This window comes from Paenibacillus gorillae (assembly GCF_000513275.1).
GTDB classification, from domain to species: Bacteria; Bacillota; Bacilli; order Paenibacillales; family Paenibacillaceae; genus Pristimantibacillus; species Pristimantibacillus gorillae.
The window spans coordinates 1-53,579 of record NZ_CBVJ010000011.1 but is presented as its reverse complement, the minus strand read 5'-3'; the positions used below and the strand labels follow the sequence as shown (position 1 = coordinate 53,579).

The 53,579-nt window shown below is 50.9% G+C and carries 49 protein-coding genes; 6 read left to right on the top strand and 43 right to left on the bottom strand.

Translation table 11 applies throughout. From position 1 onward, the window contains the following. From TY10_RS00635 to TY10_RS00620, 4 genes are all read right to left on the bottom strand, one after another. Positions 1–1,102, bottom strand: a 1,102-nt coding sequence (locus tag TY10_RS00635) for an AAA family ATPase (protein ID WP_042159503.1), incomplete at its 3' end; no start/stop codon positions are given. A 7-nt stretch (positions 1,103–1,109) separates the two neighbouring features. Then, positions 1,110–1,394, bottom strand: coding sequence for an ATP-binding protein (locus TY10_RS00630; protein WP_042159501.1), 285 nt, complete (start codon positions 1,392–1,394; stop codon positions 1,110–1,112). Beyond that, positions 1,391–2,680, bottom strand: a complete 1,290-nt coding sequence (locus tag TY10_RS00625; protein WP_052350270.1) for a metallophosphoesterase family protein — start codon at positions 2,678–2,680, stop codon at positions 1,391–1,393. The genes TY10_RS00630 and TY10_RS00625 overlap by 4 nt, the downstream gene beginning before the upstream one ends. A gap of 3 nt (positions 2,681–2,683) precedes the next feature. Beyond that, positions 2,684–3,814, bottom strand: coding sequence for a glycosyltransferase family 4 protein (locus TY10_RS00620; protein WP_042159500.1), 1,131 nt, complete (start codon positions 3,812–3,814; stop codon positions 2,684–2,686). Positions 3,815–3,940: 126 nt separating this feature from the next. Between TY10_RS00620 and TY10_RS00615 the strand changes: the two genes are divergently transcribed. Then, positions 3,941–4,765 carry a nucleotidyl cyclase domain-containing protein gene (locus tag TY10_RS00615; protein WP_042159497.1) on the top strand — a complete coding sequence of 275 codons (825 nt, stop codon included), beginning with the start codon at positions 3,941–3,943 and terminating at the stop codon, positions 4,763–4,765. After that, positions 4,704–5,117, top strand: coding sequence for a GGDEF domain-containing protein (locus tag TY10_RS31195; RefSeq protein ID WP_337588319.1), 414 nt, complete (start codon positions 4,704–4,706; stop codon positions 5,115–5,117). Before TY10_RS00615 ends, TY10_RS31195 begins: the two co-directional genes overlap by 62 nt. Positions 5,118–5,192: 75 nt before the next feature. On the opposite strand, the gene TY10_RS00605 is transcribed toward TY10_RS31195, so the two are convergent. The 15 genes from TY10_RS00605 to nrdI all read right to left on the bottom strand — a co-directional run bounded on the left by TY10_RS00605 (position 5,193) and on the right by nrdI (position 23,735). Then, on the bottom strand, positions 5,193–6,839 hold the full coding sequence (locus TY10_RS00605) for a cellulase family glycosylhydrolase (RefSeq protein ID WP_042159491.1): 1,647 nt from the start codon (positions 6,837–6,839) through the stop codon (positions 5,193–5,195). A gap of 21 nt (positions 6,840–6,860) precedes the next feature. Next, the gene (locus TY10_RS00600; protein ID WP_042159488.1) at positions 6,861–7,043 is read right to left on the bottom strand and encodes a hypothetical protein; all 183 of its coding nucleotides are present in this window, start codon (positions 7,041–7,043) and stop codon (positions 6,861–6,863) included. A gap of 223 nt (positions 7,044–7,266) precedes the next feature. Beyond that, complete coding sequence (locus TY10_RS00595) at positions 7,267–8,862, bottom strand: extracellular solute-binding protein (RefSeq protein WP_238327387.1); 1,596 nt, start codon at positions 8,860–8,862, stop codon at positions 7,267–7,269. A 15-nt stretch (positions 8,863–8,877) separates the two neighbouring features. Next, positions 8,878–11,235, bottom strand: a complete 2,358-nt coding sequence (locus tag TY10_RS00590; protein ID WP_042159482.1) for a helix-turn-helix domain-containing protein — start codon at positions 11,233–11,235, stop codon at positions 8,878–8,880. Positions 11,236–11,449: 214 nt separating this feature from the next. Next, on the bottom strand, positions 11,450–12,574 hold the full coding sequence (locus TY10_RS00585; protein ID WP_042159479.1) for a glycoside hydrolase family 88 protein: 1,125 nt from the start codon (positions 12,572–12,574) through the stop codon (positions 11,450–11,452). Positions 12,575–12,629: 55 nt separating this feature from the next. Further along, the gene (locus TY10_RS00580) at positions 12,630–13,511 is read right to left on the bottom strand and encodes a carbohydrate ABC transporter permease (protein WP_042159475.1); all 882 of its coding nucleotides are present in this window, start codon (positions 13,509–13,511) and stop codon (positions 12,630–12,632) included. A gap of 10 nt (positions 13,512–13,521) precedes the next feature. Then, on the bottom strand, positions 13,522–14,478 hold the full coding sequence (locus TY10_RS00575) for an ABC transporter permease (RefSeq protein ID WP_081735050.1): 957 nt from the start codon (positions 14,476–14,478) through the stop codon (positions 13,522–13,524). Between the two features lie 60 nt (positions 14,479–14,538). Then, complete coding sequence (locus TY10_RS00570; RefSeq protein ID WP_042159472.1) at positions 14,539–16,170, bottom strand: extracellular solute-binding protein; 1,632 nt, start codon at positions 16,168–16,170, stop codon at positions 14,539–14,541. Between the two features lie 1,015 nt (positions 16,171–17,185). Next, positions 17,186–17,845 carry an HAD family hydrolase gene (locus TY10_RS00565; RefSeq protein ID WP_042159469.1) on the bottom strand — a complete coding sequence of 220 codons (660 nt, stop codon included), beginning with the start codon at positions 17,843–17,845 and terminating at the stop codon, positions 17,186–17,188. A gap of 24 nt (positions 17,846–17,869) precedes the next feature. Then, positions 17,870–18,592 (bottom strand): YjjG family noncanonical pyrimidine nucleotidase, encoded by a 723-nt coding sequence (locus TY10_RS00560; RefSeq protein ID WP_042159466.1) that lies wholly within the window; start codon positions 18,590–18,592, stop codon positions 17,870–17,872. A gap of 22 nt (positions 18,593–18,614) precedes the next feature. After that, positions 18,615–18,881, bottom strand: a complete 267-nt coding sequence (locus tag TY10_RS00555; RefSeq protein WP_042159463.1) for a DUF2164 domain-containing protein — start codon at positions 18,879–18,881, stop codon at positions 18,615–18,617. After that, the gene (locus TY10_RS00550) at positions 18,881–19,696 is read right to left on the bottom strand and encodes a PhzF family phenazine biosynthesis protein (protein WP_042159460.1); all 816 of its coding nucleotides are present in this window, start codon (positions 19,694–19,696) and stop codon (positions 18,881–18,883) included. Before TY10_RS00550 ends, TY10_RS00555 begins: the two co-directional genes overlap by 1 nt. A gap of 544 nt (positions 19,697–20,240) precedes the next feature. Further along, positions 20,241–21,197: a class 1b ribonucleoside-diphosphate reductase subunit beta gene (nrdF, locus tag TY10_RS00540; RefSeq protein ID WP_042159517.1), complete on the bottom strand. Its 957-nt coding sequence runs from the start codon at positions 21,195–21,197 to the stop codon at positions 20,241–20,243. A 107-nt stretch (positions 21,198–21,304) separates the two neighbouring features. Beyond that, on the bottom strand, positions 21,305–23,389 hold the full coding sequence (nrdE, locus tag TY10_RS00535) for a class 1b ribonucleoside-diphosphate reductase subunit alpha (RefSeq protein WP_042159455.1): 2,085 nt from the start codon (positions 23,387–23,389) through the stop codon (positions 21,305–21,307). Next, positions 23,322–23,735 (bottom strand): class Ib ribonucleoside-diphosphate reductase assembly flavoprotein NrdI, encoded by a 414-nt coding sequence (gene nrdI, locus TY10_RS00530; protein WP_042159452.1) that lies wholly within the window; start codon positions 23,733–23,735, stop codon positions 23,322–23,324. Before nrdI ends, nrdE begins: the two co-directional genes overlap by 68 nt. Positions 23,736–24,004: 269 nt before the next feature. On the opposite strand from nrdI, the gene TY10_RS00525 reads away from it, so the two are divergent. Beyond that, positions 24,005–24,226 (top strand): hypothetical protein, encoded by a 222-nt coding sequence (locus TY10_RS00525; protein ID WP_042159449.1) that lies wholly within the window; start codon positions 24,005–24,007, stop codon positions 24,224–24,226. Positions 24,227–24,416: 190 nt separating this feature from the next. Continuing rightward, the gene (locus TY10_RS00520) at positions 24,417–25,025 is read left to right on the top strand and encodes a thymidine kinase (RefSeq protein ID WP_042159515.1); all 609 of its coding nucleotides are present in this window, start codon (positions 24,417–24,419) and stop codon (positions 25,023–25,025) included. Positions 25,026–25,150: 125 nt separating this feature from the next. On the opposite strand, the gene TY10_RS00515 is transcribed toward TY10_RS00520, so the two are convergent. The 21 genes from TY10_RS00515 to TY10_RS00410 form a co-directional block, all read right to left on the bottom strand. After that, entirely contained in the window at positions 25,151–25,906 is a 756-nt protein-coding gene (locus TY10_RS00515) for a class I SAM-dependent DNA methyltransferase (RefSeq protein WP_042159447.1), read from the bottom strand. A 4-nt stretch (positions 25,907–25,910) separates the two neighbouring features. After that, a complete protein-coding gene (locus TY10_RS00510) occupies positions 25,911–26,891 on the bottom strand; it encodes a CvfB family protein (protein WP_042159445.1) in 981 nt (326 codons plus the stop codon). Continuing rightward, a complete protein-coding gene (gene rsfS, locus TY10_RS00505; protein WP_042159443.1) occupies positions 26,888–27,235 on the bottom strand; it encodes a ribosome silencing factor in 348 nt (115 codons plus the stop codon). Before rsfS ends, TY10_RS00510 begins: the two co-directional genes overlap by 4 nt. A gap of 3 nt (positions 27,236–27,238) precedes the next feature. Next, the gene (gene yqeK, locus TY10_RS00500; protein WP_042159441.1) at positions 27,239–27,811 is read right to left on the bottom strand and encodes a bis(5'-nucleosyl)-tetraphosphatase (symmetrical) YqeK; all 573 of its coding nucleotides are present in this window, start codon (positions 27,809–27,811) and stop codon (positions 27,239–27,241) included. Continuing rightward, positions 27,801–28,391, bottom strand: a complete 591-nt coding sequence (nadD, locus tag TY10_RS00495) for a nicotinate-nucleotide adenylyltransferase (RefSeq protein ID WP_042159438.1) — start codon at positions 28,389–28,391, stop codon at positions 27,801–27,803. Before nadD ends, yqeK begins: the two co-directional genes overlap by 11 nt. A 53-nt stretch (positions 28,392–28,444) precedes the next feature. Further along, positions 28,445–28,753 carry a ribosome assembly RNA-binding protein YhbY gene (gene yhbY, locus TY10_RS00490; protein WP_042159436.1) on the bottom strand — a complete coding sequence of 103 codons (309 nt, stop codon included), beginning with the start codon at positions 28,751–28,753 and terminating at the stop codon, positions 28,445–28,447. Positions 28,754–28,797: 44 nt separating this feature from the next. Further along, on the bottom strand, positions 28,798–29,679 hold the full coding sequence (gene aroE / locus TY10_RS00485) for a shikimate dehydrogenase (RefSeq protein ID WP_042159433.1): 882 nt from the start codon (positions 29,677–29,679) through the stop codon (positions 28,798–28,800). A 19-nt stretch (positions 29,680–29,698) separates the two neighbouring features. Beyond that, complete coding sequence (yqeH, locus tag TY10_RS00480; RefSeq protein ID WP_042159430.1) at positions 29,699–30,823, bottom strand: ribosome biogenesis GTPase YqeH; 1,125 nt, start codon at positions 30,821–30,823, stop codon at positions 29,699–29,701. Continuing rightward, a complete protein-coding gene (locus TY10_RS00475) occupies positions 30,823–31,347 on the bottom strand; it encodes a YqeG family HAD IIIA-type phosphatase (RefSeq protein ID WP_042159428.1) in 525 nt (174 codons plus the stop codon). Before TY10_RS00475 ends, yqeH begins: the two co-directional genes overlap by 1 nt. A gap of 186 nt (positions 31,348–31,533) precedes the next feature. Then, a complete protein-coding gene (locus TY10_RS00470; protein ID WP_042159426.1) occupies positions 31,534–33,786 on the bottom strand; it encodes a transglutaminaseTgpA domain-containing protein in 2,253 nt (750 codons plus the stop codon). After that, a complete protein-coding gene (locus TY10_RS00465; protein WP_042159423.1) occupies positions 33,783–35,033 on the bottom strand; it encodes a DUF58 domain-containing protein in 1,251 nt (416 codons plus the stop codon). Before TY10_RS00465 ends, TY10_RS00470 begins: the two co-directional genes overlap by 4 nt. A gap of 4 nt (positions 35,034–35,037) precedes the next feature. Continuing rightward, positions 35,038–35,994, bottom strand: coding sequence for an AAA family ATPase (locus TY10_RS00460; RefSeq protein ID WP_042159420.1), 957 nt, complete (start codon positions 35,992–35,994; stop codon positions 35,038–35,040). A 175-nt stretch (positions 35,995–36,169) separates the two neighbouring features. After that, the gene (gene spoVAE / locus TY10_RS00455) at positions 36,170–36,520 is read right to left on the bottom strand and encodes a stage V sporulation protein AE (RefSeq protein ID WP_042159417.1); all 351 of its coding nucleotides are present in this window, start codon (positions 36,518–36,520) and stop codon (positions 36,170–36,172) included. Between the two features lie 7 nt (positions 36,521–36,527). Next, positions 36,528–37,538: a stage V sporulation protein AD gene (gene spoVAD, locus TY10_RS00450; RefSeq protein ID WP_042159414.1), complete on the bottom strand. Its 1,011-nt coding sequence runs from the start codon at positions 37,536–37,538 to the stop codon at positions 36,528–36,530. A gap of 2 nt (positions 37,539–37,540) precedes the next feature. After that, positions 37,541–37,996 (bottom strand): stage V sporulation protein AC, encoded by a 456-nt coding sequence (gene spoVAC, locus TY10_RS00445; protein ID WP_042159413.1) that lies wholly within the window; start codon positions 37,994–37,996, stop codon positions 37,541–37,543. A gap of 1,457 nt (positions 37,997–39,453) precedes the next feature. Then, positions 39,454–40,308, bottom strand: a complete 855-nt coding sequence (locus TY10_RS00435) for an NAD-dependent epimerase/dehydratase family protein (protein ID WP_042159406.1) — start codon at positions 40,306–40,308, stop codon at positions 39,454–39,456. A 15-nt stretch (positions 40,309–40,323) separates the two neighbouring features. Beyond that, a complete protein-coding gene (locus TY10_RS00430) occupies positions 40,324–41,529 on the bottom strand; it encodes an enolase C-terminal domain-like protein (protein ID WP_042159403.1) in 1,206 nt (401 codons plus the stop codon). A 53-nt stretch (positions 41,530–41,582) separates the two neighbouring features. Then, on the bottom strand, positions 41,583–44,330 hold the full coding sequence (locus tag TY10_RS00425; protein WP_042159402.1) for an alpha-mannosidase: 2,748 nt from the start codon (positions 44,328–44,330) through the stop codon (positions 41,583–41,585). A 39-nt stretch (positions 44,331–44,369) separates the two neighbouring features. After that, positions 44,370–45,188 carry a carbohydrate ABC transporter permease gene (locus TY10_RS00420; protein ID WP_052350269.1) on the bottom strand — a complete coding sequence of 273 codons (819 nt, stop codon included), beginning with the start codon at positions 45,186–45,188 and terminating at the stop codon, positions 44,370–44,372. 12 nt (positions 45,189–45,200) lie between these two features. Continuing rightward, the gene (locus TY10_RS00415; RefSeq protein WP_042159399.1) at positions 45,201–46,094 is read right to left on the bottom strand and encodes a carbohydrate ABC transporter permease; all 894 of its coding nucleotides are present in this window, start codon (positions 46,092–46,094) and stop codon (positions 45,201–45,203) included. A gap of 108 nt (positions 46,095–46,202) precedes the next feature. Beyond that, positions 46,203–47,582 (bottom strand): ABC transporter substrate-binding protein, encoded by a 1,380-nt coding sequence (locus tag TY10_RS00410; protein WP_042159397.1) that lies wholly within the window; start codon positions 47,580–47,582, stop codon positions 46,203–46,205. Positions 47,583–47,860: 278 nt separating this feature from the next. Between TY10_RS00410 and TY10_RS00405 the strand changes: the two genes are divergently transcribed. Next, positions 47,861–49,015 (top strand): GntR family transcriptional regulator, encoded by a 1,155-nt coding sequence (locus TY10_RS00405; RefSeq protein WP_042159394.1) that lies wholly within the window; start codon positions 47,861–47,863, stop codon positions 49,013–49,015. Between the two features lie 171 nt (positions 49,016–49,186). Here TY10_RS00405 and TY10_RS00400 read toward each other — a convergent pair whose 3' ends face one another. Both TY10_RS00400 and TY10_RS00395 read right to left on the bottom strand, forming a co-directional pair. Continuing rightward, positions 49,187–49,477 (bottom strand): DUF3817 domain-containing protein, encoded by a 291-nt coding sequence (locus tag TY10_RS00400; protein ID WP_042159391.1) that lies wholly within the window; start codon positions 49,475–49,477, stop codon positions 49,187–49,189. Then, positions 49,441–50,652: a sn-glycerol-1-phosphate dehydrogenase gene (locus TY10_RS00395; RefSeq protein WP_063510412.1), complete on the bottom strand. Its 1,212-nt coding sequence runs from the start codon at positions 50,650–50,652 to the stop codon at positions 49,441–49,443. The genes TY10_RS00400 and TY10_RS00395 overlap by 37 nt, the downstream gene beginning before the upstream one ends. A 210-nt stretch (positions 50,653–50,862) precedes the next feature. Here TY10_RS00395 and TY10_RS00390 point away from each other — a divergent pair, with 210 nt between their 5' ends. Beyond that, positions 50,863–52,719: an adenine deaminase gene (locus TY10_RS00390; RefSeq protein ID WP_155985639.1), complete on the top strand. Its 1,857-nt coding sequence runs from the start codon at positions 50,863–50,865 to the stop codon at positions 52,717–52,719. A gap of 51 nt (positions 52,720–52,770) precedes the next feature. Here TY10_RS00390 and TY10_RS00385 read toward each other — a convergent pair whose 3' ends face one another. After that, positions 52,771–53,250, bottom strand: a complete 480-nt coding sequence (locus TY10_RS00385) for a hypothetical protein (RefSeq protein ID WP_042159387.1) — start codon at positions 53,248–53,250, stop codon at positions 52,771–52,773. Positions 53,251–53,579 lie beyond the last annotated feature (329 nt).

The following is a 53,579-nucleotide window of genomic DNA, read 5'->3' as shown; positions in this document are numbered from 1 at the left end:
AGTCATTCCATGCGGCAAGCAGCGCTTCGCTTGTCTGCGGAGCGAATAGGTAGCCGCTCACTCCGCCAGCCTGCCCTTCTGGCTCTGCCCCGGCGAGCATCACCTCCGCCTCAGCAAGCGAATGAGCCGCGTCCCGCTCCGTCTCTAACGCATGTCCAAGATCGGCTTGCAGACGCTCCTGATGGCGCGCGCGTTCCATATCCCGCTGCTTTACGCCGCGTACATGCTCACGATCCGCGACGGTCAGCTTCAATGCGCGAAGCTCCTCCTCAGTCCAGTCCGGCGCGATGCGGGCGATCAGCCGCCCGATTGCCTCCTCGTCGCCGCGCAGCTCAGACGCAAGCTCAATGCGCTCTTCCTTCAGCAGCGTCATTTTCTCGCTCTCAAGCATTAGCGCATCGGCTTCATCCATACGGGCGAGCAGCGACTCGTCAACTTGCAAATCATCCCGCTGATGCTCAATAAGCTCAAGCTCCCGTCCGTATCGTTCAAGCTCAGCCTGGCGTCCGGAACGCTCCCGTTCCAGCTCCAGCCAGCGATGCTCCGCTTCGCCCGTTATCCGCTCCGCTGCGGCCACACCTTCCCGCTCCACCGTCAGCTCCAGCCGCTCCAGCCATTGCGGGCGGACAGCATTTGCTTTCGCCAGCAGCCGTACATGCTCCAACTGACCGGGCAGCCTTTCATCCAGGCCTGCTAATTGTTCATCCAGCTGCTCCAGCTGACGCTTCAACGCATTATAGCCGGAGATAGCGTCAGCTTGCTTGCGAAGCTCGGCTTCCGTTCTCTCCAGCGATTTCAACTGCCGGTTCATCTGCTGATTGGATCCACGCGGCTTAAACAACGACTCCATCTCCTGCTGCAGCCGTTTCTCGGCTTGTCCAACCGCTTTGCCGCTTTCCCAGCCGGCATCATAAAGATAGCGGCCGAGCTCGTCTCCGGCGAGCGCCCCGACCTGCTGCAGCTCCGTCAGCGTAATCGCATACAACTGACGGTACGTCGATTCGCTCGTTCCGTTCAAGAATCGGCGTTCCCACTCCTCCTGCGTCATCCATCGTTCCTCGCCGGAGCCCGCTGCCCCGTCCGCTGTCTGCAGCGCCGTCACCTTCGGCTTACCCCCGATTAACAGAGGCATACCGTTCTACGATATAGACGTCTCCGCTCTCATCAGCGAACATTAGCCGGCCGCCATGATTTCCGCCGTTAACCGGCTCCTGACGGTCGGCAGACGGTCCGTTGCGTCTAGCAAACCCGTACAGCATCGTCCGGATAAAGCCCATCAGCGTACTCTTGCCGGCTTCATTCAGACCGTATATAATCGCTGACTTGCCGTCCAGCCGGCATTGCAGTCCTTGCAGCTGGCCAAATCCGTCAATTTGCGCCTCCAGCAGCTTCATCCGTCCTTCCTCCCTTCACCGTCCATCAGTCCCAGCGTCAGCTCCCTCGCCTGCTCCAGCCAGCGAGCCGGCAGCTCCTCCAGACTTCCGCGAAGCAATCGGCTAAGCTTTGCATGAGCGGCTAACGGCTCTATCGCCTCCCGGGCGAACGTCCGCCATTCCCCCTTGTCGGCAAGCAAAGCAGCCGTTACGCGACTTAATTCTCCGGCAAAGCTATCTTCGTCCGCTAATCCTTCTAATTGAAGCTCCGACGAGGTGTTCGCCTCCAGCGCATAGATCCAGCTCCAGACCTCATGAACAGACTCCGTTCTCGTCTCCTGCAGCTGCTCCAGCAGCGTTCGACGCACGAGCGCATCTGTCAGCTTCGCATGAAGCGGCCCCCGGCCGGTAAGCTTCAGCCGAAGCATAACGGAGCGTCCTTCTCCCGATAAAGCAAGCCGGTCCGCCAGCTCATCAAGCTTGCCCAACAGCTCTTGTTCGGACACTATGCCCGCAATCGGCAGCTCCGCCTCCAGCCAGCGCAACTCGTCAAGCGGCGTAAAAGTGAGCGTTACCGCACGCGACGCGGATACATCCACGATATAGCAGCCTCTCTCACCGGCCTCACGCGGATTTCTTCCCTGAATGTTGCCGGGATAAACGACATGCGGATATTGATGCAGTACCTGTCTCGTATGGATATGGCCAAGCGCCCAATAATCGAAGCCCTTGCCGCCGACTAGCTCGTCCAAGCTGCAAGGCGCATACGGATCATGTGACGCATCGCCATTCACGTTGCCGTGCAGCATCGCAATATGGAACGGTGCTCCGGGCTCTGTTTCATATGCGGCAGCCAAGTTGTCCGTAACATGGCGGGTACCGTAAGACATCCCGTATACAAAAGCAGCCAGCTCACCGCTTCTGCAGTAAGCCGGCCTGTACTCCATACGGTCAGCGCCAAAAACGGTGACGGAAGCCGGAAGCTGAAGCTCCGCTCTAGAACCGTTTATCGGGTCGTGATTGCCATGTATGACGAATACGGCAATACCGTGCTCCTGCAGCCGTTCCCATTCCTTGACTAGAAGCAATTGAGCCTTCAGCGACCGGTCTGCGCTGTCATAGAGATCGCCGGACAGCACGATGAAATCAACCTGTTCGCGGACAGCCGTCTCCGTCAGCGCACGCAGCGCTCCGAAGGTCGAGGCCATCAATTGCGCCCTCAAAGCCTCCGGTGCCTTGCTCATGCCGCGAAAAGGGCTATCCAGATGCAGATCGGCAGCGTGAATAAATCGAAAAGGCGCGGACAACCGCTACACCTCCGTTTTATAGGACAAATATACTTTTTTCAATTGGGAAATAACGCGTTGCAAGGAATAGACTTTCTTCGCTTTATCCCAGCCTGATCTCGCGATATTGTAGCGGTATATCGGATCGGACACGAGCTTCTCCAGCGCTTCGGCCAATGCAATCGGGTCCTCGGGCGGTACCAGAAGGCCATTCACGCCATCATCGATCTGTTCAGCAATACCGCCTACATTCGTACCGACAAGCGCGAGCCAGCATAGGGCTGCTTCCGCAAACACAGAGCCAAACGCCTCTGCACGTGATGGAAGCACGAATATATCGAAGAAGGGCATAAATTCCTCGGGATGAAGCATGTAGCCGTAAAAAATAATATCGTCGTACAAATCAAGCTCCACCGCAAGCTGCTCCAGCTCCTCGCGGATCGGACCGTCGCCAATAATATGAAGAACGAACGGATGGCCGTTCCGCTTCAGCTCCGCACATGCGCGCAGCAGCACATCCAGCCCTTTGGCCGGAACGAGGCGGCAGACCGTAATTAATTGCGGCACCGCGTTCTCGTGAGCAATCGGTTTAAACCTTTTTTCATCAAATCCGTTCGGAATGACTTTAATTACGCTCGGATCTTTAATGTAGGGAGAAATATAAGTACGGAATGATTCCGATACCGTCAACAGCCGGTCCAGCTTCACTTCCAGCTCGCCATATAGCTTCGTTAGAAACAGATGCTCCGGTCCGTTCTCAGCAATTTTACCGTTCAGGATCAGCTCCCGCTCATAGCTGGAGTGAATCGTCATCATAACCGGCGTGTCCGGGTACAACTGCTTCATAACAAGCGCTGCAATGGGGTGATGCGCATGAATAATATCGTAAGACCCTTTGTTTCTGAGGCGGGTCCACCAAATATAATCCCGAAACGTTTGCAAATATTTATCGACGATCGGATTGCCTGCAAATTCCGTTATATCAAACGTTTCGAAGACAATGTCCTCCTGTCCTTTCCCTCTAACCCGCTTGGGCAGCGAGAACAGTTCCATTTGCCAGCCTAGCTTCGTAAAACGGTCTTGAATATAAGGGACCATGGAGGACACCCCGCCTGGTTGTTCCGGCGGGAAAAATAATGCCTGAAGTATATTCAATTGTCCTTCCTCCTCGTAACCTATTTGCATTTCGACACTTTTCGCCTGCCGTAAAACATGATAGTATAGAACATATGTTTCTGCAAGCAGGCTAACATCCTATTAAAAATGCGGTGATACATAACTATGTCAATTATTCATTGGTTAGCAGGCCCTGACGGCCAGCTGATTTCTTCCGCCTGCGTCATCGTGATTTTAATGCTGATGCTGTTTATGTCCTTGCGGCTGTATGCCAGCTATCGGAACAAGCGCGTCTACCGCTTGCTGACCTCGGCTTTGCCTTTATTTATGGTTCAGCAGCTGCTGCTTGCCTGGATTTCCTATCCTGAACAAGCTGCTCCGCCATGGCTTCAAGTAACGGCATCCATAATGCAGATCGTTTCTTTTATTATTATAAACTTTGTATTCATGAAATTATATACTCATCGAAGCGCCCGGTTAAAAAGTACCCCGTTCATTATCATGATCGGCTTGACCTTTGTTATTGCAGGAGCGCATTACGCTTTATTCCCATCATCAGTGGAGGCTGCTGCCGCAGGCGAGCAGGTCCGTTTTCTGGCGCTGGACTTCTATTCCCTGATCGTCACCTTCCTCATCCTGCTTGACACGAAGGGTACGGAGATGAATACGAGGTATTCTGCAAGCCTCATTACTTATTTCATTATTGAACTGTCCCGCATCGCTGACGGCTACGTCTTCCATGGTTCGGTCGACTGGTTGCTGCTGCTAAGCCATCTGCTGCCGATTGTCTATTTCATGCAGCTATTTCTGCTGTTGTTTCAGTGGGTTATCGAAAGGCTGATGTTAACGTATCAGTCTTCCATAACGGATGGCTTGACCGGCCTGTACAACCGCAGGCATTTCAATTTGAAGGCGGAACAGCTGCTCAATAGATTCAAGGGTACCGCCGTTACTTTTTTGCGACATCGACAACTTCAAGAAACTCAATGACACGCAGGGCCATCATAAAGCTGACGGCGTGCTCAAGCAAGTATCCGAGATTATAAAAGAAGAGTCAGCCGGCATCGGCACAGCAGGCCGCTACGGCGGTGAAGAGCTGCTCGCTTGCATCGGCACCGATAAGGTAAAGCCTGATCGGGTTGCAGAATCAATCCGTAAGCGGGTGGAGCAGGAGACGATCGTAACGATTAGTGTCGGGGTCAGCACCTCAAAGGATGCCGATTCCGTACAGGATCTGGTGAAGCTGGCGGATGAAGCGATGTATCACTCCAAGACGACCGGTAAAAACAAAGTCACCCTGTTTCAATCGATGCCCGCTGCGAAGAAAAAATCGCTTAGCTGACAGACAAAAGAGCTGTTCTCCTGCGAGCCCATAGGGCCACGCTGAGAACAGCTCTTTTACTGCTAGCTCATTCCATTAAGGCGCAGACGTAATAACAAACTCTTCCCACTGGGACACTGTATCACGATTTGCGTATAGAACGGAGCCCAGATTTTGGTCAGCGCTTACATATTTGTTGTTCGCTACCGCTTGCAGCGCTACTTTGCCGTTGCCCCGGTCTATTCTGCGGAATTTCTCCCAAGCCTGGATCGAGGTTGCCCGCGCAACAAGCTGATTGTTCTCATCGATAACGGCTGTTACATATCGGTTATTGGCTGCAGACAGAAGCGAAATCGTGCCATCGGCATTGTTAATAACCGTGAACTTTTCCCAGCCTCCTACCGTCGCGCGGTTCGCAACGAGCGAACCGGCACCTGCATTCTCCGCGCTCACATAGCTGTTGTTGGCTAGCGCCTGAATGCTGGAGGTGCTCGTTACCGGCGCGGGAGCTTGCGTGGAATATTTCTTAATAACGTTGATCAGTCCGGTATTCGGCTGGAAATAGGAAGTTTGGAACCTATTCCACTTGGCGACGATCGTCGCAGCGCTATCGTTATAGATGTCAGGAATCGGGTTGTTATTGTTGTTGTAGTAGCCCCAATTGCCGCCGCCTCTTACTTTATAGGACCAGTTGGACCACGAAGCGTTCAGCGCGTTCAAGCCGCCAAGCCATTTCTCCCATAGATCAAGCTGCCCGTACGAGAATTCACCCGCATAGACAGGAACATTCCAGGCTGTCTGATATTGGGCCATCTTCGACAGCCAGTTATCCATCATCGCATTGGTGACGCTCCAGTTGTCGTATTGGTCAAAGTTGTAATTATGAGTCTCGTAGACGACGTTCGTCCAGCCGTAGGTGGACGGCGGCAGCGCCTGCTCCCAGTCGAAGAATGCGGCGATCATAATAATATGATTAGGATCCTTGGCCCGTACAGCTTTGTAAAGACGGTCATAATAATCAAATTTCTTCTTAATTTGTGCAGCATTCTCCGCTGCGCCATTCGATACGAGCGGCTCGTTCAGCAAATCGTAAGCGGCAATCGTCGGATTTCCGTTGTAATAGGTGGCGATGCGCTCCCAAATTTGCACGGTGCGGTCCTGATAGGTTGTATTCGTCCACAGCTGGTTGGAGTTCGAGATGCCGCAGGAATGCCACGGACACGCTCCCCCTTGCACACCGTGGAAATCGATAATGACATAAATATTGCGCTGTGCGCTTTCGGCGACGAGCCAGTTCAGCTCTCGGAAGGAGACCGAATCCGGCTTCATCGTGCCGTCCGGGTTCATGAAATCCTCCCAGTAGATTGGCACCCGTACCGAGTTCAGCCCCATGCTCTTAATGTTATCCAGGTCACTCGCCTGAATCCAAATATCCTGGTAGCTGTTCTGCAGATTATGGTTGCCGTCTGTACCGAAACGGTTCCACAGCGTTTGCGTCAGCGTATACTGATCCGGTGTATTCATCGGCGACATCCATTCTTCCTGCAGCAGCCAGCCGCCGAGGTTCGGGCCGCGCAAATTAACGATTGCCCCGGTGCCGGAATTGTTGCGAATGACTTTGCCGCTCGTTTTCAAGAAATCGGAAGGCCCAAACGCCGCTTCAACGGTAGCCGGTTTCGGGGTTATTACGATTAAACTGAGCAGCACAACAAAAGACATCGTAAGCAGGAGCATTCTTTTCATTATCATCCAACCTCCCATTTTTTATATTGCATTGGAGTTTCGTCTGACTGACTTCAGGCTTTGCCGTTCCGTACGCAAATAAAGCGATTGAAGCGAAAGGCGTAATCTGGAGTAAGCAACTTCACTTCCGTGTGCCGGGAGCAGACTCCCGCTATTCGTTCGCAGCACCTCCGTTTCAATGTAATCGGTTTCATAATTTAACATCCTTGACCTCTTGCTATGAGAAGCTCCATATATTGAATAAGAGCTTATCACCGGAATGAAAATGTCTGTAAACGAAGCCTTATGTAGAAATCTATCAGCTAAACTGTAATCGAATCGAAAATGAAATCGAATTCATTTATTATTATACCAAAAATGGAAAAAAACGCAATCCGGCATTTTGCCGCCGGATTACCTTCTTTTCTTCACGCCTGCCGCCTTCTGTTTAGCGCTCATTGTACCGGTCCAACGCCGCTTTTTGAATCGCGACCGCATGCTCAATGCCCAGTTCCTTCAGCTGCGCTGTATAGCCGTCGAAGGCATCAAGCGGCTCGATGCCCAAAATAATTTTCAGCGACATCTCGTCTACCAGCGTTGTAACATCCTGCATGATGGCCGAGAATTCTGCACTCTCTTTCTCGCTCCTCTGCACAGGCGGAAAATTATGCTTATCCGCATCGGTATTCGCCCACAGCGCAATAGCCTGCTTCTGCTCCGGCAGCGAGTAATATTGCTCGATATACCGTTTATCCTGAACGAATGGGCCGAAATAGCTGGCTCTCGTATACATGGCTAACGCTTGAGAAGGGGCCAGCTTGTCGGGATTCGCCAGGATGAGGTCGGTATAGGCCGGATAACCATCGACCATCTTATAGCTCGTTCCTTCCATGCCGAAGTTGAACAGCATATGGCCTTCTTCCCCATAGCCGTAATCCAGCAGCCGTACCGCTTCCTCCACGTGCTCACTCTTTGCCGAAATCGCCACGCCGCCGTTGCTCGTATACGTATGGACGCGCTGACCAAACTTCGGCTTCTCACCCTTATGCAGCACCGGATACGGAGCCGGCACGAATCTCGCATTCGGGTCCTTGGCCTGCATAATCGGCTGCCAGGTGCCAATGCCCGCACCAGCGTTCCAGATGCTGGCTCCCGATCTGCCCGACAACATACTGGCGTCCAGCGTCTTCGTATCCACTGTCGCCATATTGATATCGATCAGCCTCTCCGCATACCAAGTGCGGAACAAGGCAAGAAACTGCTTATAGCCCGGCTCGACAGGACCGTATTTCACCTCGCCCCCGTCGACATAGAATCCTTTCTTAATGCCATAAGCGCCGATGAAGCTGCCGCTTTCAATGCCAAACAGCACATTCGGAACGCCAAGAAACGTTAACGGTGCGATGATACCCTTTTTCTCTTTAAACGCTTTCAAAACTTCATGCCATTCGTCTATCGTCACCGGAACCTCCAAACCAAGCTCGTCGAGCCAGTCCTTACGGATAATAGGCCCCTGATAGGTGCGAAGTGTATCGTCGTTTTGAATGAACGGAAACACATAATAGCTGCCGTCATCCGTCTTAATTTGCTTATCGATTTCGGGATGCGCTTTCAAATACGCTTTCAGATTAGGCGCATAACGGTCAATGACATCATTGAGCCGCAGTAAATAACCGTCAGAAATCGCTTTAGCCGGGCCGCCGGGAAAATTGGTCCATTCATATTCAATCATATCCGGCAGCTCGCCGGAAGCGAGCAGCACGTTGATGACCTCTTGCGCCTGATTCGCCGGCGGCTGAATAAATTCGAGCTGCACACCTGTCCGCCTTTGCCACTCCTTGAAGAACGGCACGTCCTGGAAGGTTGGCTTCACGCTCGCCGCATTGCCGTTAAGCTCGGCCCAGTAAGTGAGCTTATACCCGTTCTCTTCTGTTGGCTCTGCCGGACGGGAAGATCCGCTCTGGCCGCAAGCGCTGGCAAGGAGAACGATTGCCAGTAGAGCCGGCAGAAGCATAGCTAGTTTTCGCCTAATCCTCTTCATCATCAATGCCCCCAGCATTCAGATCATTTCTTTGTATTTACCTGGCGTGATGCCCTCGAATTTTTTGAATACACGAATGAAGGTAGCGGCTTCATTATAGCCAACCTGCTTGGCAATGTCAGAAATCGAGCTCTGCTTGCAGCGGATCAGCTCTTTCGCCTTTTCAATCCGGAACTTATGGATATAATCAAGCAGCCCCTCACCGATCTGACTCTTGAACAGCTTCGATAAATAGCTGCCTTTCAGATCGAACCGCTCGCCGATTAGGTTAACGTTCAGATTCGGATCGCAGTACTCCTCCTCAATATAACGGACAACATCCTGCGCAAGACCGCGAAGCGACTCCGCCCGCTCTTGCGTCATATGGCTCTCGTTGCGTGCCGCCGCAAAGATGCAAACCTCTCTAAGCAGCTGTTGAAGCTCATTTTGCATCTCCTGAATCGTATCGCAAGCCAATATTTTTTCCATCCAGAGCGGATTGTCGCCAAGCAGGCTGCTTTCACCATCTCCTAGCTCATTAATCGCTTTCGCCATCGTTCCGACGAGATTGAAGATCAGCGTCTTCGCCAGCGTCAGCGACATAATCGGCTGAGCGAAATTGCGCTGCATAATGTCATTCATGTAATAGGAGGCTTGGGCGAAATCACCGGCCTTGATGAAATTGATCATTTGCTGCTCCACCTGCAGCGGATAGTAATAACCGGATTGTACCGCCTCGCCGCCATCAATCCGAATATCATCGTAATGGATGATGCCCTTTTTGCCCAGTACCATTTTATACTCCATCGCATCAACAGCCTCCTGATAGGCCTCCGCAATGCCCGGCAGCGAAGCGTGAGTACCGCTGACAGAGACGGTCAAGTCCATTTGGAAACGCATCAGGAAACGCTGCGCCTCTGAAGCAATCTGCTGTAAATCATCCTTGCGGCCCTCTGCATCCGCTTCCGATAAATTGACGATGCAGGCCATCATCTCGTCGATTTCGGCTACGTAGCCATAATGGCCCTGCTGCCCGGACAGCTCCTCCACGACATTCGTAATGATGAAATGGAGCAGCTTCTGCTTTGCGCCCCCGTCAAGCCCCGGCAGCTCCGAGGAAATGCTCTCACCGTTCTCCACCGCAAACAAAATGACAGCGAACTGATCGGATTGCAGCTCGATCCCGAATGATTTGAACGCTTCCTCATATGGCACCAGTGTATCGACTCTGCCCTTCAAAAGACGGTTAAACATATTGGAGCGCAGCACATGCTGATGAATTTTCAGCTCCGTCGCGATTTGCTCCTTCTCGCTTCGGGCTCTCGTAATTGCACGTTCAATAAAGCTAAGCTCATTCCACTCCACCCGCTCCTCCTGCACGCTTCGGTCCATGAGCGATTGCACGATCTGCTTAATGGGCGAGTAATTACGCCGCATGAAAAACCACGTCAGCACCACAGCGCCGAGAAGACTTATAACGATGCTGATATAAGTGAATTTGCGGACATACTCCGCTTTCTGCCAATAGATATTGCTAGGTATGACGAGCATATATTTCAAATCAGATACAGCCGATGACATATAAAACAATTCCAGATCGCCGTCGGTTTCAGAGGCCGAAGCCTGACTTATCCCGTTCAAATGATTTTGCAGCAGACGGGCGATATCCTCCGTAACCGGCTTATTGGACAATAGCACCTCGTTGTCCGCATTCAGGACAAGCACTTGACCGCCACTAAACCCCGATATACTCTCAATAGCCGCGCTGAAACGAACGGTATCCGCCATTACGACTACAGTGCCTGTCTCCTGTCCGCTTAAGTCTTTGGGCAGATGCGTAATATACGCGATAGACTGCTTCGTCCCCGGGGCATCCCCTCTTGGCAGCAGCGTAAACCGGTTGCTCGCCGACTTGCGGATCGTATCCAGCCATTCCTCGTAAGTCATGGCCCCCGTCTGGTGAATCGTCTGAAAAGCGGTCGGCAAATCTCTGACGTTGCCCGGACGCAGAATAGAAGCTCCTTGCTCCCAAGCAACGTAAAACTCGTCAATCGACGCATAGGACGTTTTGTACGTCCGGAAATCCTTCACCAATTGATATGCTCCGAATTGGGCCTCGCTAGCCTTGCCTGTAGAATTGATCAAAGCTTGCAGCTTAGAGTTCCATGTCAGCTCCATGTTGAGCCGTTTCATAAGATCGATCTGATTGTCGATCGTGTACCGCACCTGCTTCAGCAATGAATCGTTGGCACGATGAATTTCGCTTTTGAGCGCGATGCTGGATTGCGAATAAATGATCAGGCTGATCATAATCGGCACGAACAACACCGCCGAATAGGAAATGAGCCATGTAAACACGATGCTTTTCCGTTTGTTCCATAATGAAGTCAGATTCAAATCGATCTCCTCGTTTACATAAAATCATCCCGGTTGGACTGGCTTGCAGAATCCTATTATAGCGCTATCATTTCATAAAATGGAATGGTCAAAAGTTTCAATCGGATTGACAATAATATCGTTATATACCGTAGAAACCGCATAAGAGCGGCAAAAACAGCCCGAACGGCATATCCCGCTCAGGCTGTTATCAAATGAATTAATATTGCTGCAATTAGAAAATGCGATGCTTCCAGCCGTTCAGCTTGGCAATCGCCTCGACGAAAAAGTAATCGCCGTAAATGAGCGAGACGTCGATGTTTTGCCCCGCCGGCTTATGTCCCGTGCCGTGAAGCAGCATCGCCTCATGGCTGTCATCTTCCCATGTCGCATAATGATCATGCAGCGATTGAAGGATACGCTCTGCCGCCTGCCTGTAGACTCTGCCTTCCTTCTCCGGCAGCAGCTCAGCCAGCTCCAGCATACCAGAAGCAGCGATGGCTCCTGCCGACGTGTCGCGCGGCTCATTGTCCAGCTGCACATCGGCGCGGAAATCCCAATGCGGCACGTTGTCCTCCGGCAAATTCGCTACAAAATAATGAGCGACACGCTGCGCTGCCCGCAGATAAGCGCGATCCGCTGTATAGCGGAACGTATTCGCCATGCCGTACAGCGCCCAAGCCGCTCCCCGGCTCCAGCCGGAATCCGGCGCGGCGCCTTGGCCGCCCCGCGTCTCATCGTACAAGCCTGTATGAGGATCGAAGCAGACGATATGGTTGACCGAGCCGTCCTCGCGGATAAAATGGCGCAAGACAGTATCGGCATGCGCCTTGGCGATTTGCTCAAAGCGCGGATCTCCGCTTTGACGGGTCGCCCAGAAGAGCAGCGACAGATTCATCGCGGTATCAATAATCGACCACCCGTGCATATCGCTGTTCCAGGCCCGGATAAAGCGGCCGTTCAGGTTAAAGCGGCCGGCAAGAAAATTCGCCGCGAACAAAGCGCGGCGTTCCGCATCCGCATCCCCCGTCAGCTGATACTTGAATACCGCAGTCGGCAGGAAATGAAAGCCGACGTCATGGTCGAATGAATTTTTTTCGATCATCTGCCGCTCCAGACGCTCATCCCAGCTCCAGGCCGAGGTCTTGTACTTTTCCTCTCCCGTCATCTCATGGGCGATCCACAGAATGCCCGGCCAAAAGCCGCTCGTCCACCAATCGACGCGCTGATCGTCGTATTTGCCGTCCGCTCCCGCCACATGCGGCGACTTATCGCCGATGGTCTCATGCATGACGCTTAATTTTGCTTCTATACGCTTCCATATCGCTCCTGCATCCAAAGATTGATTAACTGCTTGCATCCGTAAAAGCCCCTCTCTGTTGATTGCTTCGATTAGCCGTTTAACCTTTTAACCTCTAGCCTTTCAGGGAACCTACCATTACACCTTTAACGAAAAACCGCTGTACAAACGGATAGACGCAAAGAATCGGAACGGTCGCAACCATTATCGTTGCGTATTTAATCGTTTCGCCAATCTGGTGCCGGTCTCCTGCACTGGCGCCTGCCGACATACTGTCCGTCGAGTTGGCAATCAGTATTTCACGCAGGACGAGCTGCAGCGGGAACAGCTCCCGGCTGCGGATAAAGACCGAAGCGTAGAACCAGCCGTTCCATTTGTCTACGGCATAATAGAGAATCATAACGGCGATAACCGGCATGGAAAGCGGAATAATGATACGGAACAAAATCGTGAAATGGTTAGCACCGTCGATTTTAGCCGATTCCTCCAAGCTGTCTGGAACGCCCATAAAGGCCGTACGCATAATGATCAGGTTAAACGTGCTGATCGAGAACGGCAGAATCGTCGACCAGAGGGAGTCCAGCAGACCGACTCCTTTCACGACGAGATAGAGCGGAATCAGACCGCCGCTGAAAAACATCGTAAATACGATAAAAATCATGAACGCATTGTTCCACAGTACATTTTTACGGGACAGAACGTATGCGCCAAGCGACGTCATGAACAAATTGACCGCGAGGCCAAACACGACGATAAACAGCGTATTGCGATAGCCGATCGCGATACCTGGATTTTCAAGCACGCTTTTATAAGCACCAAGATCGAACCCCAGCGGCTTCCACAGCACGCCTTTATGCCCCACCAATTGGCCTGCATCGCTGAACGAAGCGAACAAGACATACAGCAATGGATACAACGTCACAACTACGAGGAAAATGAGGACGGCATAGATCGCGGTATCAAACACTTTGTCTCCAATAGTTGACTCTCTTCTCATTTGCTTCACCTCACCATAGACTGCTTTTGTTAACTTTTCGGCTTACATAGTTGGCCGTGATCAGCAACACCAGGTTGATGACCGAGTTGAACAGGCCGACAGCCGAGCTGTAGCTCCAGCCAAATTCCAGAAGGCCTTTGCGGTATACGAACGACGAAATAACGTCGGCGGTTTCGTAAGTAACGGGATTGTACAGCAGAATGATTTTTTCAAAACCGACGTTCAGCAAATTGCCCATACGCAGGATCAGCATGATCGCAATCGTCGGCATAATGCCGGGCAGTGTAATGTGGAATATCTGCTTCAGCCTGCTTGCGCCGTCCATCCGGGCGGCCTCATACTGCTCCAGGTCAATACTCATTAATGCGGCAATGTAGATGATCGATTCCCAGCCGATACGTTGCCAAATTTCCGATAAAATATAGATCGGCCGGAAGAGTTCCGGCTTTTGCAGCATGGCTTGACCGTCATAGCCGAAAAGCATGAACAACCGGTTAATAACGCCATCCGCATTGGTGAAATCCGTAATGATGCCGCAAATGACGACAAGTGAAATAAAATACGGCATATAAGTGATCGTTTGCGCTACGCGCTTAAACGACTTGCTGCGAACCTCGTTAATCAGCAAAGCTAGAATAATCGGAGCCGGAAACTCGAATACCAGTGAATAGAAGCTGATAATGAGCGTGTTTTTCAATATCCGGACAAAATAGTAGCTGTTGAAAAAATCGTAGAAATGCTTAAGTCCCACCCAATCGCTGCCGAGTATCCCCTTCATCGGCGTATATTCCTTAAATGCAATCAGCGCTCCGTACATGGGCGCATAATGGAAGACGATGTAATAGGCAACGACCGGAATCATCATCAAATACAAGTATTTATTCATCATAAGGTCGCGAATGAAACGGCTTTTGCTTTTCCCCGTTTTTCCGGTCTTTCCGCTTTTCAGCGCCTGCGCGTTTGCCATGAAGCTGCTCACCTCCACCCAAATTGGAGGAGAGAAGGCGAAGCCCTCTCCCCGCTTTGTTTATCTGTTGTTATAGCGTTCCAGCGCTGCCTTTTGAATCTCGATGGCACGATCCAGCTTCAGCTGCTTCATCTTCGCAATGTAGCTATCGTAAGCATCGAGCGGCTCCGTGCCGAGAATGATTTTGAGCGACATTTCATCCACTAGCGTATTGATGTCATTCATAATCGTTGCGTATTCCGAGCTTTCCTCCGGCGTTGGCGTAATTGGCGGCAAATTGTATTTCGCTGCATCCGTTTTACCCCAAGTTACAACAGCGTCACGCTGCGTTTGCAGGGCGAAAAATTGCTCGGCATAACGTTTGTCCTGAATGAACGGACCGTTGTAGCTGCCGCGGGCATACATCGAGATCGCTTGCGCCGGAGCCAATTTGTCCGGGTTTTTCATCAACAGATCGGTATAAGTCGGGTAGCCATCCACCATGTTGTAGCTTTCGCCTTCCGTACCGAAGTTGAAGAACAGGCGGCCTTCTTCGCTGTAACCATAGTCCAGCATTTTGACAGCAAGGATTGGATCTTTGGCCGATGCGCTGATCGCGACCGTGCCTTCAGAAGCATAAGCCTGATGCTTTTGACCAAACTTCGGCGTTTCGCCTTTGTTCAGTACCGGATAAGGTGCGCCTACCAGAACGGCTTTCGGATCGTTAGCCTCTACAAGCGGCTGCCATTTGCCGATTCCGCCGCCAGCATTGCCGACAGATGCGCCTGTCGCGCCGGATGCGATATTGCCGTCGACTGCTTTCGTATCAGCCGTTGCAATGTTTTTGTCGATCAGTCCTTTCGCATACCAGTCGCGGAACAAGCCCAAATATTGCTTGAAGCCCGCTTCAGCCGGTCCAAACTTCACTGCGCCGTCCTCCTGATAGAAGCCGCGGGTTACGCCAAATGCGCCAAGGAATGCGCCGTTGCCGGAATCGTTGAAATAACGCGGCTTGCTGTTCACGGTGAATGGAGCGGAAGCGCCTTTTTTCTCTTTGAAAGCCGTAAGCGTTGTCGTCCAATCTTCAATCGTTTCCGGAACAGGAAGACCTAGCTCATCGAGCCAGTCTTTGCGGATAATTGGTCCTTGGAACACGCGCAAGTACTCATCGCCCCGAACGAACGGGAAGGCATAGTAGCTGCCATTGTCGGTTTTGACCATTTTGTCGATCTCCGGGTTATCCTGCAAAAACTTTTTCAAGTTTGGCGCATATTGATCGATCAGATCATTCAATTTGAGAATGTAGCCATCGTTGATTGCTTTTTCAGGACCGCCTGGAAAGTCGCCCAGGAAGTTGAATTCAATCATATCCGGCAGGTCGCCGGAAGCGAGCAATACGTTGAGCGCTTCTTTGGTTTGTCCTGTAGGCGGCGCCGTAAACTCAAGCGCAACGCCCGTTTTCTTCTGCCATTGCTGGAAGAAAGGAATATCTTTGTGGCTAGCTTTTACGCCGATCAGGTTTCCGTTAATTTCGCCCCAGTATGTGAGCTTCTTCTCTGTTTCAATCGGGTACTTCGTTGGCTCGCCGGACGTTTCACTATTATTGGTGTTCTTGCCTGCACTGCTGCTTTCTTTGCCGCCGTTGGAGGAACAAGCGACTGCCAGCATTGCCAGCAGCATAATGACCAGTGTTGAAGCTAATAGACGTTTCATAGCTCTGCCCCTTTTCATTTTCAGATTCCAAATGTACGAGATGCATCTCCTCCACAGAATAGCAACCGCAGCGATACTCCCGATATGAGCAAAACGTAAAAAACGATTCCGATTTGTCTTCTCAGCGATGATCATTTCGCCAATTCAATGGGCAAAAACGAAAAAAAGCCCCTTAAAAGGGCTTTTTCGGGCTGCATGCTCCAGTTCCCAGCCCTGGGCTCGCTGCGCGTTTTGGTTCGTGCTGCTATTCTTGATTCCATTTCCGCATCGCTTTCCCGATGAAAAATGGATAGAATCTGCAAAAAATCAGCCCAAACTCAAAACGCTCCGCTTACCCAAATGCGAAATGACCTCGTTCCTCTCTAATTTGCTGTTAGAGAAGGTAAGTGGCATTCACGATCAGCAAGAACAAAAGCTGTATGCACGATCATTAGAAATTTTCACTCGCGTATTAACGATCCAGTTTCGCTCAGGTTTTTATGAGTCCTTTTATGAGTTGAGGTTTACTGCTGTAGGCGGTTGCAACTGAATCAAAATGCAATAGTACATTTTGTTTCTCGTTTTTCGAGCGATTTATCGCATCAAAATGTAAAAGTGCAGGTGGATTGGCCTAAAAAGCGTCTTTTGGGCGAATTTGAACGATTTCAAATGCACTTTTACATTTTGATCGCTGTTTGGGGCGTTTTGAGGCTCATCAAAATGCACTTTTGCATTTTGTTCCTCAATTAGAGAGGGCTAAGGGAGAGTAAAAGGTGAATTAGCTAGTCAATAGATGAGGTTTGCTGAAAAAAGGGGATGAAGCGGTAAAGCACGGTAAAACTCATACTCCAATGAGAAAAGAACTAGAGAGAACTACCTAAGAGGAAATTCAAATAAAAACAACCACAGGAGAGGTTCTAGCGAAGCCGCAAGTAAAATTGCAAGTTGAGAAGGCCGGTTTTAGACCTTTTCAACTTGCAATTTGCAATGTGCAACATGCAATGCGTAATGTGCAACATGCAATGTGCAATTAATATTAAACCGTCAATTCCCGCAAAAGTGCCGCCAGCTCCTCAACCGTCGCTGCTCTGTAGGCCGGCTCCGAAAGCCGCAGCTCCTCATCCTTGCCGTACCCGTAACCTACTGCAATTGTAGGGATACTGTTTTTGCGCGCGCCGATCACATCATGCTTCCGGTCGCCGATCATAATCGTGTCGGAAGGATCAATGCCCTGCGTCTCCAGCACATGCTGAATTACTTCCCCTTTATCGGTCCGCGTATTGTCCAAGTTGCTGCCGCCGACAAAATCGAAATAACGGCTAATCTCGAAATAATCAGCAATTTTCTCCGCAAAAAAAGTCGGTTTGGACGTCGCCATACACACAATAACGCCTCTCTCCTTCAGCCCGCCCAGCAGCTCATGCATGCCGGGATACAACTCATTCTCATACATACCCCGATCAGCGAAATATTCCCGGTAATACGCGATCCCCTGCTGCGATTGCTCCTCTGACAGTCCATACAGCTCTTGAAAGGTCTCCGTCAGCGGCGGGCCGATAAAAGGCTCCAGCAAATCTAGGTTGTCTACATGTATATCAAATTTCGATAAAGCGTACTGAACTCCGCTCGTAATGCCCAGCTTCGGGTCGGTCAAAGTTCCGTCCAGATCGAACAAAACGGTTTTTATTTTCCCCATGATTCAATAACTCTCCTTCATTAATCAAACTTCGGTGTGCGGCTCAACAATTCCATACAGCTCATCAAGCGATCGAATCTCGTACTTCGGCTTCACATCGGTGCCGTTGGGCTTGCCAGCCGGGTTGTACCAGCATGTATCGATGCCGATATTGAGACCGCCTTGCATATCGGAAGTTAACGAATCGCCTACGATAAGCATTTTACTGCGATCATGATGTCCAAGCTTTTCGAAGGCATAGTCAAAAATACCGGTATGCGGCTTCTGATAGCCGGCTTCCTCTGAAATGATGACCTGCTCAAAGCAATCCGCCAGCCCTGAACGAGCGATTCGAGACAGCTGAACATCCTTGTAGCCGTTCGTAATGATCGCCAGCCGAAAATGCTTCGCCAGGTTGCGAATGACCGCCTCTGCGCCATCAAATAGAAAATGGCCTTCTCCCAAAAAGCCCAGATAACGATCGCTAATCTCATCTGCGTTAATCGTCACGGCGGCATCGCCTTCAAACAATCGTCTAAACCGCTCAACCTTCAGCTCACTGGTCGTTACGTGTCCTTGCTCCAGCTCCTTCCATAGACCGCCGTTTATCTGCTTATATCTGAAGGTGTAGCTATCCGTTTCCTCAGCCCTAGCCTGAGACTCTTCAATGCCAATATGCCGGAAAACGCTGGAAAGTGCATGCTCCTCGGCCCTCGGGTAATCAAATAACGTATCGTCTGCATCGAATAAAATAATTTCATATCCCAAGACTTGCTGCCTCCTTCTGCCGTTATCTTCCTCGTGTGCGCTTGACGGAGACGCTTTGCTCCAATGCATACAGCTCGTCTTCTACGCTTTGCAAGCGTTCCGCGACGGTCTTGCGCGCATCGCTTATCGCCTGATTGTACACGTAGGGTCCAAGCTCAGCCAGCATATAATCAAGCAATTGCTCCGCCGCAATCGAGCCAATCGACTCGTCACGCTCCAGCTCGAAAAAGCTTTGCACACGCCCAACAAGCGCTTCCCTCTGTTCTCTTTCCAGCTTCAGCTTCATCATTATTGTCCAGTCCCTTCCGCTAATTGTCCTTGAAGTACCATAACAGCCTGTCCAGATAGCAGCACTCTGTCCCCGCTTAATTCCGTCCCTACATAGCCGCCTCTAGCGGAGGCCTGGTAGCCGGTCAACTGCTCCTTACGAAGCCGTCTGCTCCAGTACGGGGCTAGAGCACAATGCGCCGAGCCTGTAACCGGATCTTCATTTACCCCGAGTTTCGGAAAAAAAGCCCGTGAGACAAAATCGCAATGGCTTCCGCTATTCGCTTTTGCCGTAATAATGACGCCTCTTCCATCCAGGCTGCCAAGCAGCTGCCAGTCCGGCTTCAGCTCGCGAACGGTCCGTTCACTGTCGACTTCTACAACGTAGTCGAAGCGGTTTTTCCCGGTATAGCGAGGAATAAGACCTAAACCTTGAATGAGCGCTTCCGGCGCTTGCACTGGCACGGGCGGCTCTGCCGGGAAGTCCATCCTCATCCATCCCCCGCTGCCCTCCGACCCCTTAACGACGGTCAGCAAACCACTTTTTGTCTTAAAAGCTGCCTGTTCGGAAGGCTGCAGCCTTCCCGACTCCCATAATGCAAAAGCGGCGGCAAGTGTCGCATGACCGCATAACGCGACCTCTGCGGCCGGTGTAAACCAGCGCAGCTCATATCCATCAGTTGTTTGCGCAACAAACGCCGTCTCTGATAAATTCATTTCCGCCGCGACCTGCTGCATCCATTTCTCATCTGCGGGCTTCTCCAGCAAGCAAACCGCTGCCGGGTTGCCGCGAAACGCCGTATCGGAAAAGGCATCCACAATATAGATCGGAATCATTGTTTCACTCGTCTCCTTTGCGAATAAAAAAGAGGATGCCCATGGAACGGATCCTCGCTGGCCATACTTGTATATTGTTATTCTTTCCATTTATCCTGCAAAGGAATAAGAAGCTACACTTCTTCTAACTGAACTACATATCCTACCTAGTTTATCACGCGTTCTATACGTTGGCATAGTCTTTTTCTTGTAAAATGGGCCTCGAACGCCAGCGAATCAGCTTCGCAATTTAGCGTAATGGCTTGCGCTAATCCCGCATTCTCGTCAATAAACAAAGCCGTTAGTGAACCTAGCTCCGCTTCTCATGAACCTAGATTCACGAACAGCGAAATTAGGTTCGCTAATGCTGGACACCCGCTCCAAATCCCGCTCTGCAGCGAATCCAGCTTCGTTATACAGCGAGTCTGCTTCGCTAAATGATGAGAAGGAATGCTCAGCCGAATGCGCATTCCTCCCTCGATTTCGCTGTTCACCCCTCCCAGCAGAGCGACAAAAAAAGCAACCGGCCGCATACGCGCGCCGATTGCTATTATTCCAAATAGATTTAGAAGTTGAATACGAAGTCGTCATCCTTCAATTGCTCAACGTGAACGGTACGAACGTAGCCGTTGCCTTTTTTCGAGAAGAAGTCATGCTGCTTCGTATGTGTGCTGATGCCATTGAAGACGATCGGGTTGACCGGCTCCTCTGGGAAATGAGGCTCGAAGCCCAGATTCATCAGCGCTTTGTTGGCATTATAGCGGACATAGGCTTTCACTTCGTCCTGCAGGCCGATCGGGCTGTACAGGTCGTCTGTGTATACCGCTTCATTGTCATACAGCGTCTGCAAGAGCTCATAAAGCTCTTCCTTCAGCTGCGCCTGCTCTTCTGCACTGAACTCTTGATAAAGCTCTTGCGCAAGCGTGCCTACGTACAAGCCGTGGATGCTTTCGTCGCGAAGGATCAAGTCGATGATCTCGCCGCTGCTCGTCATTTTACCTTGTCCAGCCAAATAAAGCGGATAGAAGAAACCGCTGTAGAACAAGTAGCTTTCCAGGAATACGGAAGCTGCCATCGCTTTGTAGAGCTGCTGCTTCGTCTCAATGCCATGGTACCACGAAGAGATGAGGTTCGCTTTTTTCTGCAGCTGCTCGTTCGTTTCCACCCAGTTGAAAATCGCGTCAATCTCTTCCGAAGAAGCCAGCGTCGTGAAAATGCTGCTGTACGATTTCGCATGGATTTGCTCCATCATCGACATGAAAGCCAATACCGCTTTGCGCTGCAGACCTTCAACATGCTCCAAAATTTTCGGCATGCCGATGCCGCCTTGAATCGTATCGAGAAGCGTCAGTCCGCCCAGCACGTTCTTATAGACGGTACGCTCGGTTTCGCTCATATCCATCCAGTCCATTTTATCATCGGACAACGGAATTTCATCATCCGTCCAGAACTGCATGACGTTCTGTTGCCAGAAGGTTAATGTAAAATCATCGTCTGGACGGTTCCAGTTTACTGCTTTCATCGTCAAAATTGCTCCTTTGCAAGCATAAACGGCCTGCGCGGCCAAGACGGCGCGCAGCCCGTTTTGCATTGAATATATAAACGGAAATCGTTATGAGTGCCTTTGAATTATACGGCGCAGCTTGTGCATTCCTCAACGGAAAGACGCTTCGTTCTTGTATAATAGAGCGATTTGAGACCTTTTTGCGCAGCATAAATATAGAAGCGCGCCAATTCACGAGTCGTTACATTGCTATTCACGTGCAGAACCGTCGAAATACCTTGGTCAACGTGCTGCTGAATTTCCCAGATCAGGTCGATAAGCTTGAATTGATCAATGTTGTATGCCGATTTGTAATAGAAGTAATTCTCCTGCGACAGGAACGGCATTGGATAGTAAGTCGTCGAGTTCGCATACGTACGAGTCTCAATATGCTCGACAATTGGCATAACGCTCGACGTTGCATTTTGGATGTACGAAATGCTTTGCGTTGGCGCGATTGCCAGACGGTAAGCATGGTAAAGACCGTGCTTTTGCACTTTTTCTTTCAGCGCTGCCCAGTCTTCCGGCGATGGAATTTCCATGCCTTGGAACAGTTCTTTCACGCGGTCCAGTTTCGGACGGAAATCCGTCTCCACATAACGGTCGAAGTACGTGCCTTTTGCATATTCAGAACGGTCGAAATCTTTGAATGTCTGGCCGCGTTCCTTCGCGATTTCCATACTTTGTTCGATGGAATAGTAGTTCATCATCATGAAGAACGTGCTTGCGAAATCTTTCGCTTCATCGCTTTCGTAAGCGATTTTGTTTTTCGCCAGGTAGCCGTTCAGGTTCATCGCGCCAAGGCCGACGGAATGAAGCTCTTCATTCGCTTTGCGAACGCCCGGTGCGTTGTCAATTGCAGACAGGTCGCTGACCGTCGTCAACGCTTCGATGCCGACATGAACCGATTCCTTAATTTTTTTATGCTCCATCACGTTCACGATGTTAAGCGAAGCCAGGTTGCAGCTGATGTCGCGCTTAATCACATCGTCGAAGCCGTAATCGTTAATCGTCGAGGTTTCTTGCACTTGGAAAATTTCCGTACACAGGTTCGACATTTTGATGCCGCCGATATCCTTCAGCGCATGAACGCGGTTCGCGTTCGATTTATTCATAATGTATGGGTAACCCGATTCTAATTGAATCGAAGCAATCTTCGTCATCATGTCGCGCGCGTTCATGACCACTTTTTTCACAACGCGGTCGTTAGCGAGCAGTTCTTCGTACATTTCATCCATATCCATATCGTCCAGATGCTTGCCGTAGGCCATATGAACGGAATGTGGTCCAAATACATACAATGGCTTATTCTGTGCAGCCAGTTCATAGAATTTATTCGGAATAATCAGGCCGATGGACAGCGTTTTGATACGCGATTTCTCGTCGGCGTTAATTTTTTTACAATCCAGGAACTCAATGATATCCCAGCCGAAAATGTTGTAGTATCCGGCGCCGGAGCCTTTGCGCTGACCCATTTGGTCGGCGTAGGAGAACGCGTCCTCCATCAGTTTCAGTACCGGCATAACGCCTTTCGCTGCACCTTCGACACCTTTGATCGATTCGCCGCGGCCGCGCAGCTTCGACAGGTTGACGGCAACGCCGCCGCCGATTTTGGACAGCTGCATACAAGTGCCCAGCACATAGTTGATGGAGTTCAAGGAGTCATCCATCTCCAGCAGGAAGCAGGATACCATTTCACCGCGGCGGCTTTTGCCTGCGTTCAGGAACGTCGGCGTCGCCGGCTGCAGCCGCTGCTCGATCATCGCTTCCGCAATGCGAAGCGCTCTGTCCGCATCGCCTTCACCAAGGTGAAGGGCAACAATGGCTACGCGATCGGAGTATTTCTCCAGATATTGCGATTTGTTGTTGGACTTCATTGCGTAGTCTTTATAGAACTTCGAGATCGCCATATAGGATTCAAACTGGAAGCCGTTGTTTTCCGCTAGCGTAAATACCGCTTCCACTTGCTCATATGTATAATCCTCGAATACATTCTCGTAATAATCATTCTCTATTAAATAATCAAGCTTTTCGCGCAGCGAGCCAAACTTCATGCTCTTGCTGTCGACTTCCTCCATAAAAGCGGCTACCGCCTCTTTATCTTTATCCAATTGATAGAAGCCGTCCGCTCCCCGCTGCATGAGCTCGTTGTTCAGTTCGATATGTTTCAATGGTCCGCACCCTTTCGACAAAGTATTCCATATCTTGATTTGTTCCGGATAATTCAAATTTCGATACAACAGGCACGCCGAACATTTCCGAGATCGTATCCGCGCTCTTCGCGAACCCGTTTCCCCAATTTCGGTTGCCGCTGGCAGACACACCGCACAAATGGTCAGAATTTTGCTTAAGGAACGACATGACCCGCTCCGGCACTTGTCCAAATCCCGTTGTGTAGGTGATCAAAACGAATGGTTCATCCACTTCGCTTTGCTCCTCAATCGGCACAGCCCGCATATTCAGCTTGTTGATAAAACGCTTGACATTGCCTGTACGAGAATCATAGACAACCAGCATGTTTTTCTCTCTCTCCTTCGCTGAATTATAGCAATAGAAAAGCGCTTCTGACTGCAACAACCGTCAAATGCGCTAGTAGACATCTTGGTGTAGTATCGACTCATATACTCAATATCTAGTCGATGTTTTTGATTCTACATCAATATATAGGTCTAGTCAATGAAATTTATGGAGAAAATTTAATCATCTCTATTTCGGGCACTCGACTATTTTAACAGATGAGGATATGATGTGATAGTGACAGTTTATTGCTATTTTGGAGGGTGAAAATGAGCGAGCAATTATCGGCCAAACAGCTGCGCGAAGCGATCGAAAAGCTGTTTTTGGACGCAGGATATACGGTTCCCGGAATGCTTCCGGCCATCGATGCGCTGATCAAGGATAACGATCGGTTGAAGCAAGAATTGAAAAAGCTGCGGCTTGCAGCCGCACGCGGATCTTCACTCGGCGACGGGATGAACAGCCGCTTGAAAGATGCTCTCAGGGAATAGAACGAGGGGCCTTGCGAGATGCTGGAGAAGTGTGGAGACCGACTCATAGGAAGATGAACCGCCGTCCGCGCCAGACGACGGCATTAGCTCTATTTGCAAACTTCAGCTAAAATAATACAACCTACAGCATAGTATGACAGAAGGTATACGGAATGCTACAACAGATGCACAGAGGAGATGCTGCCCAATGATGGAACGAGGCCTCATCACCGTTATTACCGGCCCGATGTTTTCCGAGAAAACAGGTGAATTGATTCGCCGCTGCCAGAAGCTTCAGCAATTCGGGCGGATGAGCGTGGCGGTCTACAAGCCTGCGGAGGATACCCGCTTCAGCGAAACGGAAATCGTGAGCCGGATGGGTTACCGGCTGCCGGCTGCCAGCCTGCCGCGCCAGCTGACTCCGAGTGCGGCCGCCAAAGTTATAGAAGATACGACAGCGATCAATGTCGTCGCCTTTGACGAGGTGCAGTTTTTCGACGAGCCGATCACCGATTTGATCGGCACACTCGCAAGCGAAGGCAAGCATGTCATTGCCGCCGGACTTAACATGGATTACCGGGGTAAAGCGTTCGGAGCGATCGGCGAACTGCTCGCGGTTGCCGATGAGATTATCAAGCTGCACGCTTATTGCGCGGTATGCGGCAGCGGCGAAGCCGCTTTTACCCAACGTGTCGTAAACGGCAAACCGGCAGCTCTTGGACCTGTCTTTTTAATCGGCGACAAGGAGAGCTACGAGCCCCGCTGCAGGCGTTGCTTCGTTCCTCCGCACAAAGCTTCGCCGAGCAAACCCGTACCCTGAGAAGAGGCTTCCAAGCGCTTAGAAAACGGTCGTCAAATTCCTTCTCGTCATCAACAATTTTTTTGAATGAAGCCAAAAAAGGTGTCACACAAGCTATACTTGTGCGACACCTTTTTCACTTTATTCTAACGTTTCACAGCTGCAAAGAATAGCCGTTCGGAGCCCTCGCCAGCCGGCTTCAGCTCGAAATCAGCGTAGCGGTCCACGGTCTCGAAGCCAGCCCGCCGCAAAGCGGACTCGATCCAAGCCGGATCGTAGGCACGCTGCCTATGCAGCTCCTCAAACCGGCGGAACCGCTCTCCGCGCTCCTGCGCAAAGATCGTCAAATGATGCTCAATTTCGCAGCGTTCTTCATCCAGCTCAGAAGTCCAGATGTAGGCAATATCATCCTCATCCAGAATGAACGGCTGCTCGTCCGCATATCGGCGAAGGAGAGCCGGTGGATGCACATCGAACAGGAACAAGCCGCCGTCACCCTTCAATCCGTCGTAAGCGGCCCGGAAGGCCGCTTCAACGTCAGCTTCCTCGGTTAAGTAATTCATGCAATCGCAGAAGGACAACACACAATCTGCCGGCTCCAGAAGCCGCCAGTCGCGCATATCCTGCTGCAGCCATACGGCCGAGCCGCTGCGCGCGGGAAGCTCGTCCCATTTGCTGCGTGCAACGGCGAGCATATCGGCGGATAAATCAATTCCGTATACTCGCTTGCCTGACAGCGCGAGCGGCACCGCAATACTGCCTGTTCCGCAGCCGAGATCGACGACCGATTCCGGAACACCGTAGCGCTGCCAGCAGCTTTCGGCAAATTGCAGCCACTGCGCGTAAGGCATATCCACCATCAGCCGGTCATAGACCGAAGCAAACTGTCCGTACGAATCCATAGCACTATTCCTCCGAATGATCTGCGCTATGGCCAGTGTCCGTGCCCGTAGTGCTGTCCGTAGCCTGTGCCCCGGACTCATTCGCGCCCCCGGCTTCCGAAGATGCTTCTTCCGCCAAATACGTCCAGCTGCCCTTTTGTGTAATCGCGCCCTCCCGCATCAGCTTGCCAAGCGCCCGTTTGAACGCCGATTTGCTGATTTGGAACTTTTGCTTAATCGCATCTGCCGGCGATTCATCCGAATAAGGCATGCCGCCGCCAGGGCGTTCCTTCAAGTAAGCGAGGATACGGTCGGCATCCTCCAGCCGGCCTTCCTGCTTGAGCTTGGCCATCGACAGATTGACACGGCCATCCTCGCGAATGAACGTAACCCGGCCCGCTACCCGCTCGCCAAGGCGCAACGGTCTTGTCCGCTCCGAGCTCGGTATCATCCCGAATACGCCAAAGCCGACAACGCCTCCATCAATCAGTACAAAGGAGCCCATCTGCAGCGATTTCGTTACCCAGCCTTCTACCCACTGGTTGCGCCAAGCTTGCGGTGCCTCGAATACTAACGGACCAAGCTCATCTTCTCCCGCCAGCGTAGCCAGCAGCCTGCCTGCCTTGTCGTGGCCGAGAATAACATGCACCTCGTCGCCGGGAAGCGGCCGGTATTCAACTTTTTCTGACAGCTCGGAGAGCGGAAGCAGCAATTGACGGCCTAGTCCAATTTCCAGAAAGCAGCCCAGCCGCGGATGCACATCCGCCACCTTCAAACGGGCCATCTCTCCTAATGTCAGCAATGGGCGCTTCATCGTAGCGGAAATCCGGTCCTCGGTATCGAAGAACAAGAATACTTCCACTTCATCGCCCAGCTTCGGCTTTTTGCCGACGAGCTCCGTGTAGTGCATCAGCACCTCGTTCTCCCCATCGGTCAAAAAATAACCATAGGGCGACACTTCACGTGCCACCCTTAACGTTTGATACGTACCGGCAATCCAGCTCATGCGAACTCCACTACCTTCGCATCTGACCACAGACGCTCGATGTTATAGTATTCGCGCTCGTCGCGATGGAACACATGAACGATGACATCGCCAAGGTCGATCAGCACCCATCTTGCCGAGTCCATTCCTTCCATGCCGCGCACCTTAACCCCGCGCATATCCGCTTGTTTTTTAATTTCCGTTGCAATTGCTTGAACTTGCGTATCTGAATTACCGTGACAAATGACAAAATAGTCAGCCACTAGCGAAATTTCTTTCAAATTCAATGCGACAATGCGCATCGCTTTCTTGTCTTCTGCGGCCGTAACCGTCACTTGCAGCAATTCGTCTGAATGTACCGTCATTGCTCAACCTCCTGTTTTTTGCTGTTCGATTAAATCATTGCGGGCATCTACCGTTAGCGGGAATATCCGCTTGCCCTTGGCAACCAGAAACGAAATCGTACTATCAAATCCCGCGATCAACGCCTGCTCCAAGCTTTGCCCGCTTAACTCGCGAATAGACTCTACGCCCGGAAAATCCCGGCCCGGCTCCATATAGTCGGCAAGGCAGACGATCTTATCCAGCTTCGTCATGCCGATACGGCCCGACGTATGGTAGCGAATGGCATCCAGCACCCCAATATCGGTTACACCGTATTCCTGTTCGGCGACCCAAGCGCCAACCTCGGCATGCCACAATTCTTTATCATAAAGGAGCAGCATCCCATTAAGCTTCTGCTCGCGAATGATTTGTTCCATTTTTGCAATGGGCCAGTATTTCGCCACGTCATGCAATATAGCGGCAAGCTCTGCTTTGCCCGGATCTTCTCCATAACGCTCAGCCAGCAGAACGGCCGTCTTCATCACCCCTTCGGTATGAAGCCAGCGGCGTTCGGGCATTTGCGATTTGACGGATGCGATCATCTGCTCACGATTCATATAAAGCTCTCCCCTCGATACACTGCCGGACGGATTCCGGAACCCTGTAACGGATCGACTGGCCGAGCCGTACCCGGTTGCGGATATCGGTTGAAGAGATGCCGATTGCCGGCATAGCAATGATGCTCAGCTTGCTCCGGATATAAGCGGGCAGGCTGTCCGGCTCTGCCGGCGTCCCTTCCCGCTCCAGCCCAATGAAGGACACGAGCGAGACCAGTTCCTCCACACGATGCCATTGCGGCAAATCGTTGATCCGGTCGGAACCTATAATATAGGAGAAGGCATGCTCAGGATGCAGACGGGACAGCTCCAGCGCCGTATCCACTGAATAGCTCATTCCGCCTCTGCGAAGCTCCAGGTCAACAACACGGAATGCCGAATTGTCTTGTATCGCATCCGCTACCATCTGATAGCGGATATCGCTGTCGACACCCGGCTGCCGGTCTTTAAGCGGAGGCTTGAAAGACGGAATGAACCATATCTCGCCCAAACCGCATCGGTCAAGCGCCGTTTCCGCCGCTATGAGATGACCGATGTGAATGGGGTCAAAGGTGCCGCCCATGATACCAATTTTGCCCATGCTGATCTAGCTTCTCCTCTCCGTACATGTACCAGAAGCAATGCCTGCTCCTGTTAGCGTTTCGGTGACGGCAGCTCAATCTTCCGGTACTTCTCATCACTCGAACGTTTATACAGCACAATCGTTTTGCCGATGACCTGTACCAGCTCGGCTCCCGATGCTTCTGCAACCTCAGCGCCGATCTCCCGCGGATCGTCCATGCAATTGTTCAACACCGACAATTTAATAAGCTCGCGCACTTCGATTGCTTCTTCAATATGACGAACGAGCTGCTCGTTCGTACCGCCTTTGCCCACCTGAAAAATCGGCTGCAAATGATGCGCCAATGCGCGCAAATGACGTTTCTGTTTGCCTGTCAACATGATAGTTATGCTCCTTCTTTTTTCGCACTTTCTGCTTCTAACGATTAAATAAGCGAGGCCAGCACCGTTTCCCGCATTGCGGCAACCGGCGCGGTCTGTCCTGTCCAATATTCGAAGGCGTAAGCGCCCTGATAAATAAACATGCCCAGCCCGCCGTGAATACGGCAGCCTGCTTGCTCCGCTTCTTGAAGAAATTTCGTCTTGAGCGGATTGTAGATCAAGTCGCTTGCAACCGCGCCTTGCTTCAGCCAGCCAGCCTCCACCGGACTTGCATCTGTATGAGGGTGCATGCCGACAGAAGTCGTATTGATGACGATATCCGCATCTCGGCAAGCTTCCGGCAATCCGTCATACGTTACAGCCCGAAGCTCAGCCAAGCTGCCGAAGCTCCCCGCCAGCTCACGGGCACGATCCTCCGTACGATTTGCAATCGTTATGCTTACAGGCTTCTCTCCTGCCAAAGCGTAGACGATTCCACGCGATGCCCCGCCTGCTCCAATCACGACGATCCGCTTTCCGACAATAGCCGGTTCCGCTTCTTCCTTTAACGATCGGACATAGCCGATACCGTCCGTATTGTAGCCAGTCAGCTTGCCGTTGTCATTCACAATCGTATTAACCGCTCCGATCGCTTCCGCGCCGGGGTCGATGGCATCCATATGCTTCATAATATCCAGCTTGTGGGGAATCGTCACATTGACTCCCCTGATGCCCATTGCCCGTACACCTGCGATAAAATCAGCAAGCTTATCGGATGTAATATGATAGGCAGCGTACACGCCGTTAACACCCGTTTCCCGGAACGCCCGGTTCATCATGATCGGCGATTTGGAATGGCGGATCGGATCGCCGATGACGCCGTAAAGCACGGTATGGCTGTCAATTACATGGCCTGCCGTCTCCTTGCTGAGCGCCGATAGACTCATGTCCGCTCCCCCTCTTCTATTAGATAAGCGAATCTCTCATCATCACTTTAATGCCCTTAGGGGCATATAGATCGACGATAGCGCCTGTCGTTCCGTTCGCCTGAATCCAGCCGAGGCCAGCGATGAAAATATCTTTCTTTGCGCCACGCGGAACACGCAGTGAATGCCGAGTCCAAGCCGGCATTTCGTCAAGCTCTTCGCGGGAGGGTGCTCCCAGCAGCTCTCCGCGGTGCTCCTTGTAGAGCTCGTCTGCCCGCTCAAGCTTCGTCCGGTGGACATTCAGCGCATTCGACATATAGAGCGTAAACGATTGACGCTCTCCTTCGACGAAGTCGAAGCGAACGAGGCTGCTGATGAACAGCGTCTGCTTATCGTTCAATTGATACACAAGCGGCTTAATCGGCTTGTCAGGCAGCAGCGACTGCAAGAAGCTGCGCGGAACAATTTCTGTCATCCGGGAAGCGTAGACGATTCCTGGCGTATCGATAATATCCTTGTCGTCATCCAGCGGAATATGAACCGCATCCAGCGTCGTACCCGGGTAACGGGACGTCGTCAGCTCGCGTTCCAAGTCGCTGTAATCGCGAATGAGCCGGTTAATCAGCGTAGACTTGCCGACGTTGGTCGCACCTACGACATAGACGTCGCGCCCTTTGCGGTGACGCTCCAGCGCTTCGATGACATGATCAAAGCCGATGTTGCGCTTCGCGCTGCAAAGCACGATATCGACTGTACGCAAGCCCTCGGCTTTGGCCTGCTGCTGCACCCAGTTGCGAATCCGGTTCAAATTCATCGATTTCGGCAGCAAATCTACTTTATTGACAACGAGCAGCACCGGATTATTGCCGACAAAACGCTGCAGGCCGGAAATCAGGCTGCCTTCGAAATCATACAAATCGACGATATGGACAACCAGGCTGTCCGTCGTGCCGATGCTTCCAAGCAGGCGCAGGAAATCATCCTGATCCACTACAATAGAAGATGCTTCATTATAATTGCGTATACGGAAGCAGCGCTGGCAAATGACCGGCTCCCGCTTCAATGCAGACTCCGGCAAATAACCTGCCTCTTCCTGACTCTCTGACTGCAAGCTTACTCCGCAGCCAGCACATGACAGCACAATTCCGCTATCCAATTCCTTCATTACTTCGTCTCCCCCTCATACCATAACCCTTTCTTCCGCAATCTCGACAACGCGATGCGTTCGATCCGGCGGTTTACCCGGGTCATGATTCCTTCATCAGCAGGAGCAATTGGCGTTACAAGAATCGTATACAATCCCATCCGGTTGCCGCCCAGCACGTCTGTCAGCATCTGGTCGCCCAGTACAACCGTCTTCTCTGCGGGCAGCCCCAATACAGCGAGCGCCTTGCGGAAAGATTTATTCGCCGGCTTGCGGGCGGCATGAATATACGGAATGTCGAGCGGTTTGGCAAACCTCGACACTCTAGTCTCATTATTATTCGATACGATAACCACTTTAAAGCCCCGGTCGCGAACGCCGTCCAGCCATTTGACCAGTTCAGGCGTAGCGAGCGCTTCACGGGCTCCGACCAACGTGTTGTCCAGATCGGTAATAATACCGCGAACGCCTTTCGCGTACAACTCATCTAATTGAATATCATAAACCGTATTCACACGCATGTGCGGCAACAGCCTCTCGAACATAAGCGCTTGACCCCTTTGCATTCTCCTGCTATCTTACGAAACTATACCATAGAACACGAATTTGTTGCAAAAAAATACCGCCGCCGATAAACGCCGGCGGACGGCTTCTTTCCATTAATAGTCGATTATAGGCTTCCGCCTGTAATCAAGCAACTTTTTCCAAACGATCCAAACCTGTTTCTTCATTTATAATTGCTGCATGATCGACTTCACTTTGCCGACGAACCGGTCGGCATCCTCATTCGAGGATTTGACGGGACTATATTTAGCCCGCTCGAATCCGTCCAGCACCTCGCGCCAGTCGCTTTGCAGCGGCTTGCCGCCATCGGACCAGCGAAGGAGAGCCTCGCGGAGTGTCTCATGCTCCCCGCGCTCCAGTCCCTTTCTTCTGCATTTGCGCAGCAGCCTCTCCGTCTCCCATACGATCCGCTCATCCGAACTGAACGAGCGGAAACGGAAGCTTCGCCATACTTGCACGAACTGTTTCCTTCTGATCACAGCCCAGACGGCAACAAGAGCAACGAGCAGAGAAGCAGAAATCCACAAACCGGTCTTCATCAGCGAATTGTTGGCTTGGGCGGCTGTGATCGTATCCGGGCTGTCGCCAATGTCAGTCAGATCCGGCATCACAGGAGCTGCCTCTGCTGGCAGTGTGTAAGGAAACGAAAAGCCTGCCGTTGCTTCAAACGGAATCCAGCCATATCCGTCGAAATAAATTTCGACCCAGGAATGAGCATCTGAGTTCCGCACCGTATAGGTGCCCTCTCCATTCGGATTCCGATCAATCTCATCAGGAATTCCTCCTGACATGCCCGGCGGACCGTACTCCGATACCGGGAGCGCTCCGGGAGCAAAGCCTTTCACCCAGCGCGCAGGCAGCCCCAGCGAACGGGACATGACAGCCATCGCAGTGGAAAAATAGTCGCAATAGCCTTCCTTCAATTCGAACAGAAATTGATCAACAAAGTCTTTGCTGGAGCCGCCAAGCTTAGACATATCGGGCTTATTTGTATAAACGTAATTGTCACGCAGATAAGTTTCCAGCAGCTTGGCACGATCATAATCATTAGACGCGCCTTCGGTAATATCGAGTGCCAGCTGCTTCACACGCTGCGGAAGCTCGTTAGGCAGCTGCAAGTAACGCTCTGTTTGAGAAGACCGTTCTGCCTTCGTCTTACGCAGTCCTTCTGCATCCAGAACCGTTATATCCGATCTGACAGAATAAGCTGCGGGAAAATCTCTCATCGTCCAATTCGACCAGCTCAATTCATGATCATTGGCTGCCCAGACGAGTCCATTCGGAATTGATGATTCTGACTTGCCGACCCAGTGGACGGATGAAATCGGAGAAGCAGCGAACAGAACTGGATAGTGGTCTTTCCGAACCATGACGATTGTCTGTTCCACAGACAATGTTTCCGCTAATCTTCGATGATCGAGCAGCGGCAGCTCCATATCTCTGGCAATTGCGCCGATCAGCTGTTGCCTCTCATCATTGTCGTTATTCCAGCCTTTACCTGAATAAAAGCTTTTGGTCTCGCCACGCCAGTAAGCGCGCTGAGAAGTAGTGACCGTCATAACCGGCGAGTAGTCGTAATTAAAACCGCCGCCAAGCTTCGTATCGTCCCGGCCATAACCTGAGCTTGTATCGCCAGTGCTGATTTGCGCCGGTGTATTCAGGCCCTTGTCGCCAAGGAAGACGTTGACGCGCTCTCCCTTTGATTCCTTCCATATCGTATATGGATCCTGCAAAATAGGCGAAACCGTCGGCATGAGCACGCCTACTCCCATAAGCAGTGCAAGTACGATTGCAACCGGCAGCAGAAGCTGCAGCGGATATTCAAGCAGCTCCTGCCAACTGCGCGGATGGCTGCGCTCCAGCCGTCTTAAGTGGGCGGCAACGAGCCAGATCAATCCGAGAAATACGATCCAGGCTACTTTATCCCACAGCCAGATCGGCGTAAACGAATCGGCAATCGTCAGCGACAGTAAATTGACGGTCACGAAGCCGATCATTCTTGCTCTTGTTGTCACCCATTTGCTGAACAATAAATAGATGATGAATAGGACACAAACAAACCAAATGTACGGGTCAAGCTGTTTGGCGTAGAACCATAACTGATCCAGCCACTCATTCCATGACTCGGGCTTGCCATAAAGTTTGTCAAATTGGATATACGTTATTGTAGACAGCAGCAACAGAACAGCTTGGGTTATCACTTTTGTAATTCGCAATCGAAGCGGCATTATAATATCCACCGCCACTGCAAGCAGAAGCGCCGCATTCACGACCTGAAACGTCTCTTCCCACCAGTAACCCTCGAAGACAGCAATCGTATTGATTATCATCAGAGCAACAAACAAGCTGGAGAGCTTCGCATACCAGTCAGGAGCCCAGTAGCGGAAAATCCGCTTAATTAGCCGAAATAGCATTATCATGCACCACCGCCCCCTTCCAATACAACCGGCAGCTCTTGCAGCTGCTGCAGCGAGAATACGGGCCAGCCGCGGCTTCGCAGCAGCTGCTTCCAGCTCTCATCTTGACGCACCTGTCCCGCAGGTTTGCCAATTTGCAGCAAGCACGGCGTCAGCCCTTTACGGAACAGCCATTCCATTGCACGAATGGCTTCCTTACCGGTAACGCCAGAGATCAATACTGCAAATGATCCAGGCTCCAGCATGGAATCGGCTTTCAGAAGCGATTTGTACACCGTATGCGGCGCATCGGCCTCAACGAACGTCAGATGTTTGATTATTGCGCTGCGCTGCTCCAAACCTGACTTCGGCTGCATCATCATCAATTGCGAGCCAACCGACAGCAAGCCCATCGCCGTATCGCCCTTCAAACCGTTCTCCAGCAGCGAAGCGGCTGCGGATACGGCCAGCTCGAAGCGGTCTCCCGATGGAGCCGGGTAATCGCCCGCATACCGGTCAAGAATAATGATTGTACGGGGCAAAGATTCCCGTTCAAACGCCTTTGACTTCCACTCTCCGGTCTTTGCCGTCGCATTCCAGTGGACACGCGAGAGCCGGTCGCCATACAAATATTCTCGTACTCCGTTAATTTGCGTCGTTTCCTTCGACGAACGTGAAGCGATCGCATGCGAGTAAGGACCTCGAATCCCCCTCTGAATCCCATGCCACTGGCGCAACGGTACCGTCTGCGGCATAACGTTGAATACTGCTTCGGAGCCAAATCGGCCGGAATGCTCGAAGAGGCCAAATACGTCATGTGATAAGCATTGAGTAGAATGGAATCGGTATTCACCGCGCTGCAGCGGCGGAGTCAAATATACGACCTCGCCGCTGCGCTTCCAGTTCGGAACGAATGACGACTCAAAATCCAGACGTTGTCCATTATGCCGGTACAGCCGGTCTCGTACAAGAACATAAGGAATCGGATAAACGCCCGGAACCTTAACCGTCAATTGCACTTCAAGCGAGCTGCCCGCCGTCAAGGACTGCTCCGCATGAGCCTGAGCCCCCTGCTGCCTGTAGCTGCGGCTGCCATGTACCTTTGCAATTCCGCTCCATCTTCCAAGTAATAAATAAAGAAGCAATAAGTTCAAAATCATAAACAGCATAAAAGCCGTCTTGCCGCCTTGAAATAAGAAATAAAATAATGCTGTAGCATAAATAAGCGCAATAACGACCCAACGTCTTTTGTCCGTTATTTCCTTGGCCATCGCATCAGCGCTCCAGCCTTACCGGCACTTTCGTCTGATCCAGCACAACTGCGACAATATCCTCCGGCCGCAATCCGTTCATTCTTGCTTCCATATGAAGCAGCAGCCGATGAGAAAGCACGTAAGGGGCAAGCTTCTTAATATCGTCTGGCGTAACGAAGTTTCGCTGCTGCAAATACGCACTCGCCTTCGCCGCTCTCGCGAGCGCAATTGCAGCTCGTGGACTGGCACCAAGCTGAACGCTTGCATGCTCGCGAGTCGAACGGATAATCCGGATCAAGTAATTGCCAACTGCCTCGTCCATATGAACATGCTGTACTTGCTCCTGAATCCGGATAATATCTTCAATTTCACAGAGCTGGCTGCTGTTGTCGGAAGGATGACTTCCTTTATTCGACAAGATCATCGCCTGCTCATCCTCTTCACTTGGATAGCCTAGCGACAGCTTCATCATGAAACGGTCAAGCTGCGCTTCCGGGAGCGTATAGGTACCCTCGAATTCGATCGGGTTTTGCGTTGCAAGCAGTATGAACGGCTCAGGAAGGACATACGTATCGCCGTCTACGGTTACCCGCCCCTCCTCCATCGCCTCCAGCAGTGCCGATTGCGTCTTCGTTGTCGCCCGATTGATTTCATCAGCCAGCAATATATTGGTCATCACCGGACCCGGACGGAATATAAACTGTTCTTGCTTCGGATGATAGATCGATACGCCGGTTATATCAGTAGGCAGCAAATCCGGATTGCACTGTATACGCCGGAACTGTCCGCCAATCGATTTTGCCAATGCTTTCACAAGCTGGGTTTTTCCAGTGCCGGGCACATCCTCCAGCAACACATGTCCGCCGCTGATAACTGCGGTCATCAGTCGTTCGATTTCCTCTTGCTTTCCTAGAATACAACGATTAAGGCTGCTAACAATCGACGAACATAACTGCATATCAGCAAGACGAGTTTCCATTTAGCAACGACCTCCCGGAAAATTGTAAACATCTGCGGATCATTGGAGTAAATAGTTTAGGTTATTTAGTACTATTTTACAGCACTTCCTTGAGGTTGCACAAATGCTTGTTATGCCAAAAAAAATTGGAGAATCCCACAGTTGGGATTCTCCAATTTCAATAACAATCAGTCATTCAGCCCTTTGGCCTGACAACAAGCGCGGCCAGGAAGGAGAAAATAATCGCTGCCGATACGCCGGCGCTCGTCACTTTGAATATACCGGATATGACGCCAATCCAGCCTGATTTCTCAAGCTCTGTCAATGCACCGTGTACAAGCGCATTGCCGAAGCTTGTGATCGGCACTGTCGCACCAGCGCCAGCGAAGGCAACCAGCGGCTCATACCAGCCGATTCCGTCAATGATGGCGCCGATGACGACAAGCGTCGCCATCGTATGCGCCGGCGTCAGCTTGAACAAATCAAACATCAGCTGGCCGATTACACAAATCGCCCCACCGATTACGAAAGCCCATAAAAACTGCATGCTGTACTCATTCCTTTCCGCTGATAGCTACTGCATGGGCGATGCAGGGAATGCTTTCACCCTGTTGAAAAGACAACGGCGACAGCAGCGCTCCCGTCGCTACAACCAGTACCCGCTTCAGCTCGCCTTTTGCAATGCGCTTAAGCAAATGTCCATAGGTCACGACCGCAGAACAGCCGCAGCCGCTTCCTCCCGCCTGCACCTTCTGGCGCGATATGTCATACACCATTAATCCGCAATCATTAAATACCGTTTGATCCATTGGCACCCCGTCCCTCATGAGCAGCTCGGTCGCGATAGGATGTCCTACACTCGCAAGGTCGCCGGTTACGATCAGATCATAATCTTTGGGTGTCCGTCCGGTATCATTGAAATGCGACTGAATCGTATCGACCGCAGCGGGCGCCATGGCAGCTCCCATATTGAAAGGATCTTTAATGCCAAGATCGACGATTTTGCCAATTGTTGCGCATTCGACGACCGGACCGTCACCGGAGGCCGCAATAACAGCCGCCCCGGCCCCTGTCACCGTATATTGCGCAGTAGGCGGCTTCTGCGAGCCATATTCGGTCGGATAGCGAAATTGCTTCTCAGCCGTGCAGTTATGGCTGCAAGTGCCGGCAAGCGCATAATCCGCTGAGTTGGAATTGACCATCATCGAAGCGATGGCAAGCGTCTCCATCGAGGTTGAGCATGCGCCAAACACGCCGATATAAGGGACGCCTAGCGCTCTGGCCGCAAATGTGTTGCTAATGATCTGATTCATCAGATCACCGCCAACATAAAATTGCAGCTGATCCTTATCGATGCGCGCATTTTGAATTGCAAAATCGGTCGCCTGCTCCAAGAGCAGCCGCTCGGCTTTCTCCCAGCTTTTCTGCTGCATATCAAGCTCCGGGTGGACGAGATCGAAGTCCGCGGCAAGCGGGCCGTCACCCTCATCAGGACCGACTACAGTCGCCGCTCCGATAATGACCGGCCGATTCTCAAACCACCATGTCTGATTGCCCCGCAGCATGATCAGTGCCCCCCGTTAGTGCCGAGCAGCAAATGCGCAATCCCGACAAAAAAGGCGGCAACCGTACCAAACACAATTACAGAACCGGCAAGCTTGAACATATTCGCGCCAACGCCAAGCACTAAGCCTTCGCTGCGGTGCTCGAGAGCGGCCGAACACATGGAGTTGGCAAAGCCGGTAACGGGAACCGCAGTCCCAGCTCCCGCCCATTGCGCGATTTTATCATAAACGCCAAGGCTGGTTAAAATAACGGATATTAGAATAAGCACCGCTACGGTCGGATTGCTGGCATCCTCTTTGCTCATGCCCATGAGATGAATAAACATCTCCTGGATGCCTTGTCCGATAAAGCAAATTATTCCTCCGAACAAGAAGGCCTTCAAACAATTGGTGAAAATCGACCGCGAAGGCTCTCGCGTCTTGGCGAACGCCTGATATTCCTTGGGAGACATCGACATTTTGGGGCTATTTGCCGTTCTCTGCGCTGCTGTTCGATGACAATGAGTTCCCCTCCTGAGGCTGAAATGATCGCGCAACAAAGCCATTTTTTCCGATAAGGCTCGCACGATTTCTTACTCATTATTTGTAAGAACAGTTCCAGTTATGCGCATGTCATCAGGTTGTAAGCTCGGGTGCTGAAAAAAGAAAAAAGCCCAAGAGCCTGGCGGACACCGTCTCTTGAGCTTTGGATCACAACCTTATTCATAATCCGTATAACAGTAAAATGACAAGCAGCACGAATAGTACAAGCGGCAGCAGCGCGGAAGTCCGCCGCTGGCTTCTGTTGTATCCCATGAGCAATCCCCCCGAAAAGAAACAGCCTTCTGCCATTAGCTTATGCGCGGAGAGACCAATGCGGAGATTGTCCGCTGCCAGGCAATTCCGATTTTCCAAGCGGAACATGGATGATTCTTTCGCTATAGAGTGAAGTCGGTTCGCTGCATGCAATTGTTAGGTTGCTCTAGAAGCGTAGTTACACATTATGCTCCCACTGCTGCGAACCTTTCCTTGCTGTTGAGTAACATTGATTTGTTGGATTCATTTGTTACGGTATCGCGATATGCGGAGTTGAAGTGTTGGCGGTACCTCGATGGCTCGATGGCAGTGAGCGAAGCAGATTCGCTATTTTGCGAAGTCAGTTTCGCTATAGCGCCACTTTCCCAGTGCATTCCCTAGCGGAGCGAATCAAATTTCGCTTTCCGTGAACCTAGGTTCGCGAATAGCGAAATTTGATTCGCTGTATAGGAGCTGGCCTGGTCAGCAGCCTTCCACTGCGAACTTGGCTTCGCTATTTTGCGAAGCTGCTTCGTTGTTACTCTCTGGTCCGGCGGTTTGCGAATCTTTCTTCGCTATAGAGCGAAGTTGGTTCATTGCAATCGTTTATTAGGTTCCTCTAGGAGCTTAGTTACTTTATATACTCCCAAGGCTGCGAACCTTTCTTTGCTGTTGAGTAACATTGATTGTCGTGTTCTCTTGTTACGTTTGAGCTAAGTGCGCAGAATGCGTTTGTGGGACTCCACTTGCAGCGAGCGAAGCAGATTCGCTATTTTGCGAAGTCAGTTTCGCTACAGCGCCACTTTCCCAGTGCATTCCCTAGCGGAGCGAAGCAAATTTCGCTTTCCGAGAACCTAAGTTCGCGAATAGCGAAGATTGATTCGCTGTATAGGCGCGAGCCTAGTCAGCAGCCTTCCACTGCGAACTTGGCTTCGCTATTTTGCGAAGCTGCTTCGTTGTTACTCTCTGGTCCGGCGGTTTGCGAATCTTTCTTCGTTATAGAGCGAAGCTGGCTCGCTATCCCCAATTGCATGGCACAGGTGCGTACAGTGCGAAATCGCAAACGCCGTAGCAACAGCGCACAAACACAAAAAAACGGCCCGCTCGGAGAATATCATCCGAACGAGTCGTTATCACAAAGTTATTGCAGCGCCTCGCGCCACGAATGGCGCGGCTTCCAGCCGATCTTGTCCTCGGCGAGCCGGTTGCTGACCAATGCGGTCAGCTCGGATACCGGCTTGCGGATATCCTTCACCTGCGCATAGTGCCTGCTCAGCAGCAGCTCCGGCGATGCATCTGTCATCATATCGCTTGCCGTAATATTCAAGGCGATGGACTCTGCCGGTTTGTCGCTCTCAACCGCCAAACGGCAAGCTTCTGCGGCATCGCGTGCATCAATATAACTCCACAGAATGCGATGATGCCTTCCCGTATGCTCAAATCCGGAAATAACATGCTCGTATTCATCAGGCTCCAGAACATGCGAAAATCTCAGCGCATATACAGACATCCCTACCCTGCGGTAGAACATATCTCCAATCTGCTCATTTACTCCCTTGGATAAGCCGTAGCTTTCTTGGGCGAGCAGCGGATGGGTCTCATCCACAGGGAAAAAATCGGGCGCAAACGGCGTCTTCGCCCAGCAGAAGCCATAGGCCGATTCGCTTGAGCCGATGACCGCTTTATTAATGCCCAGCTTGGAAGCCGCTTCAAGCACATTGTATGTCGACATGACATTGTTGCTGAAAATACGCTCAGGCGAGAAGTTGATCGGATTAGGCACAGCTGCCAGATGCACAACGCTATCCGCGTCAGCAAGCAAGCCGTATACCTCTCCTAATGATCCCAGATCAGCCTGCATATAGCGGCTGTATCCTCTTCCTCCCGATGGCGGACGCATGTCGGTGCCGAATACGCGATAGCCGTGCTCGGCAAACTCCTTCACGACATAACGTCCCAGCTTGCCTTCCGCGCCTGTTATGACTACCGTCTTCATTTGCGCTCCACCCTTCTACGGCCGAACGAGTGTACCATCCGGTCTGCGGTCTAATTTGTACGGTCTGTGGTAGGTTTTGCCCAAAGCAGGCTCTGCCAGCAATAAAGCTTTCTCTTCATCGATATCGATGCCAAGCCCAGGCTTGCCAGAAAGCTTCAAGCAGCCGCCTTCAAAGACAGCCATGCCGGGAAAAACCTCCCGCTCCCGTTCATTGAAATGATTGCTTTCTTGCACACCAAAGTTCCAAATCGCCATATCCAAATGCGCGGCGGCCACCTGGTTGACGGGATCATTTTCCCCGCCCTCCTGCCAAGCCGTCCGAACACCAAACGCTTCGCATACGGCAGCGATTTTGCGGCAAGGGGTAATGCCTCCTGCCTTGGATACGCGCATCCGCACAAAATCGATCAAACGCTCCTTCACAAGCGGCAGCCATTCCTGCGGATGCACGAACAGCTCACCGACAGCTTGCGGCGTCGTGCTGACATTGCGAACTTGCCTGTACCATTCGGTATGCTCCACCTGGAGCAGATCCTCCAAGAAGAACAAATGGTAGGGATCAAGCCTTTTGGCCAGTGCAACTGCAGCCGCCGGATTCAAGTGCTCATGCACGTCATGGGTGAATTTCAATTCCATCCCATAGCGCACGCGGAGCTTCTCGAACATTTCGGGAATTGCCTTCACGTACAAATCCTCGTCAAAACGGTTCGCCGGAGGGAAGATTGAAGAGCCTCCTGCTACGAATCCACCGCCACCATAACCGCCGAGCTGGACGCGGATATGGGAGTAGCCCTGCTCCCGGTAACGCTCAACCTCTTCCTCTAGCTGCTCGTAGGTATTGCCGTTGGCATGCCCATATGCCCGGATTTCCGAACGGGCCGGTCCGCCAAGCAATTCGTAGACCGGCATTCCAGCCTGCTTACCCTTAATATCCCACAGTGCCATATCAATGCCGCTCATGGCCGTATGAAGCGTCGCGCCGTTGCGCCAATAGCCGCTCGTATACATCGTCTGCCAAATATCTTCGATTTGTCCCGCTTCCCGGCCAATGAGCAGCGGAGCCAGAAGCTCCTCGATCACTTGTTCCACAGCGGTAGGGTGATACATATCGCTGGCGGATCCGATCCCGTACAAGCCCGGTTGATCCGTCTCTACTTTTACAATAGTCCAAGTTCGGTCATGCCTCGTACGAATGCATTTAATGCCTGCTATCTTTGCCATTTGATTCTATATCCCCCTTCGCATGATGGATCGGAGGCCGCCGCAGCGGCCTATTATACGCGTTTCAATCCGATTGTAACGATCTCTGCAGGTCCAACCGCCAGGCTGCCTTCAGCTTGAACATCCGATGGACGCTCCAAAATATCGCTCTTATAGATGCCGTTCAACCCGGCTGACGATTCTACTGCTACCGATGTAGGCTCAGCGGAAACGTTGAACATCCGCAGCATAATATCACCAGAGTACTCGCTGACTTTAAGAGCCGTAACCGCCAAGCGCTCCCCGTTCCAATCGATCAGCTTGCCGCTTGCCGACAGTTGGCCTTCATGGACATCCGTTTGACGCGCTGTCCAAGGCACTTGGAATTGATAAGCGTCCACGTAAGCTTCGCCAGCAATAGCCGTTCCTTCATGAATGATCAGCTTAAGCTCAGCCGTCTGCTTGCCTTGGCATTGAGCTTCTGGTGTTGCGAATACGCCCCAGTCGCCAAGCTCGCGTACGCTTCTCAGCAGTGTAACAGCCAGCGTTCCGTCACCAGCCTCCAGCGCTTCATATTCATGCAGCCCTTTGTTGGCAACTGTAACACCATAACAACCGTCACTCATGCTTACAAAAGCTTGCTGATGCTGCGCATTGCTCGGATTGATCCATTCTGCTTCAGGCTTCAATGGACGCTCTGCCAGCTCATAGATGGAATCGACAGTTACGCCGAAAGCCTTGAGTCCGGTCGGGAACAGCATCCGAACACGGTGATCCAGTACGGTATTGTCAATCTCGCTGGCGATCCGAACGCTTCTGTCGCCTTTCTCAAGCGTAAGTACTGTTTGAATCGTAACTTCTCTCGTTTCTTGTACGCGCTGGGATTTACGCTCACGGAACGGTGTCATCGAATTGATCTCCAAGTCGAGCTTGTCATCGGCCGACACCGGCAGCTGCCAGCGATGCGTCAGCTTCACGCTGCCGCGCAGGCTGTTGTTTTCCACGATTTCCAGATCAGCTTGAAGCCCTTCTGTCGTCAGAGCTGTCTCACCAACAGGCTGCATGTACATATATTCGTTGCCGATATCGCCTGTATTTTCGTACAAGCCCAGCTTGCTGTAGCTTTGGCCGGACTGCTTGTCGAGTGCAGTGAAGCTGCCGTCCGAAGCGATAACGACCTTCAGGATTTCGTTTTCCAATACGCGGCCGCCGTCTGTTACGATTTCGGCGGAAGCTGCTTTCGATTGAACCGCATCAGCCGCTACGAGCGCATAAGTCTCATAACCTACCGGCGGCAAGTTGTTCGCTTCAATGGTCACTTCAACTTGGTAAGCCCAGTATGGCTGACGGAAACGGTCATCCGGAAGATCATAGCCGAATGCGAGACCTTTATTCACAATTACCGCTTCTACCGCGTTGCCGCTTGCGTCAACAACCGCCAGCTTCCCTGGATTGTATCCCGTCAGTCCTGCATATTGATCATGCGGCGCTCTTTTGCCATCGAAATAATGGCGGCATACATCCAAGACGAGCGTCACGACGCCGCTTCTGCGATGCCCCGTCGTGTTGAAGAGGACAAATGGCACGCTTTGGCCTTCCGTCCCATCGAAACGCGGAGCGCCTTGAAGCTTGCTGAAGCTCGAAGTATCGATCTGACCAGTCAGCCACTCTGCGCTGCGGTCCGCAACCGCTTCTGCCATCGTGACCGATTTCTCGAAACGGGTCATCATCTCGCGGTGAACCTCGTCTACACTGCAGCCGCAAATGCTGTCATGCGGATGGTTGCGCAGCAATGTTTTCCAAGCGTAAGTCAGTTCATGCTTCGGATACTCCATGCCTGCTGCATAAGCCATAACCGCAAGCGGCTCCGTTACTTTCTCCAGCTGAGTCTGCGTCTTATTGTTCGCCTGCTTGATGTATACCCGTGCCGAAGCTGTGTTGACCAGCGTATTCCAGCCGTCTGTAAATTGGCTTCTCAGCTCGCCGCGAATGACCGCAAGTCCTTCAGGCAGGCTTGCTTTCACCGCTTCGATATATTCCGGGAAGCTGGAGTGCTTGAACTCGACGTCAGGACGAACTTCACCCGATACGGCAAGCGCTTCAGTCAGATCAGCTTGCAGCGGCTGATGGTCACAGCCGTTCATGAACAGCAGCTCCGGTGTCGAAGCATAAGCTTCTACTCGCGGAAGACGTTCGTTCCAGTAAGCAAGTGCAGCTTCTGGATCGGCCGGAATTTCCATGCCGTTGTGATACCAGTTCGCGAATAAGATAGCGAGCACCTTGCTGCCGTCCGGTGATTCCCAGTACATCTCGGAATATTTGGACAAATACTGGTTATCTTCGCCGATCTCATTATTGAAACCGACAGCTTTCACGCCGCGCCCGTATACGGCTGTATCCATGCCCGCTTGGCGCAAAATTTGCGGCGCTTGCCCGATATTCCCGAATGAATCAGGGAAATAGCCGATTTCAGCGTATGGACCCAGCTTTTCAGAATCGATAATACCGATTTGCAAATTACGCACGTTCGCCTCGCTGCTGATCAAGAACTCATCTTGCAAAATATACCAAGGTCCAATGACCAGCTTGCCTTTCTCAATCAGCTCACGCACTTTTTCCGCACGATGCGGCATAATTTCCAAATAATCTTCCAGCGGTACCGTCTGTCCGTCTAGATGAAAGCTGCCGTAATTCGGATCTTTATCAATCGTCTCGATTAGAAGCTCCATAAGCTCTACAAGCTTGATCCGGTGTTTTTCAAAAGGCAAATACCACTCTCTATCCCAATGTGAGTGCGCGATAACGTGCGCTGTCTTTTTCATATCATGTACCGTCCTGTTTATAATAGATTTTGGATGAAGCTACATTTTCACCGATCCGGCAGTCATGCCTTGTACGTACATTTTTTGCAGGAATGGGAAGGCTACGAGTATTGGAAGAATTGTAATGATAGCGCCAGCCATCAGCTCGTTCCACTTCTTGAAGGAAGAGGAATCAAGATACATCAGCCCCATTGGGAGCGTAAACAAATCTTTGCTGTCAATGATGATCATCGGCCACAGGATGTTGTTCCAGCTGCCGATAAAATTCATAATCGCAATCGTACCGATCGCCGGAATCGCCAGCGGCAAATAAATGCGGAAGTAGATGCGGAAAGAATTGCAGCCGTCCAGCACCGCACTCTCGTACAGCTCATGTGAGATCGTACGGAAGTAGCTGGTGAACAAGAAGATGGCGAAAGGCGCCGCGCCATTGATCATCGGCAGAATCATCCCGACATAGCTGTTAGCCAGCCCAAGATTCGTCATATTGATATAGAGCGGAATAAGGATCGTTACGCCCGGCACGAGCAGCAGCGCAATAAACATATAGTAGATAAACTTTTTCCCTCTAAATCTATACTTCGCGAAGGCGTAGCCCATCATGCTGTAGATGAAAATAACGCCAGCAATAACGATAATACTTACAATGCCGCTATTCATAAAGAACCGGCCGAAATTCAGTTTGTTCCATACTTCGGCGAACGTGCCCCACTGAAATGCTCCAGAAGGAAACGGCGATTGTGGGTTGGCCAAAGCATCCTGCGACGTTTTGAGCGACGTTCCGAACATCCACAAGAATGGATAGAGGCAAGCGAAGCCGTATATGATGAGCAGAACGTGCTTGATTGATTTAATCATCCTCTTATCCTCCTATATGTCAGCCTTAAAGCCGCGAATACTGAAAATAGCAATGAGTCCCGTTACGAGAAACGACGTCCAGCCGATTGCGCTGGCGAGACCGTAATCGTTATCGATAAATGCCGTCCGATAAACGAGCGTTCCGATAACCTCGGTGCTGCCTGCCGGACCGCCCCCGGTCATAATAAATACATTCTCGAACGTCTGAAATGCGCCATTCACCATTTGAATGACCGCGATGAGCGTCATCGGCTTGAGCAGCGGCCATGTAATTTTCCGTATCATCGTCGCCTTGCTTGCGCCGTCAACGCTTGCGGCTTCGTATAGTGTCGGGTCTACAGCGGTAAGACCTGCATAATAAAGCAGGAGTGTGCCGGGAAGCCCTCCCCAGATGGAAGTGATAATGATCCCGATGAGCGATGTGGACGAGTTGCCCAGCATCCCTTCGGGCACGACTAGAAAATCTAGGCCCAGCGTGGCGAATAAGGAGTTAAGAACGCCTGTAGGCTCGAATAAGCCTTTCCATACATAGAAAACCGCGATGCCTGAAGCAATCATCGGCAGGAAATACAGCGTGCGGTAAAAGCCGGCCATCTTCGTGTTCTGCAAAACGAATGCGAGTACGAGGGCTACCGGAATGACAATAATGACTTGAAAGAAGGCCAGCTCGAAATTGTGCAGTAATGCGTAGTAGAAGTTACGTGATACGACCGGGCTGTCGCCCAACAGAAAATCCTTGAAATTAGACAAGCCTTCGAATCTTGCGTTCGAGAAGTCAATCCCCGACCAGTTGTAAAAACTGAGTATGACGGAGAAGCCTACCGAATAAACGCCTATCGCCAAAAATAGCAGAATGCCGGGAAGCAGAAACAGATATGGCACCCATTTTTTCTTTGCTGTTACCATAAGCGATCATCCTTTGTCCGTTTTTATTGCCTGACAGTGAAGTAAAGGGGTGCGCCAGCCCAAGCACCTGTTGTAAAGGTACGAGGGCTGGCACAGAATGAACCTTAATTAGTTGCCGCTTGCCGCTAGAGATTTCATGCGCTCGTCGAATTTCTTAGTTGCTTGTTCTACCGTCATCTTCTTCTCAATTACAGATTGCATGGATTGGAAGTACTCTTCCCATTCTTTGTGATTGCTTCTGTTGTCGATGTATGGTTGAACTTTGCTGTAAGGTCCTGGCTCAGTAGTAAACGATTCTTGCATTGCTTTCAACGCCGGGGATAGATCCTTGGAACGGTCGCCGATTTTCAGGGCGGATACTGTGAATGCACCGTTGGAAAATGCAATTGCTGCATCAGGGTCAGACGTAATGAACTTGATGAAATCCAAAGCTTCGTCTTTGTTCTTCGAATCTTTACTTACAGAAACCATTGTCAGCGTGAATGGATCCGTCGACCATTTATCAAGTTTGGAACCAGCAATTGGAGGGACGGAGAATGTGACGATATCGTCTGCATTCATGCCCATTGCCAGCAATGTCGACATTGTGAACGTACCGCCAAGATTAAATGCCGCTTTGCTGGAAGCGAAAGCTTGGTCTGCACCGTCGATGACCGTGGATAGAATACCTGGCATCATCAAGCCTTTCTCTGCAATCGAACCAAGAGCTTGAGCGACTTTAATGTTGTTAGGATCGCTCATTTGCGCTTTGCGCTCCAGCAGGTTAATGTAGCCTTCCGGTCCGTTCAACATAATTTGAAGAGCGGAGCCAGCCCAGTTCTCCCACAGATCAGGCAGTTTCGCGCCAAATACGAGGCCCGGCACTTTCGTTTCTTTTTGAACCGTTTCCATCATCGTTACGAACTCTTCAAACGTTTTTGGAGCTTCTGCTTTCAAGCCGGCCTGTTCGATGAGTTTCTTGTTGCCATAGAAGGTGAAGAAACCGCCGATATCTAGCGGAAGGCCGTAGAACTCGCCAACTTTCAAACCTTTTTGAACATTTGTTGCATTTTTGTTCGTCGCCCAGTTGTCTACTTGTTTCTGAGTGACGCGAATCGGGTCCATTGCTGGTCCAAAGTAGCTGTTTAACACATCGTCGCCTACATTAGGCGTCAGTTCCAGAAGCGAAGTTTCCAGGGAGTCACCGTTTGTCGCCCAGTAGTGGATGACGTCCGGCAGGTTTTTGGAGTTGGCTGCCGCTCGAACCTTCTGTCTATAAGTATCATCAGGAGTGAAAGTTTCGATTTCAACTTTGATGCCGGTTTTCTCTTCATACAATTTCGCTGCCGCCTCAAATCCGGGACCATAAGCTACTTTCCAAGTCCACATCTTCAGCGTCTTTTTAACACCGCCGTCACTGCCTCCGTTACCTGAACCGGATGAGCAAGCGCTTACAGCCAGGGCCGCGACTACTAACAAAATACCCATCGCATACATTCTTTTGTTCATCTCAAAATTCTCCCCTTTCAAATTGAGTGAAGTGTTATCAACCAGCAGCTTCATCTAGGTTGTATATTAAATATAAACAACATACATATCGATGTAAATGTCTTTTTTATATACAATTAAAAAATTTGTAATCGCTTTCATTGGCTTAATATAAGGAATTTAATGTTTCCCTTAATAACAGTGACTCCCTTTCTGTTTATTCGACAGCAAATACAACTTGTCACACTTGTATTGTTGTTATAATATTAGAACAACTAATAGGAATGAGGGAAATCAGGATGGCCAATAAACAAGTTCCGATGTACCGGGAAATCGAACAATATATTATGACGCAGATCAGATGCAACAAATGGCCGCCGCTCAGCCGCATTCCTTCCGAGAACGAGCTATCTGAGCAGTTTCAGGTCAGCCGAATTACGGTGAAGAACGCATTGTCCAATCTTGTCGACAATGGCATCGTATTTCGACAGCAAGGCAAAGGCACATTTGTGTCTGCCGACCATCATATTGCGCTAGACAATCTCTATAGTAAAATGGGCGGAGAAATCCGAAAGCGGACAATTGGCTTTCTGATGCCGAGACTGGATAACCATTTTACCGCAAACGTACTAAGCGGCATTGAGGATGAATTGTCCAAAGCTGATTATAGAATGCTCTTTTCCAAAACGAATGATTCGCAGCAGGATGAAATCGTGAAAATTAAGGACATGATGGAAGCCCAAGTGGACGGTCTCATTATTTACCCGGTTGAGGGTGAAAACTACAACAGCGAGATTCTGTCGCTAACGCTCTCCAAGTTCCCGCTCGTGCTCGTCGACCGTACCTTGAAGGGACTGGATGCATCCTCGGTCAGCTCGGATAACTTTGAAGCCTCGGTCATGGCGGTCAACCATCTGCATGAGCATGGTCATACTTCCATCGGTATCATTTCATCCCGTGCCGACGGAACTTCAAGTATCGAGGATCGGATCGCCGGTTATGAGCAAGGGCTTGAAAACCACGGCATCCTGATCGATAGAAGCCTGCAGCTGTCCAATCTGACCTTCGATATGACCGAAGAGGAAATAAGCGGCCACGTTCATAAATTTCTGAATGATCATCCGCAGTTGTCTGCTATCATCGTCTCCTACTTCGGCCCGCATGTCATCCGTGCAGCCATTGAAGCCGGAAGACGGGTACCAGAGGATTTGTCCGTTATCCTGTTCGATGACATTCCTTATGCGGGCTTCTCGCTCGTCCCTCCTACCGTAGTCGCTCAGCAGGAACGGGAGATCGGACGCGAAGCCGCCCGGCATATTATCCAGCAGATCGAGCAAGGCCAGCACATCTGGCGCCGGATCAAGCTGCCGGCAACGCTCATTCCAAGAGGTTCAACCGGCCCGGTCAACAACCGCTCGGAGGTTGATTACGACCAGAGTCTGCAAACGAACTAGCTATCATTCATAATCGAGTAAAAGCAAAGAGAGGGCTATGCCGTGTGCAGAGCCCTCTCTTTGCTTTCGCAGTCGAGTCCGATTTATTTTATCAAGTAATTCGCGCAAAAAAAGAGGCTTCTCCTCCCGGTATTCCGGAGTTTAGAAGCCTCTTTCTTCATAATCATTCGTTTATTGCTCCTTGCGAAGCTTTGCTTCCAGCCAAAACGTCGCGAAGGGAATGAATGCAATAATAAAGCATAACAGAACCCATAGAAACGACCAGCGCTTTTTAATCCATGACAAGAGCAAGAACAACAGATATAACGTAAATAAAACACCGTGCGCCATGCCTACAATCGCCACATAAGCGGGCTCGTCCGCCCAATATTTGAGCGGCATTGCAATGAGCAGCAGCACAAGATACGATATTCCTTCCAATAATGCTATTCCTCTAAACCAGCCAATCGTTGATTTCCACATCTATTTAAGCCCCCCTTGTCGCTTTCATTCCATGCTTTAAGCAGTGTACTCCGGTTCGGGCGAATGAGATGCGCTTCCAGCAGGCTTCGGCGGAATAATTCATCCTCCACACCCAGCTCCCCGATTGTGGCCGGTCCGCCTACGATAGTCAGAAGCCGCCGAATTTCCTTCTCATCCGGAATTTGATTCAATTCCATCAAAATCTCGCTATGCATCGGTGTTATTGGCTTCAGCATGCCTTCATGGGCCAGTTGGCGGTACAGCTTGGCTATTTCCGCACATGCGACGCCTACCTTAGCACCGTGCAGCAGTTGCCTTCTGCCCGTCCGTAAAAATTCTATCTCCCAATGATGAGACAAGTGATGCTCTGCACCCGATGCCGGATGGGACTGACCAAAGAGCAGCATCGCAAATCCGGATTCCAGAAGCGCATTCATTAAGAGCCTTATCCCCTCCGATGTTCGGGCAGCAATCTGATCCACCTGCTCCACGCACTGCTGGAGAGCGCCTCTCGTCATCCCGGCAATTCGTTCTGAATAAGGCTCATTGGCGTAAATACTCCCGAATTTCCAGTCAAATAAAGAGGTGTATTTCCCCAGCATATCGCCGAATCCGGCCGCTACCATTGCAGTAGGAGCCTTTGTTAGAATTTCTAAATCCGCAAAAATTGCATCCGGGCCAATTGCGGCAATCGTCTTTTTCTCCCCTCGTAAAATAAGGGGTGCTCCCTTGGAGTTAAAGCCGTCCACAGACGGCGCGGTAGGTACGGATATAAAAGGAATACCTGCTGTAAAAGCCGCGAATCGGGCAATGTCATGCAGTGTACCCGAACCAAGAGCAATTACCGCTTCTGCGGACTTTATTTTCAGCTCAATCGTCAATTGAACTACCGAAGCTTCATCTGCAATCACATCGCCTTGATCATTCGGCTTGATCCATACATATCCGGCATTTATACCTGCAGCTGCGATCCATTGCTGAATCTTAGATCCATAGCCTGCCTCCCAGGTTATTGAATCAGCCGCAATGACCACGCTTTCATAGCCTGACGATTTCAAATAAGGAATGATTTGTTCAATGGCACCGTGCTCCAGCACAACCGGTCCCCTGCTGATGGCCGTAACGTCTGCCCCTTCCATGCTTTTAGCTGCTTCATCCCAAGTATCCCATCCCATTTGCTGCTAACCGCCTCCTTCTTGAGCGCTCTCCTTTTCATTCTGAGAGGCAACATGCCGAGTGTCAACTTGTATACGTATGAAAGCGGGCAATTGTCTCATAATGTCCATCTTTTCTTCACGAACCTGTTTCAAATATTGAAAACCTGATTCCAATTACAGGCCATTATGGAATCGTGAAACTGGTTAATTTCAACCATTAGGTATATGATGAACTTACATTTCAAGTTGAAAGGCGGAAATAAATTGACTGCTAACACATTCTCCAGGCCGCATCTGGCCGATTGCATACCTGATCTCGTGGCTTTTGCACGAGGGGAAAAGAAAGCTACGCTTTTCATTAGAGGCGGCACACTCGTCAACGTCGTTTCCGGTGAGATTTTGCCTGACACATCCGTTGCGGTAGTTGGCACGCGCATTGCATATGTTGGCCCTTACGTTGAAGGCATGATCGGTGAGGAGACGCAAGTCATTGAAGCAAACGGCAGATACATAGCGCCAGGATTGCTGGACGGCCATTGCCATATTGAGAGCAGCTTGCTATCCGTTACTCAATTCGCCAATGCGGTGCTGCCGCTCGGAACGACAGGCGGATTCTTCGACCCGCATGAAATTTCTAACGTACTCGGCCTGCCTGGCTTGCGGATTATGCTGGATGAAGCACGGCAGACACCGATGGCTGCCTACATGCAAGTTGCTTCCTGCGTACCTGCCACCACTTCCGAATTCGAAACGTCGGGAGCTGAATTTGGACCGGAGGAAGTTGCCGAAGCATTAAACTGGGGACCCGATATGATCGCCCTCGGCGAAGTGATGAATTTCCCTGGCGTCGTATTCGGCGATCCGAAAATGATCGGCGAAATTCAAGCGGCTCTGCGCGCTGGCAAGCTGGTCGACGGCCACTACACTTGGCCATCCCAAGACCCGCGGCTATCCGCTTATGCTGCCGCAGGGGTAACGGGCTGTCACGAAAGCATTACGAAAGAAGATGCTGCTGCCAGGGTCAGACTCGGCATATATGCCAAGCTTCGCCGCGGCTCGGCCTGGCATGACGTGGAGGCGACTATTAAAGCACATACTGAGATGGGGCTGGATTCCCGTCGAATGGTGCTCGTATCGGATGACCGCATTTGCGATTCCTTGAAAGAAGAAGGCCATATGAACTTTATCGTCCGCCACGCCATTCAACAAGGCGTCAAGCCGGTAACAGCCTTCCAAATGGCAACGTTGAATACGGCTGAACGATTTGGCGTAGCCCGCGATGTTGGTTCGGTCACACCGGGCTCGATTGCAGACATTATTTTGCTGGACGGAAATCTTGCAGAAGTGAATGTTGTGATGACGATTGCGCGTGGACAAGTTGTTGCCGAGAATGGTCAAATGACGATCGAGCTTGCTCCGTTCGAATATCCGGCATATGCCGTCAATTCAGTGAAGCTCGAGAAAAAGCTAAATGCATCAGACTTTGTCATTAAAGCTCCTGTTGCATCCGGCACTGCCAAAGTTCGCGTTGCCGAAGTGATCGAGAACAATGTGGAGACGAAAGAAGTTGTCGTCGACGTTCAAGTGAAGGACGACATGCTAGACATTACGCCGGAAAGCGGCTTGTCCAAAATGGCGTTGTTCGAACGCCATGGCAAAACGGGAGGCTCAGCCCTCGGCGTAGTCGGAGGTGTCGGTTTCAATCGCCCTGCAGCTATTTCCATGACCGTTGCGCATGACAGCCATAACGTGCTTGTCATTGGCAATGACGACGAGCTTATGTCCAAGGCCGCCAATGCCGTCATTGGCATGCAAGGCGGAATTGCTGTTGCAACGGAGGACGGAATTGTAGAGCTGCCGCTTCGCCTGGCTGGTCTCATGTCGACAGAGCCTTACGAGACAGTCGTACAGCAAATGAAAGATATCAGCGACGCGCTTGTCCAAGCAGGCTGCACGATGAATTACGCGTTCATGACGCTGTCCCTCCTTGCACTGGTTGTTATTCCGACCTTGCATATTTCGGACACCGGATTGATCCGGGTATCGGAGTCCGGCTTCGAGCGGGTGTCGCTCTTTGTGGAGTAAGTAATGAGAAAGCCTAATCACGGTTGTCCGTGATTAGGCTTTTTTTATAGTTTATTTTAACAATTCAAGTGCTTCTTCAAGATGCTCATTATCATTGTTCTTTAAGTTCGATTCAATAATAGTACGGCATCTTTCCTTTTCATTATCTGATAGACGATCAACTGCATTCTCCAGCAACAACAATGATTGCATACTCGCTTCAAGGCTATCGACACCAATAAAAGCAGTTATTGTTTCTATATGAGATATGTAATCAAGATTCTCTAACGCATATAGTAATGTCCCTCTGCTTCCCTTAGTTTTCGGATGATTTAAAACCTCTATTAACGGTTCAACTGCTGCATGATTACCGATATCAGAAAGAATTAAAGCGATATCATTCCTTAATATTTTATTCTCAGTTAATCTCAAGTGCTTTATTAATATCTTTAAAAACGAAGTATCTTTCGTTTCACTAACAACTTGAATGATCTGCATGGCTTCTTCAAATTTGCCTTCAGTAATTAAACGATCCAATCGTTGAGCATCCATGTTACCATTCCCTCTATCTTGAATTAAGCAAAAACCATTTTATTGGATACAAAAAAACCATTCCTTGCATAAATGGTAGGTTACACGTCCATTTTATCAAGAAGTGGTTTCTATGTGTTTTTTATTTTCGAAACGAAAATCAACTACGGAATCATCCTTCTTTATACGCTTATACCGTTAGTTTGCTCAAACTCGTACGTAATGCCATATACAGCGGATGCGGCGGGACCGGACCAAGCTTCTCTTTGTCTATACGATGATAATCGTATAACATACCTTCATACACAACCTCGAACTGGGCATGCTCTTTAAAATCATTTGGTGTAACC

Bases quoted from the DNA above. Each gene is read 5' to 3' on its own strand.
- spoVAD (WP_042159414.1), bottom strand. From the start codon at position 37,538: ATGCTGCGGGGCAATCAGACATGGTGGTTTGAGAATCGGCCGGTCATT.
- TY10_RS00390 (WP_155985639.1), top strand. From the start codon at position 50,863: ATGAACTTACATTTCAAGTTGAAAGGCGGAAATAAATTGACTGCTAAC.
- TY10_RS00555 (WP_042159463.1), bottom strand. From the start codon at position 18,881: ATGATGAAGCTGAAGCTGGAAAGAGAACAGAGGGAAGCGCTTGTTGGG.
- TY10_RS00475 (WP_042159428.1), bottom strand. From the start codon at position 31,347: ATGTTCGAGAGGCTGTTGCCGCACATGCGTGTGAATACGGTTTATGAT.
- TY10_RS00415 (WP_042159399.1), bottom strand. From the start codon at position 46,094: ATGGTAACAGCAAAGAAAAAATGGGTGCCATATCTGTTTCTGCTTCCC.
- TY10_RS00515 (WP_042159447.1), bottom strand. From the start codon at position 25,906: ATGGATTCGTACGGACAGTTTGCTTCGGTCTATGACCGGCTGATGGTG.
- TY10_RS00410 (WP_042159397.1), bottom strand. From the start codon at position 47,582: ATGAACAAAAGAATGTATGCGATGGGTATTTTGTTAGTAGTCGCGGCC.
- TY10_RS00605 (WP_042159491.1), bottom strand. From the start codon at position 6,839: ATGAAAAGAATGCTCCTGCTTACGATGTCTTTTGTTGTGCTGCTCAGT.
- TY10_RS00525 (WP_042159449.1), top strand. From the start codon at position 24,005: ATGAGCGAGCAATTATCGGCCAAACAGCTGCGCGAAGCGATCGAAAAG.
- TY10_RS00400 (WP_042159391.1), bottom strand. From the start codon at position 49,477: ATGTGGAAATCAACGATTGGCTGGTTTAGAGGAATAGCATTATTGGAA.
- spoVAC (WP_042159413.1), bottom strand. From the start codon at position 37,996: ATGTCGATGTCTCCCAAGGAATATCAGGCGTTCGCCAAGACGCGAGAG.
- TY10_RS00595 (WP_238327387.1), bottom strand. From the start codon at position 8,862: ATGATGAAGAGGATTAGGCGAAAACTAGCTATGCTTCTGCCGGCTCTA.
- nrdI (WP_042159452.1), bottom strand. From the start codon at position 23,735: ATGCTGGTTGTCTATGATTCTCGTACAGGCAATGTCAAGCGTTTTATC.
- TY10_RS00565 (WP_042159469.1), bottom strand. From the start codon at position 17,845: ATGGGGAAAATAAAAACCGTTTTGTTCGATCTGGACGGAACTTTGACC.
- TY10_RS00550 (WP_042159460.1), bottom strand. From the start codon at position 19,696: ATGATTCCGATCTATATTGTGGATGCCTTTTCCGATACGGCGTTTCGC.
- TY10_RS00430 (WP_042159403.1), bottom strand. From the start codon at position 41,529: ATGGCAAAGATAGCAGGCATTAAATGCATTCGTACGAGGCATGACCGA.
- yhbY (WP_042159436.1), bottom strand. From the start codon at position 28,753: ATGTTGACAGGCAAACAGAAACGTCATTTGCGCGCATTGGCGCATCAT.
- TY10_RS00425 (WP_042159402.1), bottom strand. From the start codon at position 44,330: ATGAAAAAGACAGCGCACGTTATCGCGCACTCACATTGGGATAGAGAG.
- TY10_RS00395 (WP_063510412.1), bottom strand. From the start codon at position 50,652: ATGGGATGGGATACTTGGGATGAAGCAGCTAAAAGCATGGAAGGGGCA.
- nrdF (WP_042159517.1), bottom strand. From the start codon at position 21,197: ATGAAAGCAGTAAACTGGAACCGTCCAGACGATGATTTTACATTAACC.
- TY10_RS00615 (WP_042159497.1), top strand. From the start codon at position 3,941: ATGTCAATTATTCATTGGTTAGCAGGCCCTGACGGCCAGCTGATTTCT.
- TY10_RS00520 (WP_042159515.1), top strand. From the start codon at position 24,417: ATGGAACGAGGCCTCATCACCGTTATTACCGGCCCGATGTTTTCCGAG.
- TY10_RS00420 (WP_052350269.1), bottom strand. From the start codon at position 45,188: ATGATTAAATCAATCAAGCACGTTCTGCTCATCATATACGGCTTCGCT.
- TY10_RS00580 (WP_042159475.1), bottom strand. From the start codon at position 13,511: ATGAGAAGAGAGTCAACTATTGGAGACAAAGTGTTTGATACCGCGATC.
- TY10_RS00510 (WP_042159445.1), bottom strand. From the start codon at position 26,891: ATGAGCTGGATTGCCGGTACGTATCAAACGTTAAGGGTGGCACGTGAA.
- TY10_RS00460 (WP_042159420.1), bottom strand. From the start codon at position 35,994: ATGGAAACTCGTCTTGCTGATATGCAGTTATGTTCGTCGATTGTTAGC.
- TY10_RS00385 (WP_042159387.1), bottom strand. From the start codon at position 53,250: ATGGATGCTCAACGATTGGATCGTTTAATTACTGAAGGCAAATTTGAA.
- TY10_RS00585 (WP_042159479.1), bottom strand. From the start codon at position 12,574: ATGCAAGCAGTTAATCAATCTTTGGATGCAGGAGCGATATGGAAGCGT.
- TY10_RS00470 (WP_042159426.1), bottom strand. From the start codon at position 33,786: ATGATAATGCTATTTCGGCTAATTAAGCGGATTTTCCGCTACTGGGCT.
- aroE (WP_042159433.1), bottom strand. From the start codon at position 29,679: ATGAGTCTATCGGCGCTCAGCAAGGAGACGGCAGGCCATGTAATTGAC.
- TY10_RS00575 (WP_081735050.1), bottom strand. From the start codon at position 14,478: ATGGCAAACGCGCAGGCGCTGAAAAGCGGAAAGACCGGAAAAACGGGG.
- TY10_RS00435 (WP_042159406.1), bottom strand. From the start codon at position 40,308: ATGAAGACGGTAGTCATAACAGGCGCGGAAGGCAAGCTGGGACGTTAT.
- nadD (WP_042159438.1), bottom strand. From the start codon at position 28,391: ATGGGCAAAATTGGTATCATGGGCGGCACCTTTGACCCCATTCACATC.
- spoVAE (WP_042159417.1), bottom strand. From the start codon at position 36,520: ATGCAGTTTTTATGGGCTTTCGTAATCGGTGGGGCGATTTGTGTAATC.
- yqeK (WP_042159441.1), bottom strand. From the start codon at position 27,811: ATGAATCGTGAGCAGATGATCGCATCCGTCAAATCGCAAATGCCCGAA.
- TY10_RS00600 (WP_042159488.1), bottom strand. From the start codon at position 7,043: ATGTTAAATTATGAAACCGATTACATTGAAACGGAGGTGCTGCGAACG.
- yqeH (WP_042159430.1), bottom strand. From the start codon at position 30,823: ATGAAGGAATTGGATAGCGGAATTGTGCTGTCATGTGCTGGCTGCGGA.
- TY10_RS00405 (WP_042159394.1), top strand. From the start codon at position 47,861: ATGGCCAATAAACAAGTTCCGATGTACCGGGAAATCGAACAATATATT.
- TY10_RS00570 (WP_042159472.1), bottom strand. From the start codon at position 16,170: ATGAAACGTCTATTAGCTTCAACACTGGTCATTATGCTGCTGGCAATG.
- TY10_RS00630 (WP_042159501.1), bottom strand. From the start codon at position 1,394: ATGAAGCTGCTGGAGGCGCAAATTGACGGATTTGGCCAGCTGCAAGGA.
- TY10_RS00465 (WP_042159423.1), bottom strand. From the start codon at position 35,033: ATGGCCAAGGAAATAACGGACAAAAGACGTTGGGTCGTTATTGCGCTT.
- rsfS (WP_042159443.1), bottom strand. From the start codon at position 27,235: ATGACGGTACATTCAGACGAATTGCTGCAAGTGACGGTTACGGCCGCA.